Genomic DNA, 57,125 nt, shown 5'->3' on the forward strand with positions numbered 1-57,125 from the left:
ACATCATCGGCAATGTCTGCCACCACACCAAAATCATGGGTGATAAATAACATCGCCATATTCATGCGTGTTTTAAGCGCATCCAATAATTTCAATACTTGAGCTTGTACTGTCACATCTAGCGCTGTGGTGGGTTCATCGGCAATCAATAGGGCGGGTTCGCAAGCAATGCTCATGGCAATCATCACGCGTTGGCGTTGACCACCGGATAACTCATCCGGATAACTGTCGGCTCGGCTGGCAGGTATACCCACTTGCTCGAGTAGTTCGGCGACTCGCGATTTAAGTGCTTGGCCTTTTAATCTTAAATGTGCGGTCAATGGCTCACCAATTTGATAGCCCACGGTCAGCACTGGGTTAAGTGAGGTCATAGGCTCTTGAAAAATCATGCCGATTTTTGCGCCACGGATGGTTTGCATGGCCTTGTCATCAAGCTGTGTGATGTCTTGGCCTTGAAAAACCACATTGCCACTGGCTTGTAGCTGCTTAGAGAGTAAGCCCATGATAGTGAGGGCTGTAAGACTTTTGCCACTGCCGGATTCACCGACGATACAAGTGGTTTTGCCAGTAGATAAGGAAAAGTTCGCTTGGTTGACCAATAGGCGTGACGTATCGTTTTTGGGTGTCACGTTTAATTGGCTAATACGCAGAATTTCACTCATGGCTAGTCATTTGGCTATTCAATATTGTAAACAATGGTCACCACAACGCGCGCGGTTTTATCAATTGTCGATTTGTCGTAGACCCCGCCATAGCTGTTGTCGCTATCATCCGCGCCACCTACGGGCAAAATGTAAAACGCACCCTGACTGGCGGATTTCATGACGCCTACTTTCACGCCATCTTGCTTCACAAATTCTGTGGCGCGTGAGCGTGCATTTTTGGTGGCATCTGCAATTAAAGACATTTTAATCGCTTCCAAGTTGCTGACCAGATAACTAGGTGCTTGCGCATTCACTGGATGATTGTCTGCTTTTAATTGCAAGAAAGCCTTATTGGCTGCGGTGATTTTTGTTAAATCTTTGGTATTGATGCGTATGTTTTGGTAGGCATCAAACCCTTTTTGCACTTGGCGCGGCACATCTTTAATAAAGACCTCTTCGTAATGCGGGCCAATGGTTTCCACATCGATGGTCCAAGTGTCCTGTGTCAGACCTTGTTTATCTAAAAAGGCTTGTACCACTTTTAATTCATCGGCCAGTGCAGTGAGCGCATTGGCTTGGGTATTGCTCGCAACGCCAATGGTAATCGTCCATTCTGCGCTATCGGCTTTAATAGGCTTTTCTGCTAACCCTTTGACGGTAATAGATTGTTGACCAGACACGGCGCGCTTAGCTTGTACGCCCAAAATAAAGGCAGCGCTTGCCATCCCAATGGCAAGTAGCAACCCAAGGACAGTCATTGCTTTAAATAAATTTTTATGTTCGGTCATGATGCTCCAATCAACTAGCTAATCAATTCGCGTACTTCGTTTAGTTTACAACGTTTTTGCTCACCTGCATTGAGTAGTGGCTTAATCGAAATTTCGCCGGCTAAGGCTTCGTCATCACCAAGAATAGCTGCGAAGCGTGCGCCGCTTCGGTCGGCTTTTTTCATTTGCGATTTAAAGCTACCGCCGCCTGCATGTAACACCACACGTAAACCATCGTTACGTAATTGTTCTGCCATTAAAAATGCGTGTTTTTCAGCATGTTCTCCCACATTCACTAAGTAAATGTCTGGTGCATTACTTGCGGTCACGCCATATTCCTGCATCAATAAAAACACACGTTCTAAGCCAATGCCAAAGCCGCAAGCAGGGGTGGGCTGCCCACCCAGTCGCTCCACTAACGTATCGTAACGTCCACCACCGGCAATGGTGCCTTGCGCACCAAGCTTGGTGGTGACCCACTCAAATACGGTGCGGTTGTAATAGTCCAAACCACGTACTAAGCGGTGGTTTACAGTGTAGGCTATACCGGCTTGTGTCAGTAGTTGGCAAAGGCGCTCAAAGTGTTGTTTAGAGGCTTCACCCAAGCAATCCATCAGCTTGGGCGCTGCTTCACATATGGCTTGCATGCGCGGATTTTTGGTATCTAAAATACGTAGTGGATTCGTATGTAAGCGGCGCTTGGCATCTTCATCTAATAAATCTGTATGCTGTTCAAAATATTGAATCAATGTTTGACGATAGGCGGCACGTTCACTTGCATCGCCTATGCTGTTGATTTGTAAGGCTACATCTTGAATGCCTAATGCATTCCATAGTCTGGCCAGCAGAATGATTTGTTCTGCATCCACATCCGGGCCATCAAAGCCAAAGGCTTCTACACCAATTTGATGGAATTGGCGTTGGCGGCCTTTCTGCACGTTTTCGTGTCTGAACATCGGCCCCATATACCATAAGCGTTGTGGCCCATTGTAGGTCAAGCTGTGCTCGACCACAGCGCGCACGCAACCAGCGGTACCTTCTGGGCGCAAGGTCAGCTTGTCGCCATTCAGCGCGTCTTCCCAAGCATACATTTCTTTTTCAACAATGTCGGTGTGTTCACCCACGCTGCGCACAAATAGCTCGGTAGGCTCTACTAGTGGCATGCGGATATTGTTGTAACCATAGCTGGCGAGTACTTGGCGTGCGGTATCTTCCAATTTAAACCAGAGAGGCGTGGACTCAGGAAGGATATCGTAAAAGCCTTTAATGGACTGGAATTTGGAGGTGGAAGAGGTGCTCATTGCTTAAACTTAGGCTTAAATTGCTTGAATCGGAATGGTTTTAGGGGGTAGGGTGGTGCGTAACTTTCCACCTTCTACATAATTTTTCTGTACGTAGTCTTCCACAATCGCTTGGAATTCTTGTGCGATATGGTCGCCTTTAAGGGTGACGGTTTTTTCACCGTCGACAAATACTGGCGCAACGGGGACTTCACCAGTACCGGGCAAGCTAATGCCGATATTGGCCAGTTTTGATTCACCAGGGCCATTAACTACGCAGCCCATCACGGCGACGCTCATATTTTCTACACCTGGATATGCGGCACGCCATACCGGCATTTGCGTGCGCAGGTAGCTCTGAATTTGCATGGCTAGTTCTTGAAAGTAGGTACTGGTCGTGCGTCCACAACCTGGACAAGCAGTGACCAAGGGTGTGAAGGAGCGGATGCCCATGGTTTGCAGAATCTCCTGCGCAACGACTACTTCTTTTGTGCGTGATTCATTAGGCTCTGGTGTGAGTGAGACACGAATCGTATCGCCAATACCTGCCTGTAATAGCAACGCTAATGCTGCGGTAGAAGCCACAATACCTTTGGAGCCCATGCCAGCTTCGGTTAAGCCTAAATGCAGTGGATAATCGCAGCGTTGGGCTAAATCGGTATAGACCTTCACCAAGTCTTGCACATTGCTGACCTTGCAAGAAATAATGATTTGATTTGGGTCTAAGCCAATATCTACCGCTTGCTGTGCGCTCTCCAACGCTGATTGAATCAGCGCTTCTTGCATCAGGGCATCTGCAGAGAGTGGGGAAGTGGATTGGCTGTTTTCATCCATCATACGTGCCATTTTGGCCTGGTCTAAGCTACCCCAGTTAACCCCAATGCGTACCGCTTTTTTATATTGAATCGCCGCTTCAATCATCGCGGCAAATTGCTCATCACGCTTACTGCCTTTGCCCACATTGCCTGGGTTGATACGATATTTGGCCAAGGCTTGCGCGCAATCCGGATAAGCTTGTAACAGCTTGTGGCCGTTATAGTGAAAATCGCCCACCAGTGGCACGTTACAGCCTAGAGCATCTAAGCCACGACGGATATTGCCCACTTGTGCAGCAGCTTCGGGCGAGTTCACGGTAATGCGCACTACCTCAGAACCGGCTTGCCATAGTTCGTATACTTGTTGAATGGTGGAGGCTGCATCGGCAGTGTCAGTATTGGTCATGCTTTGCACAACCACACTGGCTGGTATGCTCCCGTTTAGGCCACCGCCCACTGGGACGTGACCAACCATTACTTGTCGAGTGTTTCTACGCATCATCACACCTTAATTCACTTTGATGCGGGCGACTCTATCTCTAGTGTGTGCCAATAAATCTAGTGCTTGGCCATTCATGGAGATAGAAGTGCCATGCGCGTTGCCTACCGTAATGCTAAGGGGAGGGGCAATATTAACGCTATCTGATGCGCCTGCAGCCAGCACTTTGCTGTAGATTTGCTTGCCACTGGCATCCACTATATTTACCCAGGTTTCTTCTGTGGCATCAATGACCAGTTGTGCACTTTTAGCTGTGTTTTGGACAGGCCCTTTCGGTGGAATAGGTTCGATAGGTGGTGGGGTGGCTGTTGTCACATTTGGCTTAGGCTGGAGTGCATTGGCTGCTGCGGTTGCAGCGTTATTGCTAGTGCTCGCATTGTTTATCGTAGGGGTTGTTGTTGTATTGGCCGCTTGTGGTGCCTGTTGGGTTGCCAATTCAGTAGCAGGTGGTAGGGTTAAGTTATTGCTACTATTAGCATCTGCGGCAGGTGCTGGTAACTCAATCGGTGTGGTGTTGTCTTGCCGCTCTGCAGCGGGCAATGCAAACTCCACGCTGCCATCAACAGGCGCTGCTGGCGTAGATTCGGCACCTGGTTTTGCAGCTGAAATCGCAATCTCGGATACCACGTTTGGTTTAATTACTTGCGTGTAGTAATAGAATAGACCAGCGATTAATGCAAAGCACAGCAGTAAGCCAATGAACGACTTGAAAGAAAAGCTAGCGCGATGCTCACCAATGACTGAACGGTGCTCTGGCGGTTTGACAGCGAAAGATTGTGGTGAAATATCTGGTACTAATGCGCTATAAGCCGCCACTATAGGCGCAGCATCTATTTTAAGCGCTTTAGCATAGTTGCGAATAAAGCCACGCACAATCGACGGCTGGGGCAACTTATCATAGCGATCGGCTTCAAGCGCTTCGACTTGATTGACGCCTAAACGTAATTGGCTGGCAATATCCTGTACGCTTAGTTTTTGTTTTTCACGGGCAGCCCTCAGCGCACCTCCACAAGCGGAAGGCAAGGCCTCTTGTATGAGAGGGGCTGGCGATTCGATCTCAACAGTCGCCGCTTGCGTTGGTTCAGTAGTCTCAACCACTTGTTCAGGTTTACTTTGTGCTTTTCGCGCCATGGTAAATGATCCGGAGTGTACTAATGTTGTGAATTTAACAGCAATTGTGTTTCGGCTGAGTTGGGGTATTGTTTTCTGAGCTGAATCGCATAGCTAGCCTCATTGTCTTTATCACCCAACACACGTTCAATCTTAATGCCTAACCACAGTACTTCTGCACTCGGTGCAGCAATCAACGTGTTTTGCAAGGTTGCTTTAGCTGCCTTTACATCACCACGATTGAATTGCAAGTTGGCAAGATGGTAGGCAGCTGGGTGTAACAAAGGTTGCAATTGCAAGGCTGCGGTTAAGTAACGTTCGGCATTGATATAGTCTTTTTTACGAATGGAACAAATCCCAGCGTTGGCATAAGCGAGATGCGGTGTTTCGTACAAAGGGTTTTTAACGGCGCTTAAAAAGTGATTAATAGACTCATCATAACGGTTTGTTTTGCATAAAAAGTTACCATAATTATTGTGCGATTCTGAACTGTTTGGTTTAAGTTGCAATGCTTTCTGAAAAGCAGTGTCAGCTTTGGCATTTTCACCCAATGTCCCGTAAACCAGTCCAAGCCCGTTGTAGGCAAGGGCGTAGTCTGGGTCGTTACGCAGTGCAATATTGAATTCTTCTAAGGCAATCTCAAATTTACTTTCTTGTAAGTAGGCAGCGCCTAGCTCGGTGTGCGCACGCGCTTGATTGGTGAGCGCAGAATCGGTGTTATAGGGGTTGGTGGATTGTTGTGATACACACGCACTGAGCACTACAGCCAGCATGGCCGCTACAAATCTACCCAACATCCATTGCATTAAGACACCGCCTGTACAGAAATATGTTTCAAACTACGTTTGGTTTTATCTAGGACTTTGCCAGCCAATTGACCGCATGCAGCGTCAATATCGTCACCACGGGTTTTGCGAACGGTCACGACATAGCCAGCGCTCATTAAAATATCACGAAACACGCGAATATGACTAGGCTTTGACGTTTCATAGCCGCTATTGGGGAATGGGTTAAACGGAATCAGGTTAAATTTACATGGGACATGTTTGACGATATCTAACAATTGGTGTGCATGTTCCACAGTATCGTTCACACCGTCTAGCATCACGTATTCAAATGTGACGAAATCGCGCGGGGCTTTGACTAAATAGCGCTCACATGCAGCCATCAGGTCTTTAATTGGGTATTTTTTGTTAATCGGGACAATCACATCACGCAGTGCATCATTTGGTGCATGCAGTGATACAGCCAATGCAACCGGGCAGTCTTCCTTTAATCTGTCCATCGCAGGCACCATACCACTGGTAGAGAGTGTGACGCGACGGCGACTCAATCCGTAAGCGCTGTCGTCCAGCATGATTTGCATGGCAGTCACCACGTTGTCGTAGTTGGCCAAAGGCTCACCCATGCCCATCATCACCACATTGGAGATAATCCGGTCATTGAGCGGTAGCATGTCGTAGCCATCTGCTTGGCGTAAAGATTTATTCGCAATCCACAGCTGGCCAATAATTTCGGACACGCTTAAATTGCGGTTAAACCCTTGTCGACCCGTACTACAAAATGTGCACTCCAGTGCGCAGCCTACCTGGCTGGAAACACACAGTGTGCCTCGGTCATCTTCCGGAATAAACACAGTTTCAATACTATTGGCAGTATCTGTACCAATCAGCCACTTGCGTGTGCCATCATCTGAAATTTGCTCTAGTTGCACATTGGGCAACTTCATTTCAGTTTCCGTCATTAATTTTTCACGCAGCACTTTAGCGATATCCGTCATTTGATTGATATCGGTCACGCCAAAATGATGCATCCAGCGCATCATTTGCTTGGCGCGAAAAGGTTTCTCGCCGATACTCACGAAGTAATCGGCGAGTTGAGGTTGATTGAAATTCAGTAAATTAATCAACGTTTAACCTTTTCAAGTACAGTTTGCAAAGTACAGTTTGGAGATTAACCAAAGAAGTATTTGATCTCGATAGCTGCATTCTCAGCAGAATCTGAACCATGTACTGCGTTAGCGTCAATGCTTTCAGCAAAGTCAGCACGAATCGTACCTGCAGCAGCTTCTTTCGGGTTGGTTGCGCCCATCAGTTCACGGTTTTTCAACACAGCATTTTCGCCTTCCAATGCTTGAATCATCACTGGACCAGAAATCATAAAATCGACTAACGCTTTGAAGAAAGGACGCTCTTTATGCACAGCATAAAAGCCTTCTGCTTCTGCTTGTGTTAATTGTGCCATTTTTGCAGCAACAATTTTTAAGCCCGCGTTTTCAAAACGTGTGTAAATTTGACCAATGACGTTTTTAGCTACTGCGTCTGGTTTGATAATGCTGAGGGTGCGTTCTACTGCCATGGAAACTCCAAATAAAATTTACAAAATTAAAGAATTAAAATAACTACTTACAAAGACCGACACCTTACCATTTTTAGTGGTTTTAATAAACCAAAAGTTGCGATTTTATGCGCTATTAATATCGTTACCGCCGGCTGCAACTAGCATCAAAAGCGGGAATAGCGCATGATTTGTTATGTTGATAACGCAATATGCCGCTATTCAACACGTTATGATGCTTAGGTGGTGAAATTGTTTCGTGTATTGATGTGATTGGTCATGCGATGATTCACCTATATTGAACTCATTATAAATATGGCAGAATAGTATTCATGCAAACTTCAACGACAAAGACAGTCAATGCAACTTGCCCAGCCTGTGGGTTGCTGTGTGATGATGTGACGGTAAGCTGGCAGGGCCCGGACGCCAAGCTAGATGTGACCGTGAAGTCAGGCAAGCCCTGCGGTAAAACCGTGGCATTCTTTTCACGCCCGCTCAATGCAGCAACGCCGATGATTGCTGGAAAACCGGTGAGCTTGGTAGAAGCGATTGCGCATGCCGGAAAATTGCTACAGCAAGCGCAGATGCCTTTGGTGGCTGGGCTCAGTACGGATTTGGCTGGTTTTAGAGCGGCTTATCAGTTTGCGCACCCTACGCAATCTAACAGGCCGCAGGCCAATATGATGCACATGAATGTGCATAGCTCACTACGTAATACCAAGGTGCTGCAATCTACTGGATGGCAGACCACAACGCTGACCGAAGTAAAAAATCGCGCAGATATGATTGTCTGTATCGGTACTGATGTGGTGCACCACAATCCACGGTTTTTCGAGCGTGCCGTGTGGACCGACGAAGCCATGTTTACGGATGCCAGCGCGCGCAAAGTGATGTATTTGGGTGGCGATGATTTGAATACCGCACCGGGTGTGAGCCCTAAGGGTGAATTACCTACCGTGTTGCCTTGTGCAACCATAGATTTACCTGAGGTCACGGCTGCTTTACGTGCGCTGTTGCAAGGCAAAGTGCTCAAGGTAGATGCCATCGCTGGCGTGAAAGTAAGCGCGTTAACACAACTGGTCGAGCAACTTAAACAAGCGAAATATGCCGTACTGATTTGGGTAGCCAAAGATCTGGATTTTCCACATGCAGAACTCACCATACAAAATATTACAGAGAGCGTTGTCATTTTGAATCAGCAGTCGCGCGCCATGGGGTTGGGGTTGGGTGGTAGCGATGGCGATACCACTGTGAATTATGCACACACTTGGTTAGATGGCTTGACTTTGGGTGAGCAGGACGTGGATGCGCACGATTTGATCGTGTGGATCAATAGTTTTAGCCCAGATAAACCGATGCCAAATGTGAGTCAGCCGGTGATTGCGTTTGGGCACCCTGATACGCAATTTACAACGCCGCCGGAAGTGTTTATTCCAGTGGCCACGCCTGGACTAGATGCTACAGGCACTCTGTTTAGAGTGGATTCTTCTGTGGTGTTACCGCTGAAAAAAGTACGTGAAAGTGCGTTGCCAACGTTGGCCGAAGTGTTATTAAAACTGGAGGCGCAACTGGCATGATTACTCTACTTAAAAACGCCAAAGTCATTGATCCAGCACATGGCAAAGATGGTGTGCGTGAAGATATTTATATCCGCGATGGCCGCATTATTGCCAAACCAAGTGACACGGAAAAAATACAGCAAACGATTGATTTGAACGGCAAGATCGTCATGGCGGGTGCGATTGATATGCACAGCCATATCGGCGGCGGCAAAGTGAATATCGCCCGCATGATGTTGCCGGAATATCAGGAAACCAAGCGCTATACCGAGCCTGAGGCGCACATCTGTACGCCAAGCTGTACGCATCATGCTACGCCGAGCACCACCGATACTGGTATGCACTATATCGAAATGGGCTATACCGCTGCGTTTGAACCAGCGATTTTAGCGGTCAATGCCCGCCAAGCGCATTTGGAGATGGGCGATACGCCCATGATCGACAAAGGCGGCTACGCCATGCTGGGCAACGACGATTATTTTTTGCGATTGCTAGCAGGTAAAGCCGACCAAAAAGCGATTAACGATTATGTGGCTTGGACACTGCATGCCACACAAACCATTGGTATTAAAGTAGTGAATCCAGGTGGTATTTCTGCATTCAAGTTTAATCAACGCCGTTTGAATTTAGACGAAAACAATGTGCATTACCAAGTGACTCCGCGCCAAATTTTACAAAGTTTGAGTCGCGCAGTGCATGAGCTGGGTATTGCAAAACCATTGCATGTGCATTGCAATAACTTAGGCGCGGCGGGTAACTTTCAAACCACGTTAGATACGATGGGTGCCAGCGATGGCATTCCGATGCATCTCACGCATATCCAATTCCATAGTTACGGCACAGAAGGCGACAAGAAGTTTTCATCGGCCGCTGCCCAAATAGCACAAGCGCTTAACGCCAACAAGCATATCAGCGCAGACGTAGGCCAAATTCTATTTGGTCAAACTGTCACTGCTTCTGGCGACAATATGATGCAGCATCTCAATGCCAAAATCGCCAATCCTAAAAAATCGGTGATCATGGACATTGAATGCGATGCAGGTTGCGGTGTCGTGCCATTTAAGTATCGCGACCAAAATTACGTGAATGCATTGCAATGGGCGATTGGCTTGGAAATTTTCTTAAGTGTAGAAGACCCATGGCGTATCTTCTTAACCACAGATCATCCCAACGGTGCGCCATTTACAAGCTATCCGCATTTAATTCGTTTATTGATGGATAAAAGCTTTAGGAACGATGCGTTTGCAAAGTTGAACTTGGACGCACAAGCCATGAGCAACCTGACCAGCTTGAATCGCGAGTACAGTTTGTATGAAATTGCGACCATGACACGTGCAGCAGCTGCCAAATTGATTGGTTTACATGACCGTGGTCATTTGGGTGTTGGCGCCGCTGCAGACATTACGGTGTATACAGACCAAGCAGACAAAGAAGCGATGTTCAGTAAACCGGATTACGTGTTTAAAGATGGTGAGCTGGTGGTAAGAGACGGCAAGGTAGTGAAAGTGGTGTGGGGTAAAACACATACGACCAAACCTGCGTTTGATGTGGGTGTGGAAAAAGGATTAAAAGACTATTTTGATAAGTATCACACCATGCAGTTAGACAACTTTAAGATTAGCAACGATGAGATTGCGCAAGATGGGCGTAATCAAGTCATTAACCATATGCCAACGTGAGTAAATAATGATACTAAACGGCGTACAAATAGACGATACCTTTGCCGAAGCTTTTAATATGCGCGGCACGCGGATTATCATCACTGCACTAAATCTCAAATGGGCTTATCACGCAGCGAATACGATGACTGGTTTTGCGACCAGCGTGATCGGCTGTGGCGTAGAGGCTGGAATTGAACGCGAATTGACTGCGGATGAAACACCAGACGGACGTCCAGGGGTGAGCATTTTGATGTTTGCCATGGGGAGCAAGGTGTTGATGCAACAATTGGAAACCCGCATGGGACAATGTATTCTCACCTGTCCAACGGCAGCCGCGTTTTCGGGCATCGCCTCGGAAGACCAAATTAGTCTAGGTAAACATTTGCGTTATTTTGGCGATGGCAATCAAGTGTCTAAATTGATTCCAGATGCTAACGGAGTAAATCAACGTTACTGGCGCATTCCGGTGATGGATGGCGAGTTTTTAACGCAAGAAACCACCGGTATGGTGCGCGCGATTGGCGGCGGTAACTTTTTGGTATTGGGTCAAAGTCAGCCACAAGTATTAGCAGCATGCGAAGCAGCGATTGAGGCCATGAAAAAAGTGCCTAATGTGATCATGCCGTTTCCTGGAGGTGTGGTGCGTTCGGGTTCCAAAGTGGGGAGTAAATACCCCAAAATGTTTGCCAGCACCAACGATGCATTTTGCCCAACCTTAAAAGGTGTGGTCAACACGGAGTTGGATATGGACATTGAAAGCGTGATGGAAATCGTGATTGATGGCCTGACGTTTGAGGACATCGCCTTGTCCATGAAAGTTGGTATTGAAGCGGCTTGCAGTCTAGGCAGCGAAGCTGGTATCAAACGTATCTCTGCCGGTAATTATGGCGGTAAATTAGGGCAGCATCATTTTAAATTACATCCAATCTTGCAAGGAAATCTATCGGGGGCGACAGCATGAGCGCATTGATATTCACGCTAAAACCAACGGTTACCACTCAGGTGGATTGTCGAGCGCTGATACCGGACACGCTAGCAGGTAAAACACTGACCGATATCAAAGCGATGCGCTTGCAGCAACAGCTTACCGTAGCAGATGTGTTTGATGTGGCTGGCGAAGACACTACACATCTCATATTCAAACAAGCAAGCCCATTGATGCACCATGTTGGCTATCAAATGAAAATAGGCCAAATTATTATTGAAGGCAATGTCGGTGATTTTGTGGGTGCAGCCATGCAAGGTGGCGTACTCATTTGCAAAGGCAATGTAGGCGAACGGGCAGGTGATACGATGCGTAGAGGCATGTTGCTGATTGAAGGCGATGCGGGTGCGTATTGTGCATCGAGTATGAAAGCCGGCACTTTAGGTGTGTTAGGCAAAACAGGTGCACGGTTGGGCTTTGGCATGAAGCGAGGCACGTTATTATTAGCACAGGCACCGACATTGCACGCTACATGGTTGGATTGTGGCTGGCATACATTACCATTCTTGAATATTTTGTATCAGTCATTTAAAACACTGGATTCACGCTTTGCTGCATTGACACAAATGCGTGTACAACGCTGGGTAGGGGACGTATCTGGACTAGGGAAGGCTGAGATTCTAGTACTGGCCTAATGGGGTTGTTACCTCATTTTTAAAAAAAGATAAGAATTCATCAAGAGGAGTCGTCATGAGCTTATTAGAAAAGTTGCAAGGTGATCGTGCTGCGTTGCCCGCTGCGTTCTCGGCCAAAGCGGTGGGGCTTGCTTGGTTAGGCGCGTTTATTGCGATTGCGGTTGTTGCAATCTTGACGCAGCGCTTGGAGCATATGCTGATACTTGGCTCCTTTGGCGCTTCTTGCGTGATTTTATTTGCATATCCCGATGCACCGTTTGCGCAACCGCGCAACACAGTTGGCGGGCATTTCTTGAGTTCATTGGTTGGGTTGACAGTAGTTTCTTTGCTTGGGGTGACTTGGTGGGCGTTGGCAATCGCCGTAGCCACGGCGGTCGCACTCATGATGGTGACACGCACCGTACACCCGCCGGCTGGGTCTAATCCGGTGATTGTTTGGTTGTTAGCCGCTTCTCATGGTGGCTTAGGTTGGGATTTTCTGTTGTTTCCAACATTGTTTGGCGCCATTGCAATTACCATTGTCGCCCTCATTTATAACAATGTCACCCGTGAAGGCCGGTACCCAAAATACTGGTTTTAATACGCGATTAGAACGGGTGGTGTTAAAATCCCCCTTTTCAATTAGTGTTATTGTGTGATGAGTCAATATTTAACCGCTGCCCTCTATAAATTTGTAAGTTTGCCGAATTATCAAGCATTGCAGGCACCTATTTTGGACGCCTGTAATCAGCACCATATTAAAGGCACGTTGCTATTAGCAGGGGAAGGCATTAATGGCACCATTGCTGGCGCACCGGAAGATATCCGTGCTTTGCTGGCTTATCTAAAAAGCTTTCCTGAATTCAGTGATCTTGAACATAAAGAATCTTACGCTGATACACATCCGTTTTACCGCATGAAGGTCAAGCTTAAAAAAGAAATTGTCACCATGGGTGTAGCGGGGGTGAATCCGAATGATGTGGTGGGTACTTATGTGAAACCGGAAGACTGGAATACATTAATTAGTGACCCGGACGTGATTTTGCTGGATACCCGTAATGATTATGAAGTGCATATCGGTACCTTTAAAGGCGCAGTGGACCCTAAAACTGCTACTTTTAGAGAGTTTCCAGAATACGTTGCGCAGCATCTAGATAAAACCAAACATAAAAAAGTCGCCATGTTTTGTACCGGTGGCATCCGTTGTGAAAAAGCTTCTTCTTTTATGAAGCAACAAGGTTTTGAAGAGGTATACCATTTGCAGGGAGGTATTCTCAAGTATTTGGAAACCGTGCCGAAAGAACAAAGTATGTGGGAAGGTGAGTGCTTTGTGTTTGACCAGCGTGTTGCCGTGAAGCATGGGTTGGAAGTGGGTGAATACGATCAGTGTTATGCCTGCCGTATGCCGTTATCACCAGAAGAGCTGGAAAGCCCGCAATATACGCCGGGGATTAGCTGTCCACATTGTTATGATAAGACGTCCGAAGAGAAGAAAGCTGCCTTAACAGAAAGGCAAAAACAAGTGATTCTAGCTAAAAAAAGGGGCGAGAGTCACATTGGAGAAAAACAAAAACCTTAAGTAAACAAGGCAACCGAATATGAGAAACGGCGCATGCATAAAGACGTGGAAGCATTAAACGCCTACTTACATTTTTTGCGTTCAAAAGGCGTGGTACATACCAACCTAGCGCAGCGTGTTGCATTTCTGAATACATTGATTGCCGGTTTGGCTGCCAAACCCTATGATCGGGTTGCCTATGCCAGCGCGCTAAACGGCATCATGAAAAAGACACGAGATCATTCTTGGCATTTTCATATGCAAATTGCCAGAGAGTTCTATCCGTTTTGGATGCAGGATATCAAAGCGATTGCCGTATTGAGCGAGAGTTATGTGGTGGATAAAGATGCAGTCACATGGTCACCACTACCAACGTCACTGAAGGCTTTGTCTGCCATGCTAGATCAAATGACCTTTAGTGAACTCGAGAGCATACAGCTTGAGCGATACTTAAATGGTATGCGTCAGCAAGCGTTGACCAAAGATGTGGTGGTAGTGAACATCAAGCTAGCCAAAATTATATTAATCCGCTTGCGTGATGCGCCCCAAAGAAATGGGGCACTTTACCGAGTGGCTGTAGATATGACATTGCCACTATTCCGATTAAAAAACTCAAGGCAACAGTTTTTAAGTGTAGTCCGAGAGTTTTTTAATTACTGGGTAGTGACTTAACTACCATTAGGTGATTTATTTAAGTTACTACGTTGTAGCAACTGGGTAATTGTTGCTAGTAAAGGCTTTCCCAAAACTTCCACCAAATACGCTCGTCCTGTGTTGCTTTGCCAGCCAGCATTGGATTTTGCGGATAGTTAGTCTTCAAAATACGTAGTGTGTCGTTCTTCAGGTCGTCCATTTCCATATAGTCGTAGGCGCTGACCATCACCACCAATGCTTCTTCCACAGAGGTAGAGTTTGGGTAATATTCCAACACGTATTTAGCACGATTCAACGCTGCGACATAGGCTGTGCGGTTCATGTAATAACGTGCAACGTGCATTTCATGCTGCGCAAGCGCGTTGACTAAATACACCATGCGTTGTGTTGCATCTTTGAAGTAGCGACTTTTTGGATAGCGATCAGTCAGTTCTTTAAATGCCGCAAAAGATAATTTGAGCGTTTTAGGGTCGCGGTCTGTAATTTCTTGCGCAGTATATTTTTCCATGAAACCACGCTCATTAAAAGTAGCCAGCCCCTTCAAATAGTAAGCGTAATCCACATTAGGGTGATTGGGGTGCAACTTGATAAAACGCTCGGCTGCGGCCAAGCACAAAATGGGGTCTTGTTTTTTATAGTAGGCATAAGCAATTTCTAATTGTGCTTGCGTAGCGTAGACACCATGGGGAAAGCGGGACTCTAGCTTTTGAAAGTAACCGATCGCTTTGTCATAGTCCTTGTCGATCATTTTTTCTTGGCCAGCCGCATAAATGCGTTCTGCTTGCCAGCCTTTGGTTTCATCTAATTCGGTAGGTGCACCAAAAATGGCGCAACCATTTAAAAATAAAGCTGAAATGAATACGAGGATAAGCGGTAAAATACGATTCACTATGAAAACCTACATGAAATATTAAAGGCATTATAACTGATGCCACAAAAAAATATGAAAGAAAGCACACTGCAAGCACTGGCGATTCCGGAGTCACTTAATGGCCAACGTTTAGACTTGGCGCTACAAACGCTGATGCCTGAACACTCACGTAGTCGCCTGCAAGCTTGGATTAAAGACGGCTTGGTACAACTTAACCAGCAGCAGGTCACGGCCAAAACCAAAGTATGGGGGGGCGATAAAGTACAGGTCACGCCGCCGCCCAACTTACAGGAAAATGCGTTTAAGCCAGAAGATATTCCACTGGATATTGTGTATGAAGATGATGCGCTGCTGGTGATCAACAAACCAGCTGGGCTTGTCGTACATCCGGCTGCGGGTAATTGGTCTGGTACATTGCTGAATGCCTTACTGTTCCACTATCCAGCGCTCACTGATATTCCACGCTGCGGTATTGTCCATCGCTTAGATAAAGACACCAGCGGTTTACTGGTAGTGGCCAAAACCTTGGAGGCGCAGACCAGTCTGGTGCGTCAACTTCAGGCTAGGACAGTCAAACGAGAGTATCGCGCCATTGTGTGGGGCCAAATCTGGCGCAACGGCAAAATTGACCAGCCGATCGGTCGTCATTCGCATGCGCGTACCAAAATGGCAATTTCGCGCACTGGCAAACCCGCTGTAACGCATTACGAAGTGCTGGAACGCTTTGGCGTGCACACGTATTTGCGCTGTAGTTTAGAAACTGGGCGTACCCATCAGATCCGTGTGCATTTGCAGTTTTTAAAGGCGCCGATGTTAGGTGATCCGGTCTATGGCATTGGCAATATCATTCCGCATAAGTTGATGACACAAACACTACGCGATGCTGTCTCCGGCTTTAAGCGTCAAGCCTTGCATGCAATTAAATTGGGCTTGATTCATCCCGTCACGCAACAGCCAATGGAGTGGCAAATTGAATTGGCCGATGACATGAAAATGTTATTAGAAGCGATGCGTCATGAAGATCCGCCTGAAGACGTCGAGCCATTTGATTTTGGTGTCGATGAAAATGGCCTATATGTTGGTGATGACGACGATGATTGGGATGATGAAGATTTTGACGATGACGAACTGGAAGATGACGAATGATCGCGTCATCGACACTATTCACATCGTTTATTCAGCCTAATTGGCCAGCGCCTGCTAATGTGAAGGCACTGCAAACCACGCGCCTGGGTGGTGTAAGTCGTGCACCTTACAATAGCTTAAACCTTGGGGATCACGTCAAAGACGATCCCGTCCATGTCGCGCATAATCGTCAGTTATTGAGCGATTTTGTGCCATCAGAGCCTGTTTGGCTTAACCAAGTGCATGGCACCCGAGTGATTGATGCAGCGCTCAGCAGTTGTATTGAAACTGCCGATGCCGCCTTTACGGATCGCAAACAAGTGGTGTGTGTGACCATGACGGCGGATTGCTTGCCAGTATTGTTGTGTGATGCACAAGGTAGCATGGTGGCAGCGGTACACGCTGGCTGGCGTAGTCTGTGTGATGGTGCGATAGAGGCTACGGTTGAGTCGATGCTTGCACGGCAACCCGCACTAAAACCAAACCAGCTTATGGCTTGGCTGGGCCCTGCTATTGGTCCGCAAGCATTTGAAGTGGGCAGTGAAGTGCGTGCGCAATTTATAGCGAAAGCGCCATTAGCTGAACAAGCCTTTATGCCACATGGGGATAAATGGTTGGGGAATCTTTACCTGATTGCCCAGCAACGCTTGCATGCCTTAGGCGTGACGAATGTGTATGGTGGCGACATGTGTACTTATACCGATGAAGCGAGATTTTTTTCATTTCGGCGCGATGGGGATACAGGGCGCATGGCAACATTGATATGGCTAAGTGCTTAATACCATGCAGTATTATCAGTTGTAACAGTTTATAATGCGCGCTAATTGTTATTTGGGTGTATATGCAATCGTTTGAATTTTCTTCGTTGACTTGGATTATCGGTACCTGTCTGTTAGGTGGAGTGCTGAGTGTGGTAATCGCCGCATTTTTTGCCTTAAATGCACAGCGCAAGTGGGTGCCTCTGTTGGTAAGCTATGCGATTGGCGCATTACTTGCAGCAGTATTTTTAGAAATTTTGCCACATGCCTTTGAAGTTGCGCCAAGTGTGGAGGCCATGACAGGCACGGTATTGTTAGGCATCTTGTTGTTTTTCACTTTAGAGAAGTTGGTATTATGGCGCCATTGCCATGGCGATCATTGTGAAGCGCATGCGATGCATGATGAAGCGCACTGTCCGGACACGCAGAAAAAACAAGGCGTGAAGTTTACGGCAGTCACGCAAAAAACACCGAGCATCCATGTGCACCATCATCACGAAGCGCATGACAGTGGACGTAGCGGCATGATGATTATGATAGGCGATACCTTTCATAATTTTGTGGACGGCATTTTGATTGCTGCTGCGTTTATGGTGGATACGCAACTAGGCTTGGTGACTGCCATAGCGATTATTGCCCATGAAATTCCGCAAGAAGTAGGCGACTTTTTAATTCTACTGCATTCTGGGTACAGTAAAAAGCAAGCGCTGTTGTTTAATCTATTTTCTAGCTTAGCCACTATGGTAGGGGGCTTGTTGGCTTACTTTGCCTTGCAAACTGTACAGAGCTGGGTGCCCTATATTTTAAGCTTGGCAGCGGCTAGCATGTTGTATGTGGCAGTGGCCGATTTAATTCCTGGTTTGCATAAGCGCACTGCCATTAAAGACACATTGATGCAGATTTCGTTGATTTTTCTGGGGGTGGCGTCCATTGCTATCACCAAATGGTGGCTAGAAGGTTGATATCAGTAGGCTATATCAGCCGTTTCTTTTTACCGTTATTTTTGTATTAGGTTTAAGTATATGCGTACTCCAAAAGTTGGATTTGTTTCATTAGGCTGTCCCAAAGCAGGTTCGGATGCCGAGCGCATTCTGACACAATTGCGGGCAGAGGGTTATGAGATTAGCGGCAGCTATGAACAGTCGGATCTGGTGGTGGTCAACACCTGCGGTTTCATTGATTCTGCGGTACAGGAGTCTCTGGATGCGATTGGCGAAGCCGTGCACAAGAATGGCAAAGTGATTGTGACTGGCTGCTTAGGCGCTAAGCAAGATGTGGTGCAGAACGCGCACCCGAGTGTGCTGGCCATTACCGGTCCGCACGCGCTAGAAGAGGTCATGACACATGTGCATACGCATTTGCCCAAGCCGCATGACCCATATACCGATTTGGTGCCGCCACAAGGCGTGCGCTTAACACCTAACCATTACGCGTATCTTAAAATTTCAGAAGGCTGTAATCACCGTTGCAGTTTTTGTATTATCCCCAGTATGCGTGGCGATTTAGTCAGCCGCCCGATTGGTGAGGTGATGAATGAGGCTGAAAATCTAGTCAATGCAGGCGTGTCAGAAATTCTAGTGATTTCGCAAGATACATCGGCATATGGCGTGGATGTAAAATATCGCAGTGGTTTCTGGAATGGGCGTCCGCTCAAAACTAGAATGACCGAATTGTGTAAAGCGCTTGGCGAACTAGGTGTATGGGTGCGCTTGCATTATGTATATCCCTATCCGCACGTGGATGAAGTGATTCCACTGATGGCAGATGGTTTGATCTTACCCTATTTGGATGTGCCGTTTCAGCATGCTAGTCCACGCATTCTTAAAAGTATGAAGCGCCCAGCCAGTAGCGAGAACAATTTAGCCCGCATCAAAGCGTGGCGTGACATTTGCCCGGACATTACAGTGCGTAGTACCTTTATTGCTGGCTTTCCAGGTGAAACCGAAGATGACTTTCAAATGCTGCTCGACTTCTTGGAGGAAGCACAGTTAGATCGCGTAGGCTGCTTTGCTTATTCTGCGGTAGATGGTGCAAAAGCCAATGACTTGCCCGACCAAGTGCCGGAAGAAATCAAACAAGAACGCCTGAGTCGATTTATGGAAGTGCAGGAACGCATTAGCGCAGCAAAGCTGCAAAACAAAATTGGGACAATGCAAACGGTACTGGTGGACGAAATTACCACAGACGATAATGATAATGTGATTGCAATTGGCCGCACCAAAGCCGACGCACCGGAGATTGATGGTGTGGTGTACCTGCAAGATGCTGAAGGATTAACGCCAGGTGATTTTGTGGATGTGCAGATTTTAGGTGCGGATGGGCATGATTTGGTGGGCGGCCCGCCTGCAGATTAAGTAAGCGACAAGGATATGATAAAAGATACGCCAGCATTGGTGTCTGTTGTGATTGTGACCAGAGATCGGCTGGTGCTGCTGCAACGTGCTGTGCAGAGCATACTCAGTCAGGTGTATACGCAACTAGAAATTATTATTGTAGATAATACGTCTGTGAATTCACCTGACTTTCAAGCAGTGGACACTGGTGGTATTCCGATTCAAGTGATCCGTACGCCTTCATTCCTAACGGCGTCTGCCTCAAGAAATTTTGGCGTATCACAAGCGCGTGGTGAGTGGATTTGTTTTTTGGATGATGATGATTATTATCTGCCCAATAAAATTCAAGCGCTGGTAGATGCGTTCAATGCTGATGCCTCTGTAGAGATGGCGTATGGCAATACCCAAATGCTGGGGCCTGACCAAATAGACTTAGGGGTTTGCAATGGTCCACCCGAGATTTTACAGTTGATGTATTACCGCTATATTCACCTCAACGCAGTCATGATCAAGAGAAGTGTATTGCAGCGCATTGCTTTTGATGAAACCATGACGACTTATGAAGATGCGGATTTGATGTTCCGCATCGTAAAAGACTGCCGTTGTGTGCATGTGGATCAAGTGCTTGCGGTATGGAATCGTGACAACCGACCGGATCAGTTGACCACCAAAAATTGGGCACGCGCGGAGAAGAATTGGTTAATGCTTTGTCAGAAATTTTCAACGAGCATACAAGCGCATCAAAAAACAGCGCAGATGTATTATAAAAAAATGAGTGTATTGTCTTTTTATAACTGGCATCCGCTACAGGGTATTTACTATGGTCTGTGCTATGCTTTTTTTGGTTGGTTAAAGCCGTCCAGCAGTAAGATCAATATTCAGTAATTATGCTGTTGCAGTATCAAACTGCGTCAGCAAATAAATCAGGCAATATCGGAGCAGGGCGCTCGCTATCCGCGCGGGCTTCCAAAAAGTCTAGCGTGTATGGGCAACGCATTGGCTTTTTAAGCACTTTTTTCTTCTTAGCGGTTTGCATGTCTATAAAAGGTGTTTGGCTGATTCTGATATAGCCGGCACTGCTTAATTTATCCGCGGTCGTTTCAAACAGACTTAATGGGTTATCAATGTTTTGAAGGGTGATGCCATGTTTTCCCACTTTAAGTACGTGGTACATGACAAAACGTTGTGCTGTTTGTTTGCCGTAGATTTCGCCAGTGAAGATTTGCATAGCGATTCCTCAAGTATTTTCAGCATAATAATTTCTTTGTAATTGATTTACAACAGATTTTTATACTTTTAATCGCCTTGCTTGCGCTTGGATGATTTTAAGCGCGATTAGATCGTTTATTTAGCTTAATTCTTCTGGAAAACTAACACACACCCAATCATCTCCTTGTTCTATAGGGTCGTCGAATTTAACGATTTCGCGCTTGTGATTGAAGTGAATCTCATAAAAAGTACGCGGCAGAAATTCAATCTTGGGCATGATTAAGCTGGCAGGCTTGTGCAGTAATGAGTGATACGGAATGAATATTGCAAAAAACTCTACATTTAAGCTGTTGCTAGAAGTAGTTTGCTCGTGCGTATCCGTCTCTTTTTTGATCTCAAATTTTTTCAGTGAGGCAAGGTTGGGGTTTTCAGTTAACAGCTCAATACCAATTTTTAATTTACCACCGCTCATTTGCTTGCTGTTTCTAATTACACCAATGGCTGGTTTGGCATGTGCACGCGTGGTGAGAATAGCCACTAACTTGTTTGGCTTGACAGCTGGGCTGGTCTCTTGTGAGACAAACGTACCTAAGCCTAGCGTGCTTTCGTTCAGAATGTTCCATTTCTCTTTGCCCACCATCAGTGTATTGGTAGTGCCTTGGCTGACTACCCGCGTTTGTACTGGCCGCTTTGTCAAACTGCCGTCCGCTAAGTTTTTAACTGGTACATGGCTTAAATCAAGTTGTTGCAGTAAATCGCACACCGCAGAAACGCCTACAGAGACAGAAGCGGTTCTAATAATGTCGTGACGTAACTCTCTTCTGCGTTGACGCTGGTAGCCTGTTCTAGACCATTCTTTTTTAAGATAGGTCAGTGTTTCTTCTAATAAATAGGTATGTTTGAGAGAGGTACCTTTAAAGGCAACCGTTTGGTGCGTGTGTATTTGATGCAATGCGTGTTGTATTGACGCTTCAAAACCATCTAGCTCCCAAAATAAACTATACGTACTTGGGATGAGTTTGCGGATACGCCTTGCTGGGTGGTCTTTGGTGAGTTCTACAAAAAAAGTATCGCGCGCATTCCATTCCGAGTGAAGATTGATGTCATGCATTGATAAATTCAGCAACTCAGCAGCCGTTTCAATTTGCGATTTGAGTAAGCCGCTAAAGTTTAGATTACCTAGCATCCACAATTGCAATAGCAAACTATCGATAGTGGTGTGCTGGAGGTCGGCATAAGGCTTGATCATGGCCTTGTTAAGCTGATGTTCCGCAGCATATTGATATAAGGTATTGCTTTGGGACCAGAGGTTTGCCGGTGGGCCAGCGCGCTCAAAATAGCGCCATTTCAACATGTTAATCGATGTCATGATGGCTCTGGACAGCATGACTAGCTTAATCGGCTGCTGTGGTTGTTGCTCCCGTGGTTTGTTGAAGCTGATGTCAATCAGTTTGGTATAGGACAAAAACACCATCCTATAATAAGCATAGTTAATGTCTACAATATGATGTGTGATTTCTGGCTTGAGGTTGTCCAGCTTGATAAACGCAATCAATTGCTGTTGCAGTGTTGAGCGATTCGCATCTTCTATGAGTAGCAAGAGATGAATTTTCTCAGAGACTGACAATGCGCTGTCATTTAAAATGGAAGTAATGTGCTTAATAGATAGCTTGATGCCGCTGATGGCATCAAGATGTGCCAAATCCGGCAGCCAACTCAGCCTTGTATTTAGGCCATGAACGCCTTCTTTTTTAATCAGCGATGTGAGTAGGTTTTTCATACAAAACGTCAGATAAGTTTCTGATTTTAAATTCATTCACTATTTAAACTTAATATAATTCTGTTTAATCGCAGAAGCAAGCTAAATTCAAGTGCTTAGCCCAATTGAGTCATTGTGCAAGCAACATTCAGCACTTATCGCGACACTGGCGCATGGGATGGGTGCATACATGTTAAAATGAGCGCTCATTGTTGAGAGTAATTATGCAAGTTCGTACACGATTCGCCCCCAGTCCTACAGGTTTTTTACATATTGGCGGTGCCAGAACCGCTTTGTTTTCATGGGCTTATGCCAAACGTTTTCAGGGTCAGTTTGTCCTGCGTATTGAAGATACCGATGTTGCGCGCTCTACGCCAGAAGCTGTGCAAGCCATTTTGGACGGCATGCATTGGCTAGGTCTTGATTATGACGAAGGCCCGTTCTACCAAATGCAGCGCATGGACCAATACAAAGTGGTCATTCAAAATATGCTGGCAGCTGGTACCGCTTATCTCTGCTATTGCAGCAAAGAGGAACTGGATGCGTTGCGTGAGCAGCAAATGCAACAAGGTCAAAAGCCACGTTACGATGGTCGTTGGCGTCCAGAAGCAGGCAAAGTATTGCCAGCACCACCTCAGGATGTGCCTCCCGTCGTACGTTTCAAAAATCCAACCGCAGGCGTAGTCGCTTGGGATGATTTAGTCAAAGGGCGCATCGAAATCTCTAATACAGAACTAGATGACGTGATTATTGCGCGTGCTGATGGTACGCCCACCTATAATTTCTGTGTGGTGGTAGATGACTGGGAAATGAACATCACGCACGTGATACGCGGCGATGACCATGTGAATAATACGCCTAGGCAAATTAATATGCTCAATGCACTGGGTGCAAAAGTGCCAGAGTACGCGCACCTTTCCATGATTTTGGGCGATGACGGACAAAAGCTCTCGAAACGTCATGGCGCAGTGAGTGTGATGCAATACGACGAAGAAGGCTACTTGCCGGAAGCGGTACTTAATTATTTGGCACGGTTAGGCTGGTCGCATGGCGATGACGAAGTATTTGATATGCAGCAATTCTGTACTTGGTTTGACCTTGATCACATTACACCGTCAGCCGCACAGTTCAATACGGAAAAGTTAAACTGGTTGAATGCGCATTACATCAAGACTTGTGATATTGGTGAGCTTGCACAGGATATTGCTAAACGCTTGGCGCAAGCGGGCGTGTCTGATGCACCGCCAGCCCAATTGGCATCAGCACTACAGTTGTACCGCGAGCGTGCTAATAACTTAAATCAACTGGCGCAAGATATCCATTTCTTCTTTACGTTGCCACAAGCGAGTGCAGCGGATGTTGAGAAACATATTACGCCAGAGACCTTGCCAATTGTGGCTGACTTTGCCCAAAAACTACAAACTATTGATTGGACGGCAGAAGCAATTCATGCGGTGATGAATGAAGTTGTCACTACACATCAGGTGAAATTTCCGAAGTTAGCCATGCCATTGCGTGTCATGCTGATTGGCATTGCACAGTCGCCAAGCATTGATCAGGTGATGATGATTTTAGGGCGCGAAGCATCAATTGCAAGAATTAATGCCTATTTATCATAAAAAATCCCTGTTTTCACAAACTAAACTGGAACAAAATAGTACAATCGTAGTCATTAAATTTAATAGCATGGGTGAAGTTGGCTGTTGCACGCTACTCCAACATTATTAAAACTAAAAAGGAGCATAATAATGAACAATAAAGGACAGATGTTACAAGACCCTTTCTTAAATGCATTGAGAAAAGAGCATGTACAAGTGTCTATTTATCTTGTCAACGGCATTAAGTTACAAGGGCAAGTAGATTCTTTCGATCAATACGTTATCCTGTTGAAAAATACCGTCACGCAAATGGTGTACAAGCACGCTATTTCTACCATCGTGCCTGCACGTGCAGTGAACATGAGTATTCCGGAACAATCCGAAGAATAATGCTGCATGTTTGAAAGACCTTCTGGCGGAGATGCCGTAGTACTAGTTAGTGTGGATTTTGGCGACGCAGATTACGCAGAGAGTTTGCAAGAGTTGCGGCATCTTGTGACCACTGCCGGTATGCAAATACGGGCGACGGTTGAAGGAAAGCGGCAATCGCCGGATGCCAAATACTTTATCGGTTCAGGTAAGGCAGAAGAACTCAAACTCATGCTGGAATCGAGTGAATCCAAGGTTGCTGCATTCAATCATGATTTAAGTCCCTCACAACAACGCAATCTTGAGCGCTTTCTACAAGCGCGTGTGGTCGACCGAACCGGCTTGATTTTGGATATTTTTGCGCAGCGCGCACAAACCCATGAAGGTAAATTACAAGTCGAGCTCGCGCAACTAGAACACCTATCTACACGCTTAGTCCGTGGCTGGACGCACTTAGAGCGCCAAAAAGGCGGTATCGGGGTGCGCGGTGGTCCTGGTGAAACCCAGCTGGAATTAGACCGCCGTATGCTACGTGTGCGTGTTAAACAGCTACGTGAAAAGCTGGAGAAGTTGAAACAACAACGCGGCATGCAACGCAGAGCCCGTAAACGCTCCAACTTAATGACCGTCTCTATTGTGGGTTATACCAATGCGGGTAAATCCACTTTGTTTAACCGATTAACGCGTTCTGGTGTATACGCAGCCGACCAATTGTTCGCGACATTGGATACGACCTCGCGCAAAATGCATTTGGCAGATGCCAACCCTGTTGTGCTTTCAGACACAGTAGGGTTTATCAAACACTTACCCACCACTTTAATTGAAGCGTTCGGCGCCACATTGGAAGAAGCGGCGCAAGCAGATTTGCTATTGCATGTGGTGGATGTCGCTAGCACGAATCGCGATGCTCAGATTGAACAAGTAAATTTTGTGCTGAACGAAATCGGCGCTTCGCAAGTGCATCAAATCTTGGTGCTGAACCAAATTGATCGACTAGGAATGCCTGCTGGGATAGAGCGTGACGAGTATGGTAAGATTTCCAAGGTAAGAATTTCAGCCATTGATGGCACTGGCCTTGATGATTTGAGGTTGGCACTCACAGAGTATCAACAATTATTGAAACAATTGAGCACAGAAGAAAGTGCTTACGCATAATCAATTCGGAGTAATGCATGATTAAGTTTCCAGGATTTGGACAACGCAACAATGAAGGGCCGCCTGATTTAGACGAGGTTTTTCGTGATTTAAGTAAAAAAATTAACGGTTTATTTGGTGGTTCAAATAATCAAGGGTCCACGCCTAGTAGAAATACAGAGTTTCCTGTTCTGCCGATTATTGGCTTAATTGCACTGGTGTGGCTGGCTACTGGCTTTTACATTGTGGACCAAGGCTCGCGAGGTGTAGTGCTACGCTTTGGGCAACATGTGGAAACTACATTGCCTGGTCCAAGATGGCATATGCCATTTCCTATTGAAAGTGTAGAGAATGTCAATCTTGAGCAAGTGCGTACCATTGAGGTGGGTTATCGCTCTGCCGAAGGGGGCAACACACGTAGCCGTGAGTCACGTGAGTCATTGATGTTAACGGATGATGAAAATATCATTGATTTGCAATTTGCCGTGCAATACAACTTAAAAGATGTAGAAAACTTTCAATTTAAAAACCGCGCAACAGAAGACAGCGTAAGAGGCGTGGCAGAAACTGCGATTCGCGAGATTGTGGGTAAAAGCCGTATGGATTTTGCGCTGTACGAAGGGCGTGAAGAAATTGCAGTGCGTGCTAAAAAGCTGATGCAAGAAGTGCTGGATCGCTACGATTCTGGCATTAATGTAGTGAACGTTACCATGCAAAATGCCCAGCCACCAGAACAAGTGCAAGCTGCATTTGATGATGCGGTGAAAGCCAAACAGGATTTGGAGCGCCAAAAAAATGAAGGTCAGGCCTATGCCAATGACGTGATTCCTAAAGCACGTGGTACTGCATCCAGACTGGCAGAAGAAGCGGCTGGTTATAAATTGCGTGTGGAGAACGAGGCCAAAGGTAATGCCAATCGTTTTGAGCAGGTGCTTACCCAGTACAACAAGGCCCCAGAGGTTACACGTCAACGTTTGTACATCGATGCGCAAGAGCAAATTTTGAGCAACACCAGCAAAGTGCTGATCGACCAAAAAGGTGGCAACAGTCTATTGTATTTGCCTTTGGATAAGCTGATGGAGCGCTCAGGTACTAGCAGCCAATCCTCCACATCTTCGGCTAAATCAGCCACAACAGAGCCAGTGCAAGTAGAGTTAGATACCGATCGTTCACGGGATGCTTTTAGAAGCCGTGACCGTGATGAACGATAGAACGAAAGCGGACATAATATGAAAAATTTTGGTGCAGGATTAATTGGCGCGTTTGTGGTGATGGTCATCTTGACGTTGTCCGCGTATACCGTGGATGAGCGCGAGTATGCAATCGTCTTCAGGTTGGGTGAAATCGTTTCGGTGAAGAAGTCTCCGGGCTTATATTTCAAAATGCCACTGGTGGAGAATGTACGTTACTTTGATAAACGTATTTTGACTTTGAACTGGGATGAGCCGGATCGCTTTATTACCAGCGAGAAGAAAAACGTGTTGGTAGACTCGTTTGTCAAGTGGAAGATTGTCGATCCAGCAAAGTTTTATGTGTCTGTCAAAGGCGATGAGGCACAAGCAGAGCGCCGTCTGTCACAAACAGTCAATGATGGTTTACGTGCTGAATTTGGTAAGCGCACCATTCACGATGTGGTTTCTGGTGAGCGTTCTGAAATCATGGAAATTTTGCGTCAACGCGCAGACAAAGATAGCCGTCAAATGGGCATTCAAATTTTAGACGTGCGCTTGCGTCGTGTGGATCTGCCTAAAGAAGTGAGCGAGTCTGTGTACCAACGCATGGATGCAGAGCGTAAATCTGTCGCCAATGAACTGCGTTCTCAAGGTGCGGCAGCTGCTGAGAAAATTCGTGCAGATGCGGACAAGCAACGAGAGGTGATTATTGCAGAAGCTTTCCGTGAAGCGCAAAAAGTGAAAGGTGAGGGCGATGCCAAAGCGGCAGAGGTTTATGCCGATGCCTTTGGTAAAAACCCAGAATTTTATGCGTTCTATCGCAGTACAGAAGCGTATAAAAACAGCTTTAAAAGTAAGTCTGACGTGATTGTATTAGACCAAAGCTCAGACTTTTTTAAATATATGCGTAGCTCAGGCGCTAAAAAATAGCGTGCTAGCTTGAAAGACTCTTTGCTGACAGCGTTAGGCTTGGTGCTTATCATAGAAGGCTTATTGCCACTATTGATGCCTCAAGCTTGGCGCGACACTTTTCAGCGGTTGATTGTGCTTAAAGATGGTCAGTTGCGATTTATTGGCCTGATTTCTGTCCTAGGTGGTTTTTTACTGACGATGTTCAGTCGCTAGCGTAAGCCGTTTTAGGCTGTTTGCGGTTATAATAACGCCATGCGAAATTGGTTACTCCCCGAATTTATTGAAGATGTGTTGCCTGCAGAGGCCGCGCGTATTGAGTCATTGCGTCGTCAGCTTTTGGATCTGTTCCAAGTGCATGGCTATCAGTATGTGATTCCACCTATGTTGGAATACATGGAATCACTGATTACCGGTACCGGGTATGATTTGGACTTGGCGACATTTAAAGTGGTGGATCAATTGACGGGTCGTTTGATGGGCGTGCGTGCAGACACCACACCACAAGCAGCGCGGATTGATGCGCACATGCTGAATCATCAAGGCGTGTCACGTCTTTGCTATGCTGGCACTGTATTACGCACCAAGCCCGATGGCCTGGCACGTACGCGTGAGCCACTACAGCTGGGCGCTGAGTTGTTTGGCCACGCTGGTATCGAGAGCGATGTAGAGATCCAGCGCTTAATGATTAAGGCATTGCAATTGTTGGGTCTCGAAGAACTACATATTGACTTTAGTCATGTGGGTATTTTTGAAAGTTTGGTCAAACACGCAGGTGTTGATGCTAGCTTAGAACAAAGCCTGTTTGCAGCATTGCAAAGTAAAGATAAAGCGACTGTGACCCAGTTGGTTCAGGCGTTAGATGCGCCCATACAACGTGCATTTATTCGCCTTACCGAGCTTAATGGTGGCGTGGACATGCTGATACAAGCGGCAGCCGAGTTGCCTGCATTTGTGGAAATCATCCGTGCATTAAATGATTTGCGCGCGATAGCAGACTTATTGGCGGATTTGGATGTACAGGTTGGATTTGATCTGAGCGAGTTGCGTGGTTATCACTATCATTCAGGCATTGTGTTTGCCGCTTATGCACATGGCTATGCAGGTCCCATTGCCTTAGGCGGACGTTACGATGAAGTAGGTATTGCATTTGGGCGTGCACGTCCAGCCACCGGGTTCAGTCTCGATTTGCGTGGTGCGGTACTCGCGCTCGCGCCAGCAGTTGCTACCAAAGGCATACTGGCACCATCAGGCAATGATGCAGCATTACTAACAGCAATAGAATCATTGCGTGCCTCTGGGCAGATGGTGGTACAAGCCTTACCTAATACGCCTGCGCAATTGGATGAACTTAATTGCGATCGTACGCTGGAATTGCAGCAAGGCCAGTGGCGCGTAGCCACTGTCTCTCATTAACTCATTTTATTTATCTACGTAGAGATATATCTACACTATTGAAATTATGGCAAATCAATCAAGTAAACATCAGGCAAAAAATGTAGTCGTCATTGGCACGCAATGGGGTGACGAAGGCAAAGGTAAAATCGTTGATTGGTTAACCGACCATGCACAAGGTGTTGTCAGGTTCCAAGGCGGACACAACGCAGGCCACACCTTAGTGGTTGGGCAGGGTGCGGAACAACGTATATATAAACTTAACTTAGTGCCGTCAGGCATTGTGCGCGCAGGTGTCAATTGCTATATCGGTAATGGCGTGGTGTTGGATGCTGGGCATTTACTGAGTGAAATTGAAACTTTGGAGAAAGGCGGTTTGGAAGTCAAAAGCCGTTTAAAACTCAGTCCGGGCTGTCCATTAATTTTGAGCCACCACGTGGCGGTAGATATTGCACGTGAAGCCAAACGCAGTGCTGATAAAAAAATTGGCACGACAGGAAAAGGCATAGGCCCAACCTATGAAGATAAAGTCGCACGCCGCGCATTACGCGTCTATGACTTATTCTACCCAGAGCGCTTTGCCGAAAAATTACGCGAGGTGATGGATTATCACAACTTTGTACTGACGCAATATTTAGGCGCACCTGCAGTTGATTTCAATCAGCAATATGAGGCCAGTATGCAGCAAGCGCAAGCATTAAAGCCTATGGTGGCCGATATTTCCGCTGAACTCTACGCAGCTAACACGCGTGGCGAGAATTTATTATTTGAAGGTGCACAAGGTACCTTGTTGGACATTGACCATGGTACTTACCCATATGTCACCTCTAGTAACTGTATTGCCGGACAAGCTTCAGCAGGGACAGGTGTAGGTGCCAGTATGCTGCATTATGTGTTGGGCATTACCAAAGCTTATACCACGCGTGTCGGCGGTGGGCCATTCCCAAGCGAGTTGGATATTGAAACAGAGGGTGTCCCTGGTTATCAAATGTCAAACAAAGGCCAGGAAATTGGTACCGTGACTAAACGTAAACGCCGCTGCGGTTGGTTTGATGCTGCAGCGTTGAGACGTTCTGCCCGTATCAATGGCTTGACCGGTTTATGCATTACCAAGCTGGACGTGCTGGATGGCATTGATAGCCTCAATATTTGTACTGGATACAAGCTGGACGGCAAAGTGGTGGATATGCTACCTGTGGGCGCCGATGATGTGGCACGCTGCGAGCCAATTTATGAAACAGTGGCGGGCTGGCACGACAATACCTTTGGCGTAAAAACTTGGGAAGGCTTGCCTAAAAACGCACAAATCTACTTAAAACGCTTGGAAGCTTTATGTGGTGTGCCTATTGCGATTGTATCGACAGGCCCTGAGCGCGATGAAACCATTGTGCTAGAACATCCTTTCCATATTGGATAATCAGATGCAGCAACGACTTGCATGGGCGATTACAGGTTCTGGCCATTACTTGCGTGAATCACTCGCCATTTTGCAAACACTGGAATCGGTCGATATTTTTTTGAGTAAGGCTGCGGCCGAAATCATCAAGCAGTACGGCTTTCAAGATTTAATTGATGCGACTGGCCACCGTGTCTATCAGGATAAAACTGCCAGCAGTATTCCTGTTGAGCTATTTTATGAAGGCAAATACCATAGCTTGGTGATTGCGCCTGCAACCTCTAATACCATTGCCAAGATGGCGTATGGGTTTTCGGATAGCTTGGTGACCAATCTATTTGCGCAAGCAGGAAAAACGCGTGTGCATAGCATTGTCTTTGCTTGTGATACGGCACCAGAGCTCGAGTCGGAAGCTCCCCGTGACAATGTGGTTAAAGTTTACCCACGCCAGATTGATCTCGATAACGTGATCAAATTAAAAGCCTTTACCCACACCGAAGTAGCTGAAGATATGCAACAGTTGCAACAGTACATCATGCACCGCCTAGCTGCTGTGCATCAAATGGATGCTGAGTAAGTGACATGACTGAAAAACTGTTATTTTTAACAGGAAAATTAGCCGAAAAAAGCCTGCATAAAGTATTGCGTCAAATACAAGCCGATATTGAAGTGCAGGCCAATCTTAAAACCCCACAATTCAAATACCGTGTTGAACAAATAGGTGTATCAGTAGCGGCCTTGATGACGCCTGAAATGATTGCGCGACGGCTCAAAGATGTGGGTGACGCCAATAAAGTGATTTTGCCCGGACTATGCCAAGGCGACCTAGGTCCACTTGAAGAAAAGTTGGGTGTGCCGGTGGAACGCGGTCCTGCGGATTTGAAAGATTTACCCCAATATTTCGGTCAACAGGGCATCGCGCCTGATTTATCACAACACAGCGTGCAGATTTTTGCAGAAATTGTAGATGCGCCAGATTTGTCAGTTGACGCCATTATTGCCAAAGCGGAGCGTTTTAAGCAACAAGGTGCCGATGTGATTGACTTGGGCTGTTTGCCCGGCAAGCCATTCGTGCATTTGGCAGATGCAGTGAAAGCACTCAAGTCTGCTGGTCATTTGGTTAGCGTGGATTCCATGAGCATTTCGGATTTACGCATCGCTGGGCATGCCGGTGCGGATTTCTTGTTGAGCTTGACGGAAAAGTCGATTGATTTAATCGACGAAGTGGCTGCTACGCCTATTTTAATACCGGCAAAACCTGGCAATATGGCTTCGTTGTATCGTGCCATTGAGCACTGTCTGCGTAAGAACAAACCATTTATAGCCGATGCCATTTTGGATCCTATTCATTTTGGTCTTACCGATTCTATTGTGCGCTATCACAAGCTACGTAAAAAATACCCAGAGATTCCCATAATGATGGGTGTGGGCAATTTAACTGAACTGACCGATGCAGACACGACAGGCATCAACGCATTGTTATTTGGCATGATTAGTGAGCTGAATATCAATGCAGTATTGGCAACCTCTGTCAGTGCGCATGCGGTGAATGCGATCGCAGAGGCTGATGTTGCCAGGCGGGTCATGTATCGCGCTAAACAAGACAATCGTTTGCCCAGAGGTTACAGTAACGGCTTGCTGGGCTTGCATGACCGAAAACCGTTTAGCTATGATGAAGCTGAGATTCAAGAAATCGCAGCACAAATCAAAGACCCTAGTTTTCGTATTATGGTGAGTGAGCAGGGCATCTACGTCTACAATCGCGACGGCCTGCAATTGGATCAAGACCCTTTTCAATTTTACCCACACTTGGGCGTTGAGAATGATGCCTCGCATGCCTTTTATTTGGGGGTAGAGCTGGCGCGGGCACAAATCGCATGGCAGCTTAAAAAGCGCTTTGTACAAGATGAAGAACTCAATTTTGGCGTGGCATCGCAAGTGCAAAATAAGCAACCCAAAAAAGCCCATCGCGAGGCTTCAATTAAAGAAAAAAAGCATCAGCCTAAACCATGATTTACGAAACCATTATTTCGACTGTAGACCTTGCTGGAAATGTGCATATCACGCCATTTGGCGTTCAAAAAAAAGATAGCCTGATAGTCATCTCACCATTTAAACCCTCTACGACTTTAGAAAACATTTTGGCAACAGAATGTGCGGTGATGAATCTGACCGATGATGTACGTGTATTTGCTGGCGCCATAGTCAAAACACAAACGCACGCTATATTGCCCGCAACTGTGGTCAAAGGGTTTCGGTTGGCGGACACTTTATCGCATGATGAGTTACGTCTTGAAAAAGTGGTAGATGACCCTGTGCGTCCACAGTTGTGGATGCGCAGCGTGCATCAAGAAACACATCAGCCATTTGCCGGTTTTAATCGTGCACAGGCTGCTGTGATTGAGTTGGCAGTGCTTGCCAGCCGACTTAGCCGGTTACCGCAAGACAAAGTGTTGATCGAACGGGCGTATCTGCAGATTGCTATTGATAAAACGGCGGGTGAACGTGAGTTGCAAGCATGGCAATGGTTGGTGGAAAAAATTGACGGATATTATGCGGAACAATCTGGATTTACCCAGGCTTAGTAGGGCTCAAGCATGATTCGCTTATTGATTAGTGTGAAAAATGCAGATGAAGCCTTAGACGCCATGCACGCGGGCGCTGACTTCATTGACCTAAAAGACCCGGCATTAGGTGCTCTGGGTAGCTTGGATGATGATGTGAGTTTGCAGGCGGTACGTGCAGTGAATCGGCAGACGTTGGTAAGTGCCACCGTGGGGGATACGCATGATGATTTAGATACGCTATTAAATCTGATTCACCGTAAATGGGATTTGGGCGTTGATATTGTCAAATTACCGATCGCTTCGTTGCAAAAACAAGCGGACTATCTCGGTGCACTCGCCAGTTTGATTCGCTCGAAAAAAATGAAATTAATTGCCGTAATGTTTGCCGAGCAACCCATAGATTTGACTTGGATTCCCATGTTGGCTGAAATTGGATTTTATGGCGTGATGCTAGATACGGCAGATAAACAACACCATTTATTGACGGCGGTTGATACTGATACCATTCATGCGTTTGTAAAATACTGTGAATTACACCATCTGCAAGCAGGGCTGGCAGGCGCATTAAGGGTAGAATACTTGAATGAATTGACACCGCTTTATCCCAGTTATATCGGTTTTAGGTCTGGGGTATGTCGCGACAATGTGAGACAAAACAATTTATTACCGCATTTAGTTAAAGAAATCAAAGATAAGTTGTATAAACACAACAACTTTTGTAATAAAATGCAGTCTTAAAACCGACTGCGTTGATATGTCAATGTTGAATGAGTATAGTTAGGTGTGGGATTTACACTGTACGTCGAGAAGTTACTAACAAAGGAGTTAACAAGATGAAAAAAAGTTTAATGAGTTTTGCTGTCGCAGCAGCACTAGGTGTAACAACCTTTACCGCAACAGCAGAAGATATGTACCGTGGCGCTTGGTACGCAGTGCCAGGTATCAGCTATATGCACACTGACAGTGATTTAGAAGCCGACAATGGCGCAGGTGGTTTTCTTAGCATTGGTAAAGAATTAAGCCAAAGCTGGGATTTACAAGGTCGTTTAGGCTATAACCGTGCTGACGAAGACACAGGTATTGCCGGTGCAGGAGGTAAATACAAACAAACTACCCTTGGTTTAGATGCACTCTATATGTTTAGTCGTGACAAATTCCGTCCATTCTTATTGGCAGGGATTGGTGCAGCGCGCAACAATGTAGATTACAGTGGTCTTGGCTTAACAGATAAAACAAAAACTTCATGGCTAGCTGGTTTAGGTCTTGGTGCACAATACTTATTCAGCGATTCATTTGGTATCCAAGCTGACTTGCGTCACCAATGGAGCAAAGCAGAAGCTAAAAACGCAGCACGTACTGTAGATGCCGATGAAACGATTGGTAATACATTGTTCAATGTGGGTGGTATTTTCCGTTTCGGCGCACCAGCACCTGTTGTTGCTGAAGCTGCACCAGAGCCAGCACCGATTGCAGCAGAACCAGAACCAGCGCCAGCACCGGCTGCTGAGCCAGCACCTGCACCAGTAGCGTGTAAACCACAAACAGAAACAATTACTGTAGGCGCTGAAAAATTATTTGGTTTTGATAAAGCTAAACTAAAAGATGAAGGTAAAGCAGCATTGGATGAAGCCGCAGCTAAAATCAAAGCAAATCCAGAAATCAAAGCAGTGATTGTAACGGGTCATACAGATCGTATTGGTTCTGATGCATATAACCAAAAACTGTCTGAGCGCCGTGCTAAACAAGTGGCAGATTACTTAGTTGCACAAGGTGTGGACTCATCTCTCATCACAGCAACTGGTAAAGGTGAATCTGAGCCTGTTGTACAGTGCGAAGGTAATAAAGCAACGAAAAAATTGATTTCTTGCTTACAACCTAACCGCCGTGTTGAGATTCGTGCAGAAGGTACAAAAGAAGTAGGTTGCAACTAATAAAGCAGTCATTACGCTTTAATGCTTCAAAAAAAGCCTCGCCTAGCGAGGTTTTTTTATTGCCTAAATCACTTTTCTAAACGACCTGTATCTACCTGCCAGCCTTATGACCAGTTATAATCCAACCATGATTAAATCTGTTGATCTGGTGATTGTTGCCCGTTGGGTATTACCAGTTATTCCAAAAAATACGGTACTTGAGCATCAGGCAGTCGTGGTTCATCAAGGGGTGGTTATTGAAATCTGCCCGGCATCTATTGTTTCTGAACGATTTGTTGCAAATGAGACAGTGCATCTGGACGAGCATGTGTTAATGCCGGGCCTGATTAATTTGCATACGCACGCTGCCATGAGTTTGATGCGCGGGTTGGCGGATGATGTGCCGCTGATGCCTTGGCTGGAAAAACATATTTGGCCTGTCGAGCAAAGGTTTGTTTCCCCACCGTTTGTTTATGATGGTACCTTGCTTGCCTGTGCAGAAATGTTAAGCGGTGGCATAACGACGTTTAACGATATGTATTTTTTCCCTGAGGCGAGCATACAAGCTGCCACACAAATTGGCATGCGCGCGCATATTGGTTTGGTGGTCCTTGAATTTGCGACCAACTATGCCAATGATGCCGGTATGTATCTCGAAAAAGGTACGGCAGTACGCGATGCGTACAAGACGCAACCGCGTATCACGTTTAGCTTTGCACCACATGCACCTTATACGGTTAGTGACGCAACCTTATCTACCATCGGTACATTAGCGGAACAATTGGACTTGGGTATTCATACCCATATGCATGAAACCATGCATGAGGTACAAACCAGCAAGGCAAACCATGGCTTAAGCCCGCTCACACGCTTTGCTAATTTAGGCTTATTAGGCACGCGTTTGACGCTTGCGCATTGTGTGCATGTGAACGATGCCGATATGCAACTGATGGCTGATTATGGGTGTCATATTGCACATTGCCCAACCTCTAATTTGAAGTTGGCGAGTGGGATTGCGCCGATGGCGAAATGTGATGCATTGGGTATCAATATTGGTATTGGTACGGACGGGGCAGCCAGTAATAATCGATTAGATATGTTTGCTGAAATGCGTATGGCTGCCTTATTGGCAAAAGGGCAAAGTGGCGATGCTACTGCGATTTCTGCACATCAAGCCTTGGAAATGGCTACCATCAATGGGGCAAAAGCTTTGGGTTTGGAGTCTCAGCTAGGATCAGTCACGGTAGGCAAACAGGCGGATTTAATTGCAGTGAATATGGCAGAGATGGTGTCTCAGCCTTGCTACGACCCCATTTCTCACTTGGTGTATGTTGCAAGCCGTGAGAACGTAACGCATACGTGGGTCGATGGTCAGCTCAGATACAATAAGCCAGAATCTAGCACGGGTGTTTTTAGCCAAGGCGTGTTTAGTGAGGTGGAGCCGCACACACTATTGCACATTGCGCAGCAGTGGCATCATAAATTAAGCGGTGCTTTCTCCCACCGCCAAGCATGACAAGTATGAATGGGATGAATAAAGATGAGTAATGTTGATAGCGCCGAGCTAGATAAATTTAGCGTGTTAGCCCATAAGTGGTGGGATAAAAACAGCGAGTTCAAACCGTTACATGAAATCAATCCATTGCGTTTGCAATACATTGATGCGCGTAGCCAGTTACGTGGCAAGCGTGTGCTGGATGTTGGGTGTGGTGGGGGTATTTTGTCTGAATCCATGGCTCAAGCTGGCGCAATTGTGACTGGCATTGATTTGGGTGAGAAAGCGCTCAATGTGGCTAAACTACATAGCTTAGAGTCAGGTGTTGCTGTGGATTACCAACGTATTGCAGTAGAAGCATTTGCGGCGGCACAGCCTGCCTCGTTTGATGTGGTGACCTGCATGGAAATGCTAGAGCATGTACCAGACCCCGCCAGTGTTGTGCGTGCTTGTGCGCAGTTGGTGAAGCCGGGTGGACAGGTATTTTTTTCTACTATTCATCGCAACCCTAAGGCCTATTTGCTGGCCGTGATAGGTGCGGAGTATATTCTCAATATGTTGCCACGTGGCACGCATGATTATGCCAAATTTATCAAGCCTTCTGAGCTGGCATCATGGATGCGTGATGCGGAGCTCACATTACAAGACCAAGTTGGGCTGCATTATCAACCGTTTACACAACAGTACTCACTTAACAGCGATGTCAGTGTGAATTACATGGTGCATGCACAAAAGGCAGAAGCGTGAGTTCTATACAAGCCATTTTTTTCGATCTGGATGGCACGCTGGTAGATACTGCGCCAGATTTGGGCTACGCACTGAATTTGCAATTGACGCGTCACGGCAGGCCAACATTAACCGATGATGAGATTCGTCCATTTGCGTCACATGGCTCGCGTGGTTTATTGGGATTGGGGTTTGGTGTGACGCCAGAAGATCCTAATTTTATTGTATTGCGTGATGAGTATTTGCATTTGTATGACCAAGTGTTTACTCGGCAACCCAAGTTGTTTGCGGGCATGCAAACCGTGCTGACTGCGTTAGATGAAAGCCAAATTCCATGGGGCATTGTGACCAATAAGCCTAAACGCTTTACGCAGCCACTGGTGGCAAGCATGGGCTTGCATGTGCAAGCTGCTTGCGTGGTGAGTGGTGACGATGCGCCACAGCCTAAGCCATCCCCGGCCACTTTGTTGATGGCATGTGAACAGATTGCTGTGGACCCTGCAAATTGTATATATGTGGGCGATGCAGAGCGTGATATACAAGCAGGAAAAGCCGCAGGCATGCAGACAGTCGTTGCGTTATTTGGCTATTTGGATGCCGGTGATAGGCCTGAAGCTTGGGGGGCTGATGTCATGATTCATCAGCCTGAAGAATTGTTGGATTTTATTTGAGCTAGAAATTTAAGCTATAAAATCAGCTGGAAATCCGTTGGGCCAATCATTATATTCAGAGTAAAGAGTCTCATTAAGCAACGACTTTTCGCTCAATTAGCGCGGTGGAGAGCGTGCCACTATCTACATACTCTATTTCGCCGCCCATAGGTAAACCCCGTGCGATGCGGCTTACGGCAATACCGCGGGCTTTCACCATTTCGCTGATATAGTGAGCGGTAGCTTCACCTTCGCTGGTGTAATTGGTAGCCAGAATCACCTCTTGGATGACGCCGTCTTGCACGCGCTTAATGAGTTTGTCTAAGTGAATTTCTTTCGGGCCAATGCCATCAATTGGCGACAAGCGACCCATCAGCACAAAGTACATCCCCGCGTAAGATTGTGTTTGTTCCAGCATCATTAAATCCGTAGGCATTTCCACCACGCATAACATACTAGGCTCGCGCTGCTCAGCGTTACACAATGCACAAACGGCTTGTTCACTAAAGTTATTACATAGTTGGCAATGGCCAATCGTATCTAGTGCGTGCTGCATGGAGTATGCAAGCTGTCCTGCACCTTTTCGATCACGCTGCATCAGGTGGTAAGCCATGCGTAATGCAGATTTTGGCCCTACGCCTGGCAGGCAACGCAGGGCTTCGATCAATTGCTCAAGGGCGGGTGGATTTTTCACAAGGTAATGTGGGTTAAATTAGAAAGGCATTTTAAAGCCGGCTGGCATGACTGCACTCATGCGCGCGCTGGAGGTGGCTTCCACTTTTGCTTTTGCATCTTTTAACGCCAGCAGTACTAAGTCTTCTAATGTTTCTTTGTCGTCCATCACTGCATCATCAATCACCACACGCTTGACATCATGGCTACAGGTCATGGTGATTTTAACCATGCCGTTGCTTGCAGAGCCTTCCACTTCAGTTGTGGCTAGTTCTGCCTGCGCCTTTTGCATGTTTGCTTGCATTTGCTGGGCTTGCTTCATCATGTTGCCCATGCCGCCTTTCATCATTTGAATGCTCCTTTATTAAATGAATTATTGAACAGGTTTAATTGAGTTAGGAATAATCGTGGCGCCAAAATCGCTCATCAAGGATTGCACAAAATGATCCTGCAAAATAGCGGTTTCGGCATTCGATTGAATCGTCGCTTTTTCAATCGCTATTTGCTTGGCAGGGGTATTGGCCTCGCTGCCGATTTCAAACTGTAATTTGATTTTACGCCCAAAGTGTTGATGTATCGCATCGCTTAGTTTGTCTTGATAGTTTGGACTCGCTAAATGCTTGTGCGTTTCAGCCACTTTAAGCGTAATGCTGTGCTCGTCATAAGTGACCATTTCGCAGTTTTGTGCCAATGCACGTGCCAAGCCTAGTTTGAGCCGCTGTTCTACTAGCGTACGCCAATCTCCGTTAAAGCTGCGCTCGTTTGACTCTTGTTGTGCATCGGCCAACGTAGGTTCTGGTGCTATTGGCCTGCTAATAACGGGTTGAGGCAATGTTAATTCCGTTGTGCTAGATGCTAATTGCGGTGCGGCAGGGGCTACTTCTGGCACGGCTTTACGCTGATCGCCTAAGTTGGCGGAGACATTAGTAGTGTTGGTAACGGCTTTGCGTTCTGGCTCGCCAGAATCTGATAGTTTTTCTTGTGGCGTAAAGGCCAACATACGCAGCAGGGTCATGGTGAAGCCTGCATACTCATCGGGCGCTAACCCGATATCACGGCGCCCCAGAATGCTGATTTGGTAGTAAAGCTGCAGGGTTTCAGCAGAAATGGTCTCGGCTAACTGCAAGAGTGCAGCACGCTCTGGCAAATCATTGGCAATGGTTTCCGGACAGGTTTTAGCAATGGCAATTTGATGCAGTATGCCCGATAGATCGCCCAGTGCCGCTTCAAATGAGATGCTACGGGTGTCCATGACTTTTGCTTTGGCAATCAGCGCAGCGCTGTCATTCGCAAGCAGTGCCTGCAAAATCTCATATAGATAACTTTGGTCAATTGCGCCCAGCATGCTGCGTACTTCTGCTTCATTCACGGTTTGGTTGCCATAAGCAATGGCTTGGTCTGTGAGCGAGAGCGCATCACGCATGCTGCCGGCAGCGGCACGCGCAATTAAATGAATAGCGCTGGCTTCAAACCCAATCTGCTCTTGTTGCAAAATTTGCGTGAGATGTTCTGTAATCGTGGTGCTTGCCATTTGACGCAAGTTAAACTGCAGGCAGCGTGAGAGTACCGTTACCGGCACTTTTTGTGGGTCAGTCGTGGCCAAAATAAACTTCACATGTGCCGGCGGTTCTTCCAGGGTCTTCAGCATGGCATTAAATGCGCTCTTAGAAAGCATGTGCACTTCATCGATGATATAGACTTTAAAGCGGCCTGCTGTGGGTGCGTATTGTGCATTTTCAAGCAGCTCGCGCATCGCGTCTACTTGTGTGTTGCTGGCAGCATCTACCTCAATCAAATCAATAAAGCGGCCTTTATCAATCTCTGTACAGGCATTGCATACGCCACATGGCGTAGCGGTAATGCCTTGCTCACAGTTAAGGGATTTGGCCAAAATACGCGCGATGGTTGTTTTGCCTACACCGCGTGTGCCGGTAAACAAATATGCATGATGCAAGCGTTGTTGCTCTAGCGCATTGGTAAGCGCGCGCACGACATGCTCTTGCCCGACTAAGGTATTAAATGATTTGGGACGCCACTTACGTGCGAGTACTTGATAAGACATCTAGTGGCCTTTGCGTCAATACGTTAAATGATACATGGGTACGTAACATGCCAACACTTGATGACTAGATGATGTGTCCGGCATGTAAAAGTGCTAAACGTTTGGCATGCATGTGAACGATCCAATCAAACAACGTTATCTTCCATACAAGTGGAGGAGGCGAGCCAAACCCCCGGCACTTGCTCAATAGTTGTGGCTGCTTGCTTCCGCATCTGACCAGGTTGGCTACTTTACAATGCGGGGAGGCCCGCCAAACAGTATTTTACAATACTTTCCTCCGTTCAACTTCACTTCGCGTGGCAATTTTTCTCTCACTGGTCTTATCACTCACAGATGAGGCCAGCCAATCTTGTTAATAAACTGCGCTAATTTTAGCAATTAGAGGGCTTAAGTGTGCTTTTTCAAGCATTCAAAATCATGCATATCGCGCCAAAATGCTATGACGACAATTGTCCATTTAGGAAATCTCAGAATTATTATGGCAACGCCTCAACCCAAAAAAATTGTATCGGCACCCGATATCGCACGCGAGACCATTAAGCAAATGGCAATGCGCCGCGTTGAGCCTACGCCCAATAATTACGAGCTTATTTACAATGAGATTGCGGGTGTTCCGCAAAAAGAAACCTTAAACAGTGCGATTAAAAAAGCATTGAAGCAATTACCAAATCAGAGCACAGAGCAAGCCAATTGGATCAACCGCTGGGAAAAGCTATTGAAGCAGGATAACTGGTCCGGGCTAGCCGATGTGTTAAATGAGGGCATGGACAGCAGTGTGACCCAATCCAAACAATGGCCCGATGCGATTCGTCTTTTACTCAAAGGTTGGGATGCGCGCCGTAGCAGTACCGATATTGCGCGTAAAAGAGAAACGCTGGAACGCGTGCTGATTAATTACGGTAGCGACTCTCAGCTGTCTACCAAAATTCAAAATCTAGCGACCAGCTGGGGTGCGAATGAGCCAGTTGGCGAGAATGCGATGCCAGCATTGACCGAGCCAGATGAGGCTAATCAAGCTGACACGACATTACTGCAAAAAATCGACAATAAATTGAGCGCTGTCATCGGCGTAGGCAATGATGAAACTAAACAGTTTCATGAGACTTTCCAGATTTTACAAGACATGTTGAAGCAGTCATTGAACCACGGATTGATTCCACGTTTAGATGGCTACCCGGAATTGCGTGAAGAAGCCTATGAACTAGCGGTGTTGACTGAAAAGGCCCGCAAATTAAAAGACTGGCAGTTTATGGCCAAGCAATTTAGAGCACTGCTGGTGAGAGTGGAACTGATTGGTGCAAACGAAGAAGGCATTAAACAAGATTTATTAAGATTGCTCAAATTGCTACTCAGCAATATCAGTGAACTGGTGGCCGAGGATCAATGGCTAAGAGGGCAAGTCGCTACTGTGCAAACCATTATCTCTGGTCCGCTAGATCGCGTGCAGATTCAATCGGCAGAGAAAAGCTTAAAAGAAGTCATCTATAAACAAGGCATGATTAAACATAGTTTAATCGAAGCAAAAAACTCCTTCAAAACGATGATCTCTACTTTTGTGGACCGCTTGAAACATATGGCGGACACTAGTGGTAGCTATCATGAAAAAATCGAAGTCTACGCTGATAAGCTCTCTGAGACTGATGATATTTTGAGAATCAATGAGTTGTTAGAAGGCCTGATGCGCGATACGCATACCATGCAGGCAGACATCATGCGTTCACGTGAGGCATTGCTACATCAACGTGAAGAAGCAGAGAGCTCACAAGAGAAAATCAAAAAACTGCAAGAAGAACTGACACAGCTGAGTGAAGCCGTGCGCATGGATCAACTTACCGGTGTATTAAACAGACGTGGTTTAGATGACGCACTGACCACTGAAATTTCAAGGTTTGGTCGCGGTGGTGGCCCATTAACATTGGCGCTGCTGGATATTGATAACTTTAAACACCTCAATGATACCTACGGGCATCACGTGGGAGATGTTGCGTTGAAACATCTGGCCAATGTCGTCAAAAAAACCATTCGCCCAACCGACATTGTGACCCGGCTTGGTGGTGAGGAGTTCGTCATTCTGTTGCCAGATACCAACATTGACGAGGCTGTCATTACCATGACACGTTTGCAACGCACGCTGACCAAAGAATACTTTTTAGGCAATAACGAGCGCTTGCTGATTACGTTTAGCGCAGGGATTGCCTTGTTTAAAGTAGAAGAAGATCAAACAGGTCTGATTCACCGTGCCGATCAAGCCATGTATTTAGCCAAGAAATCTGGCAAAAACAAGGTGATGACTGAGCTGGATTTAGCCAAAGCGCAATAGGAACACGCCGGATGTATACCACTTTTGATGTAAGGAAATTCAATTGTTAGCACTTGTCGAATCACAGTTAATTTTAAAATCACTCACATTGGCGCCTACCGATGAAATTTATGTGTTGGATGCCACTACGCTGAATTTGCTTTATGCGAGTGATGAGGCACAAAAGAGAATCGGCAATGATGAGTTAATGATTCAACCTGAACAGTTGGAAGCAATCCTCGGGGTGAGTTCAAAAACTTTGGTCACGTATGTAAACCAGCAGCGTGACAAAAAAGCACTGTTCGAATTGAGCGTCAATCAGCCGCTGCCTGAGGCTGGGGTTCATAAAAATCAACTCCGTGTTATGCTAATACAATCAGGTCAAACCGAATATATTCTTGTGACAAAAAGCGAAATCTCCCCTAACGAAAAAGTAGTGATGGCACTCAGCGAGAGTGAATCGCGTTTCCAAGCCATTGTCTCCAATATTCCTGGCTTGGTGTTCCAAATGCAAATGACGGCTGATCACGAAGTGAGTTTTCGTTATGTGAGTGACGGCTGTGAAGCGTTACTAGGACTTACCGCAAACGACTTGCAGGTAGATGCACAGCAGTTGTTTTCTATTATGAATACGCGCGACCGCCAAGATTTACGTGCCAAACTCATCAGCAGTGCGCAAAGCCTAGAAAAATTGGATTGGGAAGGGCGGGTGTGGATTGATGGTTGGCAAGATACCAAATGGATTAACTTGCGTGCCACTATTAGCCAGTTAGGCGATGGTGTGGTGCAGTGGGATGGCATTATGCTGAACATCACACAAAGTAAATTAGAGAAGTTAGAGATTGAACAGTCACGCCGTGAGCTAGAGCAATTGACTGCCCATATGAATCAAGTGAAAGAGCAAGAGCGTATTAGCATTGCGCGCGAGATTCATGATGACTTGGGTGGTAATCTAACCGCTATTAAAATGGGCCTGGCCAGCATTGCACAACAAATCGCTGCACAGCAATCCGTATCTTTAGAACAAACCGCTAACTTAGAAGCGATTGTGAACCGTACGTTTGAAGCGGTACATCGTATCTCTGGCAATTTAAGACCGAGCATTTTAGACCTTGGTATTGTCGATGCAGTTGAGTGGCAGGTGAATCAGTTTAAAAAACAAGTCGGTTTAAAATGTGTATTTAGCACTAATCAAGCAGAGATCATGCTTTCCACAGAGCAATCGATGGCTTTATTTAGAATCTGCCAAGAATCACTTTCCAATATTGCGAAATATGCCAAAGCCTCACAAGTGAATGTGAGCTTAGAAGCCTCGGGCTATGAAGTAACACTACGAGTGATTGATAACGGTATTGGTATCAATGATGTGGATAAACTAAAAACCAACTCATTTGGGCTTCGCGGTATGCAAGAACGTGTGTCTGCATTGAATGGTAGCTTATCTATTGGCGTGGTAGACCAAGCGAGTAGCGGTACCAAAGTAGAGGTCACTTTGCCGATATAAACCCCGTTATAAATTCATCACTTCTCTTGTAGTTTCGATAGTTAGTTAGCCACCCACAGGGTGGCTTTTTCATTTTGTAATTTTAATTAACTGTTTAAATACAATTATTTATTAATAAATTATCAAAAATTTACACTTATTTTTTTGTTTGGCACGCAATTTGCTGTTAAGTAATTAACAGTTAAGGGGTGCGTATGAACAACAAAAAAATTAGAGTGATTGTGGTAGATGACCATGCCATTTTAAGATCAGGCATCAAACAAATCTTATCCACCACCGGTGAAATTGAAGTGGTTGCCGAAGCAGAAAATGCGACTGAAGCGATTAAATTTGCGCGTGAGATTGAGGCCGATGTGATGTTGCTGGATATTTCACTGCCAGACCGCAGCGGCATGGACGCATTGAAATGCATCAAACGCGATAATCCTTCACTGTCTGTATTGATGTTGTCTATGTATATGGAAGATCAATACGCTGTACGCGCTTTAAAATCAGGGGCTTCTGGCTACTTATGTAAACACAGCGCATCTAATGAATTATTGTCAGCCATTCACGCCTTAGCCAAAGGCAAAAAATATATTACGCCAGAAGTGGCCGAGATTTTGGCTGAGCAAGTCAGTGATGAAAAAACACAAAATCCGCACGAGACACTTTCAGACCGCGAATACCAAACGATGATCATGATTTCATCGGGCTTCTCTGTGAGTGAGATTGCCGAAAAATTATCGCTCTCTGTAAAAACAGTGAGTATGTACCGCACACGTTTGTTAGAAAAAATGCATTTACGTCATAACTCTGACATCACGCATTACGCGATTAAGAATCAACTGGTTTAGATCTATCGGGAGGTAGTCCTCGGGGTTTGCTATGCAAACCCCATTTTTTTGCCTCGCATATCTACGTTTGTGCACTAATTCTCCTCAAAGTTTATCTTAAGAGATAGCTGGTTTTTGTCTCTTTGTTAATCCCTTCACCACACAAAATAATCGCTATCATGCTGATATATCGTATTTTTTAAGGAGTCAGCCCTAAATAAAAAGGTATTACCCTAAAGTTTTGAAAATGATAGCCGACATCATATTCATCGGGTCTGCTTAATCGGTAATTGTTTGAGGTTATGTGGGTTAAGTAACTGTTTCATAAAAAGTTTTGTTCTTACCCTAAACTTTTACAAAAGCTTACCGATAATAGATTTAAGTGCGACGCAATATGAAAAGTTGCCAAGCGAACAGTAGGGTGATTTGAATATTTTATTTTATTTAGGAGATTTATCATGGCTGCAGTAATTAATACAAACATTGCTTCATTAAACACACAACGTAACTTGAGCGCTTCACAATCAGGTTTAAATACATCTATCCAACGTTTGTCTTCTGGCTTACGTGTAAACAGCGCGAAAGATGACGCTGCTGGTATGGCGATTGCAACACGTATGGACTCACAAGTACGTGGCATGAACGTAGCGATGCGTAATGCAAACGATGCGATTTCTTTTGCACAAACTGCTGAAGGTGGTTTGAGTAAAGTAACAGACGCATTACAACGTATGCGTGAATTGGCAGTGCAATCTGCCAACGGCAGTAACTCTGCTGGTGACCGTACAAACCTAGATGCTGAGTTCCAAGAACTAGCTGCAGAGGTGACACGTATCGGTACAGCTACTAAGTTTAACGGTACAGCAGTGTTTGGTGGTGGTTCAACTACATTCCAAATCGGCGCTGATTCTGGCGACACGATCTCTGTATCAGCAGTAGCTGCAGCAACCATTACAGGTAGCGTTTCAACAGCAGCAGCAGCAACAACAGCGTTAGGTGCAATTGATACAGCGTTAGATGCAACGAATACTAAACGTGCGACATTGGGTGCGGTACAAAACCGTTTTGAAGCTGTGGTAGGTAACTTGCAAGTGGCTTCAGAGAACCAATCAGCAGCTAAATCACGCATCATGGATACAGACTTTGCTGCAGAAACAGCTAACTTAACACGCGGTCAAATCTTGCAACAAGCAGGTACAGCGATGTTAGCGCAAGCAAACTCACTACCAAACAACGTATTGAGCTTGTTAAGAGGGTAATTCGTAACTTGAGTAAATTGACTTCCACAGGGCGAAAGCTCTGTGGAATTTTCAGTAAGATAGGGAGTACAACATGTTCCAATCTTCTTTAGATGCATACGGTACAGCTAAATTAACTGCTGTTCCAGGAAGTCAAACCGTTCAGGCCACTAGTGGCCTAAAAGTCGTTACGAAGCCAGAAGAGTCTTTACCAGCTGCTGTTGAATTAGATAGAGCAACATTGACTGGCGCAGTGAAGAAATTGAATGATTATGTAGCGCCTGCGTTACAAACCATTCAGTTTTCAATTGATCAGGAATCTGAGCGGATTGTCGTCAAAGTCGTCGATACCGCCACCCAAAAAGTGTTAAGACAGATTCCTAACGAAGAAGTAATGGCGATTACCAAGACGCTGGATAAGTTACAAGGCTTGGTGATTAGACAAACGGCGTAACAGCAAGCGTGCGCTTTAATAGGATGCAGTAAATATTAAGGATGGATAATTATGGCAACAGTCTCAAGTACCTCAGCAATTGATGTTAATTCAATTGTCAGTAGCTTAATGAGCGTTGAACAACGACCGCTCACCTTAATTACCAACCAAAAAACTGCTTACGAAGCTAAGCTTACGGCTTATGGCACTTTAAAAAGTGCACTTTCCACGTTTCAAACTTCGGTCAGTGCACTGGCAGCTGCTTCCAAATTTAACGCACAATCTGCCACATCTGCCACGCCTAGCATGTTTACCGCTACGGCAAATGGCAGTGCAACTATTGGTGATTACGCAATCACCGTGAATCAACTCGCAAAATCACAGAAAATTGCTTTAGATGGAGTGGCCAATACCACGGATGTCATCGGCACTGGAAAATTGACCATAGCGTTTGGTACGTATGCCCCTGAGATTGTTTCACCCGCCACGCCTGCTAGCTTTACTGCCAATCCAAACAAGACCTCATTTGATGTCACTATCGATGCAAGCAATAACACGCTAGCGGGTGTGCGAGATGCGATTAACGCTGCCAATGGTGGCGTGACGGCCACCATCGTCAATGATGGTACTGCCAATCGCTTGGTGATTACCTCTAAAGAAACGGGCGAGGTGAATAGTCTGAAGATTACCGTAGCCGATGATGACGGTAATCCAACGGATAACACGGGTTTATCGAGATTGGCTTATGATCCATTATCGACTGCGGGCGCTGGCAAGAACATGAGCCAGTTACAAGCACCACTGAATGCCTTACTCAATATTGATGGCATTGATGTAGTCAAAGCCAGCAATAGTGTGAGTGATGCGATTGAAGGCATTACCCTTAATTTGCTAGGCACCAGCAATAGTCAGCCCGTCAATTTGGCTGTGGCGTCCGATCAAGCCAAAATCAAAGAATCGGTGACGGCCTTTGTGGATGCGTATAACAAGCTGAACGATACCTTGCGTACCCTCACCAAATATGACGAAACTGGAAAATCTTCCGGTAAGTTGTTAGGCGATGCGACTGCACGCAATATCACGGCGCAAATTAAATCTGTGGTGACCAAAGTGGTGGATACGGGCGGCACGATTACTTCGTTGACCGACATTGGCGTGAGTTTTCAGCGTGATGGTAAATTGGCATTAGACAGCACTAAGCTGACCGATGCGATTAGCAACCATTTTGATGATATTGCAGCATTGTTTTCGACCTCTGCTAGGACTTCGGATGCGCAAGTATCTTACCTTGGTAGCACCAGTAAAACACAATCTGGCACCTATCCCATTACAGTTTCGCAATTAGGTTCCGATAATACTAATATGCTAGGCATGATCAACGGTGTTGCCGGCACTGGTTTGAATCAAGAGTTGATTGGTGCAGCCGGTGATGTCAGCGAAGGCTTACGAATTAAAGTGACCGGAGGCAGCACAGGCGCACGCGGTACAGTGACTTTTGTGAAAGGCTATGCTGCACAGTTGGATGATATTTTGGATGGTTTGCTGGACGATGAAGGTTTGCTGGCAGCTCGTACGGATGGCATTACGGCTTCAGTGAAACGTTTGGAGCAACAGACCGATGCGTTTAATTTGAAAATGACCGTGATTGAGAAACGTTACCGTGATCAATACACACGTTTGGATACACTGTTATCGAGTATGCAAAATACAAGCTCGTATCTCTCACAGCAGATTTCAGCGCTCGGCAATAACTAATAAAAAGGGGACATAACATGTTTGGATTTAAAAGTAATGGTGCCAATGTTTACGCCCAATTGGGTTTAGAAACAGGTGTGGTCGCCGCAAGCCCCAATAAATTAGTGGTGATGCTGTATGAAGGCGCTATTTCGGCTTGCCGCAATGCCATTACGCACATGGCTAATCAAGATATACAGCATAAAGGTGAGATGATTTCTAAAGCCATTTTAATCATTGAAAGTGGCCTACGTTTAAGCTTAGATAAAAAAGCTGGCGGTGAGATCGCACAAAGCTTAGATGCTTTGTACGCCTATATGTCACAACGTTTAACCATGGCCAATATCCATAATCAAGCGCCATTGGTTGAAGAAGTGATTGGCCTGCTCACAGAGCTGAAAGGCGCGTGGGAAGCGATTGAAAACCAAAAACCAAACGCTGCGGATCTGGCGAAAGTAGTGGCGATGCGGCCACAAGCCAATATTCCAGCTAACTATAACCGATTAGTATTTTAGGCGTATACATGCAAGCACAAACACTGATACCAGCATACACCGCACTGGCCGACACCATGGCGCAAATGCTGGCTGCGGCCAAGCAGAATAACTGGGATAAAGTATCTGAATTAGAGGCTGGCTACTTAGAAAACGTAGCGCAGATTAAAGTGTTAGAGCGCACGAGTATCCTCACGCAAGAAACCAAATCACAGAAAATAGAGATTATTCAGCGTATTCTGGCGGATGATCATCAGCTTAAATTGCTTATTCATCCATGGATGCAAAAGCTCAGCCAGTGGGTGCAACCCAGCCAGTCACAAGCCGCGCAAATGCAAGCAAAGTTGAATAGCGCTTATCAAATGTAGTTTTTGCCATGTTTATTCATAAACCAGAGCCAAGCAATCCCCAGCAGATTGGGTCGGTTTATCGCGTGGTCCCCGTATTGCCGGTGGGCGCAATCAATACGCCTTCGCAAGAGCTGGCGGCGCAAGCAAAACAGCTAACTCCCGGTGAGACCTATGATGCACGCGTGATGCAACGGGTCAGTGATACGACTTTTCTAGTACAAATTAACTCAAAACAAACACAGGTCAATCCAAATCAAGCGCAAGCAAATCTAACACAGGCACAGCCATTGTTGCTGAAAATGGATATCGGACAGCAGGCCAAACTGGGGCAAACTTTATCATTGCAATATTTGCAGGCGCAACCTGAGCTCACCTTTTTGCTCAAGCAACCCTCCACTGTGGGCTACACCGGCACAGCTGTCAATTTAAGCCAAGCCGGTAGCCTGCTTGGACAGTATCTGGGGCTAGCAGAAGCACAGCAACTATCTACACGTTATGAAGCCATCAACGTGATTACCCATTTCCCTAACAAGCCACAGTTGGTGGCGCAAGATTTAAAGCAAGCGCTAAGTCAGACAGGCTTATTTTACGAGTCGCATTTACAGGCGCTTTCACAAGGCCAATATGCGTTGAGCCAATTGAGGCAAGAGCCGCAAAATCAAGCCGGATTTAATCCGGCACACATCACGTTTCAGCAGTTAGCTGTGCTGGAACATCAGCGCTTTTCATGGCATGGCGAAGTATGGCCGGGCCAAACCATGACTTGGGATGTTTATCAGCAGCGTTTACCCTCGGACTCCAATGCGCAAGCCCAGTCGGAATCGCCAGAAGCGACTTGGACCGCGACTGAACTCAAGATTGATTTCCCACATCTGGGTGAAGTAAAGGCCAAGCTAAGTTTGGTCAATGGTCATTTGCGCATTCATTTGGAAAGCGGGCGTACCGACACCTTTGCCTTGTTACAGCAGCAAAAAACCAAGCTGGCGCAAACCATGCAAGAGAATCACCAATCGATAGATGCATTGACCGTGACGCAAACGCCTACTGTGATACAGGAGCGCGAATAAGCCTATGAGCCATCTGCCGACAAAGTATCATCAGCAAGCCATCGCGCTGGCTTACGACACTGGCGATTATGCGCCGCGAGTTGTCGCAAAAGGGCAGGGTTTGGTGGCAGAGCACATTATCGCGCTGGCCAAAGAGCATAATGTGTTCGTGCACGAATCTAAAGAGCTGATGCAAATGCTGATGCAGGTGGATTTGGATCAGCATATTCCACCAGCGCTTTATTTGGCCATTGCGGAAATTTTGGCTTGGCTGTACCGCATTGAAGAAGAAAAAGCACTCGCCAAGCAACCCACAACATTTACCGAGTAAACCATCTGCCGTAGAGATAGCCACCTACGGACCAATTTCATACAAGCATTGTGAGTTTGCATCTGCTGGCTGACGTGTTAAATTGATGATGTTCTGTTAGTGGGGTTCACCATGGCCAATCAAGAAAAATCGCTCGATAAAAATCTAGACCAATACAAAGTCAAACCAAATAGCAAATTCTCTTTAAGTAGTATTCAACCTAACGATAAATCTGAACGCAGCGATAGCAAAGCCAAAGATGCATTAGCGTTGGAAAAATTGGCGGTAGAGATTAATGCATTGCAGGATATCTTGCATGCGCAAGCCAAGCATAAAGTATTGCTGATTTTGCAAGGCATGGATGCCAGCGGAAAAGATGGCACGGTCAAACATGTGTTCAGTGAGTGTGATCCATTAGGCATTCGTTTAGCCAGCTTTAAAGCCCCCAGTGCAGATGAGTTAGCGCATGATTATTTGTGGCGTGTACACAGCCAAGTGCCCAAAAAAGGCGAGATTGTGATTTTTAATCGTAGCCACTATGAGGATGTGCTAATTGTAAAAGTGCACGACTGGATAGATGAAGCTGAGTGTAAACGCCGCTTCGCACAAATCAATGACTTTGAACGCATGTTGACCGAAACCGGCACGCTCGTCATCAAATGTTTTCTGCATATTTCTAAAGAAGAACAGAAAGTGCGCATGCAAGAGCGTTTAGATGACCCTACCAAAACGTGGAAATTCAATCCCGGTGATTTAAATGAGCGTGCTGTGTGGTCAAAATACATGGTGGCTTACGAGAATGCATTGCAAGCCACCTCTACCAGCTATGCACCGTGGTATGTAGTGCCCGCTGACTCCAAAACCAATCGCAACTTGCTGATATCCCGGTTATTGCTGAATGCGCTTAAATCACTCAAGCTTGAATATCCATCTGTACCAGCCGAATATAAGAAAATAAGCATAGAAGATTAGCTTGATTGGTTTTAGGTTTTTTAATAGTTTTTACGCCTTTTGAATGGTTCTTACACTTTTAATGGTTTTTACACTAGGGGTGCGAGAGCAATTGCGCAGATACTACGGTTTTTGTTGCACATGGATGGTATGAGTTTACGCTTTAGATTAAATCTGCTGGTGACGATGCTTTCTCTCGCGTTTATGCTCGCCGTGGGTTGGGTACTGGTGATTGATACACGTATTTCTATCCGTGAACGGGTGGAAGCCGCTACCCGTGTGACGGTGCAACTGTTAGATACGGTCATTGTGAGTTCTGCCATGAACCCGAGTTTTGGTCCAACGCATTTGGTAATGCAAGAGTTTTTGCGCTCTTTAGGCTATGTACGTAGCAGCCATATCGAGTTATATGATCACGCGGGAAATCCGCTTTATATCTCGCCCGAATCGACCTTTAAAAGCGATGTGGTACCGCCACAATGGTTTGTTAAATTAGTAGAGCCGCAAAAAGAATCGGTACAGCGCCGTATTCATTATGGCACCTTAATTGTGACTTCTAGCCCTGGTGGATCAGTGCGAGAGGCATGGTCCGGGTTTCAGCAATTAATTCTGATAGGTGTAGGGTTTTTTGTGACGCTTAACTTAATGGTATATGCTTTATTAAGCCATGCTTTGCGTCCGGTACGTCATATTCTTAATGCCATCAATAGTGTAGAGCAGGGCGACCTGACTGTGAAGTTGCCAGACTTTAAGTTGCCAGAGTTTGATAAGATTGGACATAGTTTAAACCGCATGGTGGTCTCGTTAGATGCAGAGCGTCAGTTGGAAGAAAACCGTCAGCTTACGCACTTAATACAAAAGCATATTGAGGACGAACGCAGAAGTTTGGCGCGTGAGTTGCATGATGAACTAGGTCAATATGTCACAGCTATCAAAACATTTGCGGTGGCCATTGCCAACAAAACCAAAGAAAAAGCACCCGATGTCGAAGCAAGTGCGCAAACCATTGTTGCCGCAGCCAATCATATTTACGATGGCATGCACAATATCATTCGCCAATTGCGCCCGGGCTCGCTAGATAACTTAGGCTTGAGCGAAACGCTGCGAGATTTAGTCAACACCTGTCAAAGCCAGCACCCTAATCTGGCCATCGATCTGGATTTATCTGGCAACCTCAATCAATTAGGTGAAAACATTAATATCAATGTGTTTCGTATCGTGCAAGAATCTATCAATAATGTAGTAAAACATGCAGATGCCAAACGTGTACACATTCAACTACACGCAAATCAGCAGGGCGATTTAGCGTTGACGATTCAAGATGATGGCAAGGGTATGGAAGTTTCTCAGGTAGATCAAAGCAATCACTTTGGCTTACTGGGTATGCGCGAACGAGTGCAGGCACTACACGGGCAGTTTAATATTGTGTCTAGCCTGCAAAAAAAATCGCGTGGAACTACAATCTCGATTGTGATTCCAAAAGCATTGAATACCTGAAATAGCGAGCGAATGTAATGAAAAAGGAGTGGTATGGGTCAGATTAACGTGATGCTGGTGGATGATCATGCGGTAGTGCGCATGGGATTTAAAATGCTGCTGGAATCCGCAAGTGATATTAAAGTGATCGCGGAGGCTGAGAACGGTGAGGCTGGTATTAAGGGCTATGTAGAACATAAACCCGATGTCGTGGTGATGGACATCACCATGCCCGGCATCGGCGGCATGGAGGCTATAGAGCGTATTTTAGCCAAAGATAGCCATGCGAGAATTTTAGTGCTGTCCGCGCACGAGGACTCGGTGCACCCTAAGCGAGTGCTGAATGCTGGCGCTATGGGCTATCTGACGAAGCGCAGTGCGGCAGAAGAGTTGATTAAGGCGATTCGTAGCGTAGCCAGTGGTAAGAAATACATAGAAGCCAGTGTGGCGCAACAAATGGCCATTCAGCAATTGTCCGGAGAGCAAAACCCTGTGGATGTGTTGAGCGAGCGCGAGTTTGAAGTGTTTATGTCTTTGGCCAAAGGCAAAACCACCAACGAAATTGCAGAAACGCTGTTTTTAAGCCCAAGAACAGTGGGCACCCATCTCTACAATATCAAACAAAAATTAAATGCCAACAACTCTGCCGAGATTGCGTTAATCGCCATGCGCAGTGGGTTGATTGATCCTTAAGTCACTTTCTTCATTAGTTGGATTTATAGCGTGCGATATTGAGATCGCCGGATTGAGACAACTCCACGGTGGCCATGCTGCCACTAGGGGGCTTGCCGAATGAAGGTGGAAGTAGAAAGGTAATCAGTGTCTGCGTGCTTTGTTCAGGCGATTGAATTTTACCTGTTGCCACCTGCCACTCTTGCCACTCAGCAGCATCTGGTAAATTAAGTGCGCCCTGCATGCGCGCTTTTTCAAACACCGCTAACTTTTCTTCACCAATCAACAAGTTAAATAACTCCACCTGTACTAGCGGGTTGGTTTTAAGAATCACGATTGGAATTTCTTGTGCTTCTGTCGGGTATTCGGGCAATGGCTCTTGGATTGCTTTCAGCGGTGCAAAGTCCATATTCAGCATGGCATTACGGTAGGGGTCGGGTGTTGGGTTGTACAACATGCTGTTGAGTGTTGGCTGCTTAGCGGCTGCCTTTTTATCTTCAGCTTCTACCGCACTTCCTATTGCGTTATCCGCTACGCTGGTTGCAATAGAGCGTGCGATTTGTTGCGCGATGGTGCCACCCAAACAGCCGGAAAGCACAAGAGATGTGCTTACAAAGCATACCAATCGAAATGAATGCATAAGTTTATACATCAAGTCATTAGCGCAATAAAGTTAAAGTAGGATATTAAGATTAATCCTAAGTGAATTAAATGTCTATAGCTTAGATACTCTGTGTGTGATTTACGCGGTTGATTTTTTCTGAGTCGTGGTATTGACGCTAATCATCCCACTCAAAATAATCATGCCGATAGCGATATATTCGCTGGCACTTAATGTCTCTTGCCAAAAAATCACGCCTAGCAAGGTAGCAAAAATGACGGTGGTATAGGCTAAGCTGGCCACAATCAGTGTATTGCCTGTTCTGTAAGCACGCGTCATGGCCAGCTGCCCAATGGTGGCAGATACGCCCAAGCCTAATAGCAATGGTAAGTCTTGCCATGCCAGTGCAGAAAAGTGGTCGAATAACATCCACAGTCCGCTGATGACTGTCGAGATACAGGTAAAGTAGAACACGGTGCGCCAATCGGGCTCATGTAGTGCCCCTAACTGTTTTACGTGTACATAAGCCATTGATGCGCCAAATCCTGATAGTAAACCAAGCGCACCAGCTAGCATGTTTTGGCTAGAAAAACTGGGTTTTAGCAGTAGCGCGATCCCAAGAAAGCCAAGCAGGATGGTGCCTAATAAAATGGGTTTTGGCTTCTCATGCAGTAAAAAAGGCGTGAGCGCTGCCAAAAATAATGCAGAGGTGTAATTGAGTGTGATGGCGGTAGCCAGTGGCAGGTGTGCAATGGCGTAAAAGAACAGTGCCAATGAGATCAGCCCGACCACGGCACGGCTCACTTGCTTGCCTAATACCGGCGTACGCAGTGGGAGCTTGTGATAAGCAATGTACCCATAAATGCTGATTAAACCGAAGATAGAGCGATAAAACACTAACTCTGCGTTGGAAAATTTTGGTGAGCCAAGCTTAACCAGTGCACCCATCACCCCAAACCCAATGGCAGCCACCAGCATCCATAGGCTACCAAGGTGCGGTAGCCGGCCTGATAATTGTAGTTTGCCAGCGCGCATGACGCTTATCTGGCGCTATCTGTGGGTAGAAATGGAGTGAGTTGTTCACGGTACCAGCGATGGAAATGCTCCAAGCCGGCTTCTAGTGGTTGTTGATAGGGGCCACGCTCGTCTATACCTTGCAGATAAAGTGCTTTGCGGCCATCGTGCATACGTTGGCAAATTTCTTTGTCTTCAACAGCCGTTTCCTCGTAAGCGGCTTGCTGTGCTTGCACAAATTCGCGCTCAAACAAAGCAATGTCTTCTGGGTAATAAAACTCAACTACATTGGTGCAGCTCTCAACACCGGTAGGAATCAAATGTGAAACGACCAGCACATTGGGATACCACTCAATCATCAGGTAAGGGTAGTACACAAACCAGATAGCGCCAAATGGTGGACGTTGCTGACCATGGTACTGTTCAACCGATTGTTGCCATTGGCGGTAAACAGGTGAGGCATGTACATCCGGACTTGACTTGTAACCTACTATTTGCACGCTATAGTGCTGGCCAAATTCCCAAGTTAAATCGTTGCAGTTCACAAACTGATTCAAGCCTGGATGGAATGGGCCAACGTGATAGTCTTCTAGATACGTTTCAATGAATGTTTTCCAGTTGAACTGGTAATGCTCAATGCTGACTTTGTCAAAATGGTAGTTGGTAAAATCAAATGCCTGCTTACAACCAAGTGCGGCAAGCTCCTCAGCAATATTGTGCGGCTTTTGCGTGATGTCAAATAGCAGACCTTGCCATTCCTGCAAGCGTGATTGCGCTAAATGTAGGCATGGGTCTTCTTTGAATAGGGGCGCGCCTATGAGTTTGCCTGATAAATCATAGGTCCAGCGGTGCAATGGGCAGACAATATTTGGCGTGTTGCCACGGCCATTCAGCATGATGGCTTGGCGGTGACGGCATACATTGCTCAGCAGTTGAATGCGATTTTCCTGATTAACCAACGCCTTCGCTTCGCCCATCCAGTCTAGCGCGTAGTAATCACCCGGATTGGGAATCATGCGTGCATGGCCAATATATTTGGGCGCTTGCGCAAATAGATGGTTGACCTCTAATTGATAAATATCCGGACTCAAATACCAATGAATTGGTAGCTGGCTAAACTTTTCCTGATGAGATGCTTTAGGGAGAGAAGTGACCGAAACCATAAACCTTAAATGTGTGCTGATGCGACAAAAGAGTGCAATTTTGCCTGAATCTCATTGAATTGAAAAGGTTTTTTATCGAATTGCCGGCATGTAATGTCCAAACGTGTGCAAGCCATAGCATCGGTTTTTTGGTGGTGACTTACGTGCGGGTAAAAGGTAAAAACCCTTTTTAATTCTTACTGTTAAGAGGGTATTCCATGTCAATTTTCTTGCTAAAAATTGAGATTTGCGCTAATCTCAAGGCTGATAAAAATAACTAATTTCACAAGAGGGAGCATGCCATGAAAAATCCGTTGGAATCTGTTGCAGGTACCATTATCTCAGGTGTGGTGTTAACTGTTGTATTGGTGTTTTTTCTTAAAAACTTTTTAGTTGCGGGGGTGTAACATGGATTGGATGCCCGCAATTGCAAGATGGATTCACTTTTTAGCC

59 protein-coding genes and 1 other RNA gene (2 of these 60 only partly in view) are annotated in these 57,125 nt (G+C 46.0%); 42 read left to right on the forward strand and 18 right to left on the reverse strand.

What is annotated here, in order from left to right; genetic code table 11:
* The 8 genes in view from A3Q3_RS13430 to ndk are tightly spaced (at most 44 nt apart) and all read right to left on the reverse strand, a layout consistent with a single transcriptional unit that may run on beyond the window.
* Nucleotides 1-662, reverse strand: partial view of an ABC transporter ATP-binding protein gene (locus tag A3Q3_RS13430; RefSeq protein WP_020181654.1) — the 5' portion only. It extends 172 nt beyond the left edge of the window; the window shows 662 of its 834 coding nt (coding positions 1-662); the start codon lies at nt 660-662; its stop codon lies off the left edge, out of view.
* 14 nt (nt 663-676) lie between these two features.
* Entirely contained in the window at nt 677-1,432 is a 756-nt protein-coding gene (locus A3Q3_RS0100785; protein WP_020181655.1) for an SIMPL domain-containing protein, read from the reverse strand.
* 14 nt (nt 1,433-1,446) lie between these two features.
* Complete coding sequence (gene hisS / locus A3Q3_RS0100790; protein ID WP_020181656.1) at nt 1,447-2,712, reverse strand: histidine--tRNA ligase; 1,266 nt, start codon at nt 2,710-2,712, stop codon at nt 1,447-1,449.
* A gap of 15 nt (nt 2,713-2,727) precedes the next feature.
* A complete protein-coding gene (gene ispG / locus A3Q3_RS0100795) occupies nt 2,728-4,005 on the reverse strand; it encodes a flavodoxin-dependent (E)-4-hydroxy-3-methylbut-2-enyl-diphosphate synthase (protein ID WP_026361662.1) in 1,278 nt (425 codons plus the stop codon).
* Between the two features lie 9 nt (nt 4,006-4,014).
* Complete coding sequence (locus tag A3Q3_RS0100800) at nt 4,015-5,136, reverse strand: helix-turn-helix domain-containing protein (RefSeq protein ID WP_020181658.1); 1,122 nt, start codon at nt 5,134-5,136, stop codon at nt 4,015-4,017.
* A gap of 20 nt (nt 5,137-5,156) precedes the next feature.
* The gene (pilW, locus tag A3Q3_RS0100805) at nt 5,157-5,921 is read right to left on the reverse strand and encodes a type IV pilus biogenesis/stability protein PilW (RefSeq protein ID WP_020181659.1); all 765 of its coding nucleotides are present in this window, start codon (nt 5,919-5,921) and stop codon (nt 5,157-5,159) included.
* A complete protein-coding gene (rlmN, locus tag A3Q3_RS0100810; RefSeq protein ID WP_020181660.1) occupies nt 5,921-7,024 on the reverse strand; it encodes a 23S rRNA (adenine(2503)-C(2))-methyltransferase RlmN in 1,104 nt (367 codons plus the stop codon). The genes pilW and rlmN overlap by 1 nt, the downstream gene beginning before the upstream one ends.
* A 44-nt stretch (nt 7,025-7,068) precedes the next feature.
* Nucleotides 7,069-7,473, reverse strand: a complete 405-nt coding sequence (gene ndk, locus A3Q3_RS0100815; RefSeq protein WP_020181661.1) for a nucleoside-diphosphate kinase — start codon at nt 7,471-7,473, stop codon at nt 7,069-7,071.
* A gap of 311 nt (nt 7,474-7,784) precedes the next feature.
* Between ndk and A3Q3_RS0100820 the strand changes: the two genes are divergently transcribed.
* Genes A3Q3_RS0100820 through A3Q3_RS0100850 form a run of 7 tightly spaced genes read left to right on the forward strand, consistent with a single transcriptional unit; the run spans nt 7,785 to nt 14,501 of the window.
* Nucleotides 7,785-9,029: a hypothetical protein gene (locus tag A3Q3_RS0100820; protein ID WP_020181662.1), complete on the forward strand. Its 1,245-nt coding sequence runs from the start codon at nt 7,785-7,787 to the stop codon at nt 9,027-9,029.
* A complete protein-coding gene (locus A3Q3_RS0100825; RefSeq protein WP_020181663.1) occupies nt 9,026-10,690 on the forward strand; it encodes a formylmethanofuran dehydrogenase subunit A in 1,665 nt (554 codons plus the stop codon). The genes A3Q3_RS0100820 and A3Q3_RS0100825 overlap by 4 nt, the downstream gene beginning before the upstream one ends.
* A 7-nt stretch (nt 10,691-10,697) precedes the next feature.
* Nucleotides 10,698-11,633 (forward strand): formylmethanofuran--tetrahydromethanopterin N-formyltransferase, encoded by a 936-nt coding sequence (fhcD, locus tag A3Q3_RS0100830; protein ID WP_020181664.1) that lies wholly within the window; start codon nt 10,698-10,700, stop codon nt 11,631-11,633.
* Nucleotides 11,630-12,292, forward strand: a complete 663-nt coding sequence (locus A3Q3_RS0100835; protein WP_020181665.1) for a hypothetical protein — start codon at nt 11,630-11,632, stop codon at nt 12,290-12,292. Before fhcD ends, A3Q3_RS0100835 begins: the two co-directional genes overlap by 4 nt.
* A 55-nt stretch (nt 12,293-12,347) precedes the next feature.
* Nucleotides 12,348-12,872: an HPP family protein gene (locus tag A3Q3_RS0100840; protein ID WP_020181666.1), complete on the forward strand. Its 525-nt coding sequence runs from the start codon at nt 12,348-12,350 to the stop codon at nt 12,870-12,872.
* A gap of 57 nt (nt 12,873-12,929) precedes the next feature.
* On the forward strand, nt 12,930-13,850 hold the full coding sequence (locus A3Q3_RS0100845) for a rhodanese-related sulfurtransferase (RefSeq protein ID WP_020181667.1): 921 nt from the start codon (nt 12,930-12,932) through the stop codon (nt 13,848-13,850).
* Nucleotides 13,851-13,883: 33 nt separating this feature from the next.
* Nucleotides 13,884-14,501: a hypothetical protein gene (locus tag A3Q3_RS0100850; RefSeq protein ID WP_020181668.1), complete on the forward strand. Its 618-nt coding sequence runs from the start codon at nt 13,884-13,886 to the stop codon at nt 14,499-14,501.
* A gap of 55 nt (nt 14,502-14,556) precedes the next feature.
* On the opposite strand, the gene A3Q3_RS0100855 is transcribed toward A3Q3_RS0100850, so the two are convergent.
* Complete coding sequence (locus A3Q3_RS0100855; protein WP_020181669.1) at nt 14,557-15,372, reverse strand: outer membrane protein assembly factor BamD; 816 nt, start codon at nt 15,370-15,372, stop codon at nt 14,557-14,559.
* Nucleotides 15,373-15,411: 39 nt separating this feature from the next.
* Between A3Q3_RS0100855 and rluD the strand changes: the two genes are divergently transcribed.
* The 5 genes from rluD to A3Q3_RS0100880 all read left to right on the forward strand — a co-directional run bounded on the left by rluD (nt 15,412) and on the right by A3Q3_RS0100880 (nt 20,455).
* Nucleotides 15,412-16,500, forward strand: coding sequence for a 23S rRNA pseudouridine(1911/1915/1917) synthase RluD (rluD, locus tag A3Q3_RS0100860; RefSeq protein ID WP_020181670.1), 1,089 nt, complete (start codon nt 15,412-15,414; stop codon nt 16,498-16,500).
* The gene (gene pgeF / locus A3Q3_RS0100865; RefSeq protein WP_020181671.1) at nt 16,497-17,258 is read left to right on the forward strand and encodes a peptidoglycan editing factor PgeF; all 762 of its coding nucleotides are present in this window, start codon (nt 16,497-16,499) and stop codon (nt 17,256-17,258) included. The genes rluD and pgeF overlap by 4 nt, the downstream gene beginning before the upstream one ends.
* Nucleotides 17,259-17,320: 62 nt before the next feature.
* The gene (locus A3Q3_RS0100870; RefSeq protein ID WP_020181672.1) at nt 17,321-18,199 is read left to right on the forward strand and encodes a ZIP family metal transporter; all 879 of its coding nucleotides are present in this window, start codon (nt 17,321-17,323) and stop codon (nt 18,197-18,199) included.
* A gap of 60 nt (nt 18,200-18,259) precedes the next feature.
* Nucleotides 18,260-19,591, forward strand: coding sequence for a 30S ribosomal protein S12 methylthiotransferase RimO (gene rimO / locus A3Q3_RS0100875; RefSeq protein WP_020181673.1), 1,332 nt, complete (start codon nt 18,260-18,262; stop codon nt 19,589-19,591).
* 15 nt (nt 19,592-19,606) lie between these two features.
* Nucleotides 19,607-20,455: a glycosyltransferase gene (locus A3Q3_RS0100880; RefSeq protein ID WP_020181674.1), complete on the forward strand. Its 849-nt coding sequence runs from the start codon at nt 19,607-19,609 to the stop codon at nt 20,453-20,455.
* 16 nt (nt 20,456-20,471) lie between these two features.
* Here A3Q3_RS0100880 and A3Q3_RS0100885 read toward each other — a convergent pair whose 3' ends face one another.
* Together A3Q3_RS0100885 and A3Q3_RS0100890 are read right to left on the reverse strand one after the other, a co-directional pair.
* Complete coding sequence (locus A3Q3_RS0100885) at nt 20,472-20,798, reverse strand: hypothetical protein (RefSeq protein ID WP_020181675.1); 327 nt, start codon at nt 20,796-20,798, stop codon at nt 20,472-20,474.
* Nucleotides 20,799-20,918: 120 nt separating this feature from the next.
* A complete protein-coding gene (locus A3Q3_RS0100890; protein WP_020181676.1) occupies nt 20,919-22,559 on the reverse strand; it encodes a hypothetical protein in 1,641 nt (546 codons plus the stop codon).
* Between the two features lie 203 nt (nt 22,560-22,762).
* Between A3Q3_RS0100890 and gltX the strand changes: the two genes are divergently transcribed.
* From gltX to A3Q3_RS0100970, 16 genes are all read left to right on the forward strand, one after another.
* The gene (gltX, locus tag A3Q3_RS0100895) at nt 22,763-24,157 is read left to right on the forward strand and encodes a glutamate--tRNA ligase (RefSeq protein ID WP_020181677.1); all 1,395 of its coding nucleotides are present in this window, start codon (nt 22,763-22,765) and stop codon (nt 24,155-24,157) included.
* Nucleotides 24,158-24,286: 129 nt separating this feature from the next.
* Complete coding sequence (gene hfq / locus A3Q3_RS0100900) at nt 24,287-24,526, forward strand: RNA chaperone Hfq (RefSeq protein WP_020181678.1); 240 nt, start codon at nt 24,287-24,289, stop codon at nt 24,524-24,526.
* A 6-nt stretch (nt 24,527-24,532) separates the two neighbouring features.
* Entirely contained in the window at nt 24,533-25,660 is a 1,128-nt protein-coding gene (hflX, locus tag A3Q3_RS0100905) for a GTPase HflX (RefSeq protein ID WP_020181679.1), read from the forward strand.
* A 17-nt stretch (nt 25,661-25,677) separates the two neighbouring features.
* Complete coding sequence (gene hflK, locus A3Q3_RS0100910) at nt 25,678-26,850, forward strand: FtsH protease activity modulator HflK (protein ID WP_020181680.1); 1,173 nt, start codon at nt 25,678-25,680, stop codon at nt 26,848-26,850.
* A gap of 18 nt (nt 26,851-26,868) precedes the next feature.
* Nucleotides 26,869-27,741, forward strand: coding sequence for a protease modulator HflC (gene hflC / locus A3Q3_RS0100915; RefSeq protein ID WP_020181681.1), 873 nt, complete (start codon nt 26,869-26,871; stop codon nt 27,739-27,741).
* 9 nt (nt 27,742-27,750) lie between these two features.
* Nucleotides 27,751-27,936, forward strand: coding sequence for a DUF2065 domain-containing protein (locus tag A3Q3_RS0100920; RefSeq protein WP_020181682.1), 186 nt, complete (start codon nt 27,751-27,753; stop codon nt 27,934-27,936).
* Between the two features lie 39 nt (nt 27,937-27,975).
* Nucleotides 27,976-29,136 (forward strand): ATP phosphoribosyltransferase regulatory subunit, encoded by a 1,161-nt coding sequence (locus A3Q3_RS0100925; protein ID WP_020181683.1) that lies wholly within the window; start codon nt 27,976-27,978, stop codon nt 29,134-29,136.
* 46 nt (nt 29,137-29,182) lie between these two features.
* On the forward strand, nt 29,183-30,532 hold the full coding sequence (locus A3Q3_RS0100930) for an adenylosuccinate synthase (protein ID WP_020181684.1): 1,350 nt from the start codon (nt 29,183-29,185) through the stop codon (nt 30,530-30,532).
* 4 nt (nt 30,533-30,536) lie between these two features.
* Nucleotides 30,537-31,088, forward strand: a complete 552-nt coding sequence (locus tag A3Q3_RS0100935) for a flavoprotein (protein WP_020181685.1) — start codon at nt 30,537-30,539, stop codon at nt 31,086-31,088.
* A gap of 5 nt (nt 31,089-31,093) precedes the next feature.
* Nucleotides 31,094-32,524, forward strand: coding sequence for a DUF6513 domain-containing protein (locus tag A3Q3_RS0100940; protein ID WP_020181686.1), 1,431 nt, complete (start codon nt 31,094-31,096; stop codon nt 32,522-32,524).
* Complete coding sequence (locus A3Q3_RS0100945; RefSeq protein ID WP_020181687.1) at nt 32,521-33,096, forward strand: DUF447 domain-containing protein; 576 nt, start codon at nt 32,521-32,523, stop codon at nt 33,094-33,096. Before A3Q3_RS0100940 ends, A3Q3_RS0100945 begins: the two co-directional genes overlap by 4 nt.
* Before the next feature lie 12 nt (nt 33,097-33,108).
* Complete coding sequence (locus A3Q3_RS13435; protein ID WP_020181688.1) at nt 33,109-33,816, forward strand: (5-formylfuran-3-yl)methyl phosphate synthase; 708 nt, start codon at nt 33,109-33,111, stop codon at nt 33,814-33,816.
* A 95-nt stretch (nt 33,817-33,911) separates the two neighbouring features.
* Nucleotides 33,912-35,009, forward strand: a complete 1,098-nt coding sequence (locus A3Q3_RS0100955; protein ID WP_020181689.1) for an OmpA family protein — start codon at nt 33,912-33,914, stop codon at nt 35,007-35,009.
* Nucleotides 35,010-35,136: 127 nt separating this feature from the next.
* A complete protein-coding gene (locus tag A3Q3_RS0100960) occupies nt 35,137-36,504 on the forward strand; it encodes a TRZ/ATZ family hydrolase (protein WP_026361663.1) in 1,368 nt (455 codons plus the stop codon).
* 24 nt (nt 36,505-36,528) lie between these two features.
* The gene (ubiG, locus tag A3Q3_RS0100965; RefSeq protein ID WP_020181691.1) at nt 36,529-37,230 is read left to right on the forward strand and encodes a bifunctional 2-polyprenyl-6-hydroxyphenol methylase/3-demethylubiquinol 3-O-methyltransferase UbiG; all 702 of its coding nucleotides are present in this window, start codon (nt 36,529-36,531) and stop codon (nt 37,228-37,230) included.
* Entirely contained in the window at nt 37,227-37,880 is a 654-nt protein-coding gene (locus tag A3Q3_RS0100970; protein ID WP_020181692.1) for an HAD-IA family hydrolase, read from the forward strand. The genes ubiG and A3Q3_RS0100970 overlap by 4 nt, the downstream gene beginning before the upstream one ends.
* A gap of 73 nt (nt 37,881-37,953) precedes the next feature.
* Here A3Q3_RS0100970 and recR read toward each other — a convergent pair whose 3' ends face one another.
* From recR to ffs, 4 genes are all read right to left on the reverse strand, one after another.
* Nucleotides 37,954-38,553 carry a recombination mediator RecR gene (recR, locus tag A3Q3_RS0100975; RefSeq protein WP_020181693.1) on the reverse strand — a complete coding sequence of 200 codons (600 nt, stop codon included), beginning with the start codon at nt 38,551-38,553 and terminating at the stop codon, nt 37,954-37,956.
* Between the two features lie 18 nt (nt 38,554-38,571).
* Nucleotides 38,572-38,880, reverse strand: coding sequence for a YbaB/EbfC family nucleoid-associated protein (locus tag A3Q3_RS0100980; RefSeq protein WP_020181694.1), 309 nt, complete (start codon nt 38,878-38,880; stop codon nt 38,572-38,574).
* Nucleotides 38,881-38,904: 24 nt separating this feature from the next.
* Complete coding sequence (gene dnaX / locus A3Q3_RS0100985; RefSeq protein WP_020181695.1) at nt 38,905-40,593, reverse strand: DNA polymerase III subunit gamma/tau; 1,689 nt, start codon at nt 40,591-40,593, stop codon at nt 38,905-38,907.
* Between the two features lie 155 nt (nt 40,594-40,748).
* Nucleotides 40,749-40,845: signal recognition particle sRNA small type (gene ffs / locus A3Q3_RS14245), an RNA gene on the reverse strand.
* Between the two features lie 226 nt (nt 40,846-41,071).
* Here ffs and A3Q3_RS0100990 point away from each other — a divergent pair.
* The 13 genes from A3Q3_RS0100990 to A3Q3_RS0101050 all read left to right on the forward strand — a co-directional run bounded on the left by A3Q3_RS0100990 (nt 41,072) and on the right by A3Q3_RS0101050 (nt 53,936).
* Nucleotides 41,072-42,913: a GGDEF domain-containing protein gene (locus A3Q3_RS0100990; RefSeq protein WP_020181696.1), complete on the forward strand. Its 1,842-nt coding sequence runs from the start codon at nt 41,072-41,074 to the stop codon at nt 42,911-42,913.
* Between the two features lie 43 nt (nt 42,914-42,956).
* Complete coding sequence (locus tag A3Q3_RS13440; protein ID WP_020181697.1) at nt 42,957-44,396, forward strand: sensor histidine kinase; 1,440 nt, start codon at nt 42,957-42,959, stop codon at nt 44,394-44,396.
* A gap of 194 nt (nt 44,397-44,590) precedes the next feature.
* Complete coding sequence (locus A3Q3_RS0101000) at nt 44,591-45,232, forward strand: response regulator transcription factor (protein ID WP_020181698.1); 642 nt, start codon at nt 44,591-44,593, stop codon at nt 45,230-45,232.
* Between the two features lie 437 nt (nt 45,233-45,669).
* Nucleotides 45,670-46,470 carry a flagellin gene (locus tag A3Q3_RS0101005; protein ID WP_020181699.1) on the forward strand — a complete coding sequence of 267 codons (801 nt, stop codon included), beginning with the start codon at nt 45,670-45,672 and terminating at the stop codon, nt 46,468-46,470.
* Between the two features lie 73 nt (nt 46,471-46,543).
* Nucleotides 46,544-46,903 carry a flagellar protein FlaG gene (locus tag A3Q3_RS0101010; protein WP_020181700.1) on the forward strand — a complete coding sequence of 120 codons (360 nt, stop codon included), beginning with the start codon at nt 46,544-46,546 and terminating at the stop codon, nt 46,901-46,903.
* 51 nt (nt 46,904-46,954) lie between these two features.
* Nucleotides 46,955-48,637, forward strand: a complete 1,683-nt coding sequence (gene fliD / locus A3Q3_RS0101015) for a flagellar filament capping protein FliD (RefSeq protein WP_020181701.1) — start codon at nt 46,955-46,957, stop codon at nt 48,635-48,637.
* A gap of 17 nt (nt 48,638-48,654) precedes the next feature.
* Nucleotides 48,655-49,131: a flagellar export chaperone FliS gene (fliS, locus tag A3Q3_RS0101020; protein WP_020181702.1), complete on the forward strand. Its 477-nt coding sequence runs from the start codon at nt 48,655-48,657 to the stop codon at nt 49,129-49,131.
* 8 nt (nt 49,132-49,139) lie between these two features.
* Nucleotides 49,140-49,478, forward strand: coding sequence for a flagellar protein FliT (locus A3Q3_RS13445; RefSeq protein WP_020181703.1), 339 nt, complete (start codon nt 49,140-49,142; stop codon nt 49,476-49,478).
* Between the two features lie 8 nt (nt 49,479-49,486).
* Nucleotides 49,487-50,527, forward strand: a complete 1,041-nt coding sequence (locus A3Q3_RS14080) for a flagellar hook-length control protein FliK (RefSeq protein ID WP_020181704.1) — start codon at nt 49,487-49,489, stop codon at nt 50,525-50,527.
* 4 nt (nt 50,528-50,531) lie between these two features.
* The gene (locus A3Q3_RS0101035; protein ID WP_020181705.1) at nt 50,532-50,837 is read left to right on the forward strand and encodes an EscU/YscU/HrcU family type III secretion system export apparatus switch protein; all 306 of its coding nucleotides are present in this window, start codon (nt 50,532-50,534) and stop codon (nt 50,835-50,837) included.
* 111 nt (nt 50,838-50,948) lie between these two features.
* A complete protein-coding gene (locus A3Q3_RS0101040) occupies nt 50,949-51,788 on the forward strand; it encodes a polyphosphate kinase 2 family protein (RefSeq protein WP_020181706.1) in 840 nt (279 codons plus the stop codon).
* Between the two features lie 129 nt (nt 51,789-51,917).
* Nucleotides 51,918-53,264, forward strand: a complete 1,347-nt coding sequence (locus A3Q3_RS0101045) for a histidine kinase (protein ID WP_025224069.1) — start codon at nt 51,918-51,920, stop codon at nt 53,262-53,264.
* A 33-nt stretch (nt 53,265-53,297) separates the two neighbouring features.
* Nucleotides 53,298-53,936, forward strand: coding sequence for a response regulator transcription factor (locus tag A3Q3_RS0101050; RefSeq protein WP_020181708.1), 639 nt, complete (start codon nt 53,298-53,300; stop codon nt 53,934-53,936).
* Nucleotides 53,937-53,949: 13 nt separating this feature from the next.
* On the opposite strand, the gene A3Q3_RS0101055 is transcribed toward A3Q3_RS0101050, so the two are convergent.
* The 3 genes from A3Q3_RS0101055 to A3Q3_RS0101065 form a co-directional block, all read right to left on the reverse strand.
* Complete coding sequence (locus tag A3Q3_RS0101055) at nt 53,950-54,555, reverse strand: hypothetical protein (protein WP_232418320.1); 606 nt, start codon at nt 54,553-54,555, stop codon at nt 53,950-53,952.
* 102 nt (nt 54,556-54,657) lie between these two features.
* Nucleotides 54,658-55,551 carry a DMT family transporter gene (locus A3Q3_RS0101060; protein WP_020181710.1) on the reverse strand — a complete coding sequence of 298 codons (894 nt, stop codon included), beginning with the start codon at nt 55,549-55,551 and terminating at the stop codon, nt 54,658-54,660.
* Nucleotides 55,552-55,556: 5 nt separating this feature from the next.
* Complete coding sequence (locus tag A3Q3_RS0101065) at nt 55,557-56,693, reverse strand: aromatic ring-hydroxylating dioxygenase subunit alpha (protein WP_026361668.1); 1,137 nt, start codon at nt 56,691-56,693, stop codon at nt 55,557-55,559.
* A gap of 387 nt (nt 56,694-57,080) precedes the next feature.
* On the opposite strand from A3Q3_RS0101065, the gene A3Q3_RS0101075 reads away from it, so the two are divergent.
* On the forward strand, nt 57,081-57,125 hold the 5' portion of the coding sequence (locus tag A3Q3_RS0101075) for a urate hydroxylase PuuD (RefSeq protein WP_025224074.1). It continues 447 nt past the right edge of the window; only the first 45 of its 492 coding nucleotides appear in the window; it begins with the start codon at nt 57,081-57,083; the stop codon falls past the right edge of the window.

This window comes from Methylotenera sp. 1P/1, assembly GCF_000384355.1.
In the GTDB taxonomy this organism is placed as follows: Bacteria; Pseudomonadota; Gammaproteobacteria; order Burkholderiales; family Methylophilaceae; genus Methylophilus.

What these genes read in the sequence shown, in the direction of transcription:
- A3Q3_RS0100785 (WP_020181655.1), bottom strand. Translation starts at nt 1,432, where the DNA reads ATGACCGAACATAAAAATTTATTTAAAGCAATGACTGTCCTTGGGTTG.
- hisS (WP_020181656.1), bottom strand. Translation starts at nt 2,712, where the DNA reads ATGAGCACCTCTTCCACCTCCAAATTCCAGTCCATTAAAGGCTTTTAC.
- ispG (WP_026361662.1), bottom strand. Translation starts at nt 4,005, where the DNA reads ATGCGTAGAAACACTCGACAAGTAATGGTTGGTCACGTCCCAGTGGGC.
- A3Q3_RS0100800 (WP_020181658.1), bottom strand. Translation starts at nt 5,136, where the DNA reads ATGGCGCGAAAAGCACAAAGTAAACCTGAACAAGTGGTTGAGACTACT.
- pilW (WP_020181659.1), bottom strand. Translation starts at nt 5,921, where the DNA reads ATGCAATGGATGTTGGGTAGATTTGTAGCGGCCATGCTGGCTGTAGTG.
- ndk (WP_020181661.1), bottom strand. Translation starts at nt 7,473, where the DNA reads ATGGCAGTAGAACGCACCCTCAGCATTATCAAACCAGACGCAGTAGCT.
- A3Q3_RS0100820 (WP_020181662.1), top strand. Translation starts at nt 7,785, where the DNA reads ATGCAAACTTCAACGACAAAGACAGTCAATGCAACTTGCCCAGCCTGT.
- A3Q3_RS0100825 (WP_020181663.1), top strand. Translation starts at nt 9,026, where the DNA reads ATGATTACTCTACTTAAAAACGCCAAAGTCATTGATCCAGCACATGGC.
- fhcD (WP_020181664.1), top strand. Translation starts at nt 10,698, where the DNA reads ATGATACTAAACGGCGTACAAATAGACGATACCTTTGCCGAAGCTTTT.
- A3Q3_RS0100835 (WP_020181665.1), top strand. Translation starts at nt 11,630, where the DNA reads ATGAGCGCATTGATATTCACGCTAAAACCAACGGTTACCACTCAGGTG.
- A3Q3_RS0100840 (WP_020181666.1), top strand. Translation starts at nt 12,348, where the DNA reads ATGAGCTTATTAGAAAAGTTGCAAGGTGATCGTGCTGCGTTGCCCGCT.
- A3Q3_RS0100845 (WP_020181667.1), top strand. Translation starts at nt 12,930, where the DNA reads ATGAGTCAATATTTAACCGCTGCCCTCTATAAATTTGTAAGTTTGCCG.
- A3Q3_RS0100850 (WP_020181668.1), top strand. Translation starts at nt 13,884, where the DNA reads ATGCATAAAGACGTGGAAGCATTAAACGCCTACTTACATTTTTTGCGT.
- rluD (WP_020181670.1), top strand. Translation starts at nt 15,412, where the DNA reads ATGCCACAAAAAAATATGAAAGAAAGCACACTGCAAGCACTGGCGATT.
- pgeF (WP_020181671.1), top strand. Translation starts at nt 16,497, where the DNA reads ATGATCGCGTCATCGACACTATTCACATCGTTTATTCAGCCTAATTGG.
- A3Q3_RS0100870 (WP_020181672.1), top strand. Translation starts at nt 17,321, where the DNA reads ATGCAATCGTTTGAATTTTCTTCGTTGACTTGGATTATCGGTACCTGT.
- rimO (WP_020181673.1), top strand. Translation starts at nt 18,260, where the DNA reads ATGCGTACTCCAAAAGTTGGATTTGTTTCATTAGGCTGTCCCAAAGCA.
- A3Q3_RS0100880 (WP_020181674.1), top strand. Translation starts at nt 19,607, where the DNA reads ATGATAAAAGATACGCCAGCATTGGTGTCTGTTGTGATTGTGACCAGA.
- A3Q3_RS0100885 (WP_020181675.1), bottom strand. Translation starts at nt 20,798, where the DNA reads ATGCAAATCTTCACTGGCGAAATCTACGGCAAACAAACAGCACAACGT.
- A3Q3_RS0100890 (WP_020181676.1), bottom strand. Translation starts at nt 22,559, where the DNA reads ATGAAAAACCTACTCACATCGCTGATTAAAAAAGAAGGCGTTCATGGC.
- gltX (WP_020181677.1), top strand. Translation starts at nt 22,763, where the DNA reads ATGCAAGTTCGTACACGATTCGCCCCCAGTCCTACAGGTTTTTTACAT.
- hfq (WP_020181678.1), top strand. Translation starts at nt 24,287, where the DNA reads ATGAACAATAAAGGACAGATGTTACAAGACCCTTTCTTAAATGCATTG.
- hflX (WP_020181679.1), top strand. Translation starts at nt 24,533, where the DNA reads ATGTTTGAAAGACCTTCTGGCGGAGATGCCGTAGTACTAGTTAGTGTG.
- hflK (WP_020181680.1), top strand. Translation starts at nt 25,678, where the DNA reads ATGATTAAGTTTCCAGGATTTGGACAACGCAACAATGAAGGGCCGCCT.
- hflC (WP_020181681.1), top strand. Translation starts at nt 26,869, where the DNA reads ATGAAAAATTTTGGTGCAGGATTAATTGGCGCGTTTGTGGTGATGGTC.
- A3Q3_RS0100925 (WP_020181683.1), top strand. Translation starts at nt 27,976, where the DNA reads ATGCGAAATTGGTTACTCCCCGAATTTATTGAAGATGTGTTGCCTGCA.
- A3Q3_RS0100930 (WP_020181684.1), top strand. Translation starts at nt 29,183, where the DNA reads ATGGCAAATCAATCAAGTAAACATCAGGCAAAAAATGTAGTCGTCATT.
- A3Q3_RS0100935 (WP_020181685.1), top strand. Translation starts at nt 30,537, where the DNA reads ATGCAGCAACGACTTGCATGGGCGATTACAGGTTCTGGCCATTACTTG.
- A3Q3_RS0100940 (WP_020181686.1), top strand. Translation starts at nt 31,094, where the DNA reads ATGACTGAAAAACTGTTATTTTTAACAGGAAAATTAGCCGAAAAAAGC.
- A3Q3_RS0100945 (WP_020181687.1), top strand. Translation starts at nt 32,521, where the DNA reads ATGATTTACGAAACCATTATTTCGACTGTAGACCTTGCTGGAAATGTG.
- A3Q3_RS13435 (WP_020181688.1), top strand. Translation starts at nt 33,109, where the DNA reads ATGATTCGCTTATTGATTAGTGTGAAAAATGCAGATGAAGCCTTAGAC.
- A3Q3_RS0100955 (WP_020181689.1), top strand. Translation starts at nt 33,912, where the DNA reads ATGAAAAAAAGTTTAATGAGTTTTGCTGTCGCAGCAGCACTAGGTGTA.
- A3Q3_RS0100960 (WP_026361663.1), top strand. Translation starts at nt 35,137, where the DNA reads ATGATTAAATCTGTTGATCTGGTGATTGTTGCCCGTTGGGTATTACCA.
- ubiG (WP_020181691.1), top strand. Translation starts at nt 36,529, where the DNA reads ATGAGTAATGTTGATAGCGCCGAGCTAGATAAATTTAGCGTGTTAGCC.
- A3Q3_RS0100980 (WP_020181694.1), bottom strand. Translation starts at nt 38,880, where the DNA reads ATGATGAAAGGCGGCATGGGCAACATGATGAAGCAAGCCCAGCAAATG.
- dnaX (WP_020181695.1), bottom strand. Translation starts at nt 40,593, where the DNA reads ATGTCTTATCAAGTACTCGCACGTAAGTGGCGTCCCAAATCATTTAAT.
- A3Q3_RS0100990 (WP_020181696.1), top strand. Translation starts at nt 41,072, where the DNA reads ATGGCAACGCCTCAACCCAAAAAAATTGTATCGGCACCCGATATCGCA.
- A3Q3_RS0101000 (WP_020181698.1), top strand. Translation starts at nt 44,591, where the DNA reads ATGAACAACAAAAAAATTAGAGTGATTGTGGTAGATGACCATGCCATT.
- A3Q3_RS0101005 (WP_020181699.1), top strand. Translation starts at nt 45,670, where the DNA reads ATGGCTGCAGTAATTAATACAAACATTGCTTCATTAAACACACAACGT.
- A3Q3_RS0101010 (WP_020181700.1), top strand. Translation starts at nt 46,544, where the DNA reads ATGTTCCAATCTTCTTTAGATGCATACGGTACAGCTAAATTAACTGCT.
- fliD (WP_020181701.1), top strand. Translation starts at nt 46,955, where the DNA reads ATGGCAACAGTCTCAAGTACCTCAGCAATTGATGTTAATTCAATTGTC.
- fliS (WP_020181702.1), top strand. Translation starts at nt 48,655, where the DNA reads ATGTTTGGATTTAAAAGTAATGGTGCCAATGTTTACGCCCAATTGGGT.
- A3Q3_RS13445 (WP_020181703.1), top strand. Translation starts at nt 49,140, where the DNA reads ATGCAAGCACAAACACTGATACCAGCATACACCGCACTGGCCGACACC.
- A3Q3_RS14080 (WP_020181704.1), top strand. Translation starts at nt 49,487, where the DNA reads ATGTTTATTCATAAACCAGAGCCAAGCAATCCCCAGCAGATTGGGTCG.
- A3Q3_RS0101035 (WP_020181705.1), top strand. Translation starts at nt 50,532, where the DNA reads ATGAGCCATCTGCCGACAAAGTATCATCAGCAAGCCATCGCGCTGGCT.
- A3Q3_RS0101040 (WP_020181706.1), top strand. Translation starts at nt 50,949, where the DNA reads ATGGCCAATCAAGAAAAATCGCTCGATAAAAATCTAGACCAATACAAA.
- A3Q3_RS0101045 (WP_025224069.1), top strand. Translation starts at nt 51,918, where the DNA reads ATGAGTTTACGCTTTAGATTAAATCTGCTGGTGACGATGCTTTCTCTC.
- A3Q3_RS0101050 (WP_020181708.1), top strand. Translation starts at nt 53,298, where the DNA reads ATGGGTCAGATTAACGTGATGCTGGTGGATGATCATGCGGTAGTGCGC.
- A3Q3_RS0101055 (WP_232418320.1), bottom strand. Translation starts at nt 54,555, where the DNA reads ATGCATTCATTTCGATTGGTATGCTTTGTAAGCACATCTCTTGTGCTT.
- A3Q3_RS0101060 (WP_020181710.1), bottom strand. Translation starts at nt 55,551, where the DNA reads ATGCGCGCTGGCAAACTACAATTATCAGGCCGGCTACCGCACCTTGGT.
- A3Q3_RS0101065 (WP_026361668.1), bottom strand. Translation starts at nt 56,693, where the DNA reads ATGGTTTCGGTCACTTCTCTCCCTAAAGCATCTCATCAGGAAAAGTTT.